The sequence below is a fragment of the Rhizobium sp. 05L429 genome, assembly GCF_056397645.1.
Window position 1 is genome coordinate 172,463 of the sequence record NZ_JBFTNV010000003.1, and the last position, 56,721, is coordinate 229,183.

Annotated in this window: 52 protein-coding genes and 1 riboswitch (2 of these 53 only partly in view); of the genes, 33 read left to right on the plus strand and 19 right to left on the minus strand. The window is 61.1% G+C overall.

Annotated features, from left to right (window positions below; genetic code table 11):
• The 5 genes from AC1DNW_RS04090 to AC1DNW_RS04110 all read right to left on the minus strand — a co-directional run.
• Positions 1 to 73, minus strand: the beginning of a protein-coding gene (locus tag AC1DNW_RS04090; protein ID WP_477851996.1) for an LLM class flavin-dependent oxidoreductase. It extends 1,007 nt beyond the left edge of the window; 73 of the gene's 1,080 nt are visible here — the first part of the coding sequence; the start codon lies at positions 71 to 73; its stop codon lies off the left edge, out of view.
• A gap of 15 nt (positions 74 to 88) precedes the next feature.
• Positions 89 to 1,021: an ABC transporter ATP-binding protein gene (locus AC1DNW_RS04095; RefSeq protein WP_477851998.1), complete on the minus strand. Its 933-nt coding sequence runs from the start codon at positions 1,019 to 1,021 to the stop codon at positions 89 to 91.
• Positions 1,018 to 1,659, minus strand: a complete 642-nt coding sequence (locus tag AC1DNW_RS04100) for an ABC transporter permease (protein ID WP_113298758.1) — start codon at positions 1,657 to 1,659, stop codon at positions 1,018 to 1,020. The genes AC1DNW_RS04095 and AC1DNW_RS04100 overlap by 4 nt, the downstream gene beginning before the upstream one ends.
• Before the next feature lie 10 nt (positions 1,660 to 1,669).
• On the minus strand, positions 1,670 to 2,287 hold the full coding sequence (locus AC1DNW_RS04105) for an ABC transporter permease (protein ID WP_113183801.1): 618 nt from the start codon (positions 2,285 to 2,287) through the stop codon (positions 1,670 to 1,672).
• Positions 2,288 to 2,388: 101 nt separating this feature from the next.
• Complete coding sequence (locus AC1DNW_RS04110) at positions 2,389 to 3,270, minus strand: glycine betaine ABC transporter substrate-binding protein (RefSeq protein ID WP_477851999.1); 882 nt, start codon at positions 3,268 to 3,270, stop codon at positions 2,389 to 2,391.
• A 429-nt stretch (positions 3,271 to 3,699) separates the two neighbouring features.
• On the opposite strand from AC1DNW_RS04110, the gene AC1DNW_RS04115 reads away from it, so the two are divergent.
• From AC1DNW_RS04115 to AC1DNW_RS04130, 4 genes are all read left to right on the plus strand, one after another.
• Positions 3,700 to 3,903 (plus strand): cold-shock protein, encoded by a 204-nt coding sequence (locus AC1DNW_RS04115; RefSeq protein WP_113298756.1) that lies wholly within the window; start codon positions 3,700 to 3,702, stop codon positions 3,901 to 3,903.
• Between the two features lie 773 nt (positions 3,904 to 4,676).
• Entirely contained in the window at positions 4,677 to 5,135 is a 459-nt protein-coding gene (locus AC1DNW_RS04120) for a helix-turn-helix domain-containing protein (RefSeq protein WP_113308920.1), read from the plus strand.
• 18 nt (positions 5,136 to 5,153) lie between these two features.
• Positions 5,154 to 7,091 (plus strand): SARP family transcriptional regulator, encoded by a 1,938-nt coding sequence (locus tag AC1DNW_RS04125; RefSeq protein WP_477852000.1) that lies wholly within the window; start codon positions 5,154 to 5,156, stop codon positions 7,089 to 7,091.
• Between the two features lie 138 nt (positions 7,092 to 7,229).
• Complete coding sequence (locus tag AC1DNW_RS04130) at positions 7,230 to 7,466, plus strand: hypothetical protein (RefSeq protein WP_113298753.1); 237 nt, start codon at positions 7,230 to 7,232, stop codon at positions 7,464 to 7,466.
• Between the two features lie 197 nt (positions 7,467 to 7,663).
• Here the strand turns inward: AC1DNW_RS04130 and lpdA are convergent, their stop codons facing one another.
• The 7 genes from lpdA to AC1DNW_RS04165 are packed head-to-tail and all read right to left on the minus strand — an operon-like array spanning position 7,664 to position 15,723.
• Positions 7,664 to 9,061, minus strand: a complete 1,398-nt coding sequence (gene lpdA, locus AC1DNW_RS04135; protein ID WP_477852001.1) for a dihydrolipoyl dehydrogenase — start codon at positions 9,059 to 9,061, stop codon at positions 7,664 to 7,666.
• A gap of 3 nt (positions 9,062 to 9,064) precedes the next feature.
• On the minus strand, positions 9,065 to 10,294 hold the full coding sequence (locus tag AC1DNW_RS04140) for a dihydrolipoamide acetyltransferase family protein (protein ID WP_113308916.1): 1,230 nt from the start codon (positions 10,292 to 10,294) through the stop codon (positions 9,065 to 9,067).
• A 3-nt stretch (positions 10,295 to 10,297) separates the two neighbouring features.
• Complete coding sequence (locus AC1DNW_RS04145) at positions 10,298 to 11,311, minus strand: alpha-ketoacid dehydrogenase subunit beta (RefSeq protein ID WP_477852002.1); 1,014 nt, start codon at positions 11,309 to 11,311, stop codon at positions 10,298 to 10,300.
• A gap of 1 nt (position 11,312) precedes the next feature.
• Complete coding sequence (locus AC1DNW_RS04150; protein ID WP_113298749.1) at positions 11,313 to 12,545, minus strand: 3-methyl-2-oxobutanoate dehydrogenase (2-methylpropanoyl-transferring) subunit alpha; 1,233 nt, start codon at positions 12,543 to 12,545, stop codon at positions 11,313 to 11,315.
• Between the two features lie 58 nt (positions 12,546 to 12,603).
• On the minus strand, positions 12,604 to 13,731 hold the full coding sequence (locus AC1DNW_RS04155; protein ID WP_477852003.1) for an acyl-CoA dehydrogenase family protein: 1,128 nt from the start codon (positions 13,729 to 13,731) through the stop codon (positions 12,604 to 12,606).
• Between the two features lie 13 nt (positions 13,732 to 13,744).
• Positions 13,745 to 14,932: an acetyl-CoA C-acyltransferase gene (locus AC1DNW_RS04160; protein ID WP_477852004.1), complete on the minus strand. Its 1,188-nt coding sequence runs from the start codon at positions 14,930 to 14,932 to the stop codon at positions 13,745 to 13,747.
• Positions 14,933 to 14,955: 23 nt separating this feature from the next.
• Positions 14,956 to 15,723, minus strand: a complete 768-nt coding sequence (locus tag AC1DNW_RS04165; RefSeq protein WP_477852005.1) for a 3-hydroxyacyl-CoA dehydrogenase — start codon at positions 15,721 to 15,723, stop codon at positions 14,956 to 14,958.
• Between the two features lie 145 nt (positions 15,724 to 15,868).
• On the opposite strand from AC1DNW_RS04165, the gene AC1DNW_RS04170 reads away from it, so the two are divergent.
• The 11 genes from AC1DNW_RS04170 (at position 15,869) to AC1DNW_RS04220 (ending at position 28,871) form a co-directional block, all read left to right on the plus strand.
• Positions 15,869 to 16,882, plus strand: a complete 1,014-nt coding sequence (locus AC1DNW_RS04170) for an AraC family transcriptional regulator (protein WP_113508088.1) — start codon at positions 15,869 to 15,871, stop codon at positions 16,880 to 16,882.
• Between the two features lie 65 nt (positions 16,883 to 16,947).
• Complete coding sequence (locus AC1DNW_RS04175) at positions 16,948 to 18,093, plus strand: isovaleryl-CoA dehydrogenase (RefSeq protein ID WP_477852007.1); 1,146 nt, start codon at positions 16,948 to 16,950, stop codon at positions 18,091 to 18,093.
• Positions 18,090 to 19,700, plus strand: coding sequence for a carboxyl transferase domain-containing protein (locus AC1DNW_RS04180; RefSeq protein ID WP_477852008.1), 1,611 nt, complete (start codon positions 18,090 to 18,092; stop codon positions 19,698 to 19,700). The genes AC1DNW_RS04175 and AC1DNW_RS04180 overlap by 4 nt, the downstream gene beginning before the upstream one ends.
• A 9-nt stretch (positions 19,701 to 19,709) precedes the next feature.
• Positions 19,710 to 21,575 (plus strand): acetyl/propionyl/methylcrotonyl-CoA carboxylase subunit alpha, encoded by a 1,866-nt coding sequence (locus AC1DNW_RS04185; protein ID WP_477852009.1) that lies wholly within the window; start codon positions 19,710 to 19,712, stop codon positions 21,573 to 21,575.
• Entirely contained in the window at positions 21,575 to 22,027 is a 453-nt protein-coding gene (locus tag AC1DNW_RS04190) for a MaoC family dehydratase (RefSeq protein ID WP_477852010.1), read from the plus strand. The genes AC1DNW_RS04185 and AC1DNW_RS04190 overlap by 1 nt, the downstream gene beginning before the upstream one ends.
• Positions 22,024 to 22,860: an HpcH/HpaI aldolase/citrate lyase family protein gene (locus AC1DNW_RS04195; RefSeq protein ID WP_477852011.1), complete on the plus strand. Its 837-nt coding sequence runs from the start codon at positions 22,024 to 22,026 to the stop codon at positions 22,858 to 22,860. The genes AC1DNW_RS04190 and AC1DNW_RS04195 overlap by 4 nt, the downstream gene beginning before the upstream one ends.
• Before the next feature lie 543 nt (positions 22,861 to 23,403).
• A complete protein-coding gene (locus tag AC1DNW_RS04200) occupies positions 23,404 to 24,762 on the plus strand; it encodes an extracellular solute-binding protein (protein WP_477852012.1) in 1,359 nt (452 codons plus the stop codon).
• Between the two features lie 127 nt (positions 24,763 to 24,889).
• Positions 24,890 to 25,774 (plus strand): carbohydrate ABC transporter permease, encoded by an 885-nt coding sequence (locus tag AC1DNW_RS04205; protein WP_113308903.1) that lies wholly within the window; start codon positions 24,890 to 24,892, stop codon positions 25,772 to 25,774.
• A gap of 10 nt (positions 25,775 to 25,784) precedes the next feature.
• Positions 25,785 to 26,699: an ABC transporter permease subunit gene (locus tag AC1DNW_RS04210; RefSeq protein WP_113298737.1), complete on the plus strand. Its 915-nt coding sequence runs from the start codon at positions 25,785 to 25,787 to the stop codon at positions 26,697 to 26,699.
• 13 nt (positions 26,700 to 26,712) lie between these two features.
• Positions 26,713 to 27,822, plus strand: a complete 1,110-nt coding sequence (ugpC, locus tag AC1DNW_RS04215) for a sn-glycerol-3-phosphate ABC transporter ATP-binding protein UgpC (RefSeq protein ID WP_113508093.1) — start codon at positions 26,713 to 26,715, stop codon at positions 27,820 to 27,822.
• Positions 27,823 to 27,833: 11 nt separating this feature from the next.
• On the plus strand, positions 27,834 to 28,871 hold the full coding sequence (locus AC1DNW_RS04220) for an endonuclease/exonuclease/phosphatase family protein (protein ID WP_477852014.1): 1,038 nt from the start codon (positions 27,834 to 27,836) through the stop codon (positions 28,869 to 28,871).
• A gap of 374 nt (positions 28,872 to 29,245) precedes the next feature.
• On the opposite strand, the gene AC1DNW_RS04225 is transcribed toward AC1DNW_RS04220, so the two are convergent.
• Positions 29,246 to 30,328, minus strand: a complete 1,083-nt coding sequence (locus AC1DNW_RS04225; RefSeq protein ID WP_477852015.1) for a YihY/virulence factor BrkB family protein — start codon at positions 30,326 to 30,328, stop codon at positions 29,246 to 29,248.
• Positions 30,329 to 30,492: 164 nt separating this feature from the next.
• On the opposite strand from AC1DNW_RS04225, the gene AC1DNW_RS04230 reads away from it, so the two are divergent.
• Complete coding sequence (locus AC1DNW_RS04230) at positions 30,493 to 30,927, plus strand: pyridoxamine 5'-phosphate oxidase family protein (RefSeq protein WP_113508095.1); 435 nt, start codon at positions 30,493 to 30,495, stop codon at positions 30,925 to 30,927.
• 36 nt (positions 30,928 to 30,963) lie between these two features.
• Here AC1DNW_RS04230 and AC1DNW_RS04235 read toward each other — a convergent pair whose 3' ends face one another.
• Positions 30,964 to 32,841, minus strand: a complete 1,878-nt coding sequence (locus AC1DNW_RS04235) for a DUF4139 domain-containing protein (protein ID WP_477852016.1) — start codon at positions 32,839 to 32,841, stop codon at positions 30,964 to 30,966.
• 224 nt (positions 32,842 to 33,065) lie between these two features.
• On the opposite strand from AC1DNW_RS04235, the gene AC1DNW_RS04240 reads away from it, so the two are divergent.
• From AC1DNW_RS04240 to AC1DNW_RS04300, 13 genes are all read left to right on the plus strand, one after another.
• Positions 33,066 to 34,589, plus strand: a complete 1,524-nt coding sequence (locus tag AC1DNW_RS04240; protein ID WP_477852018.1) for an aldehyde dehydrogenase (NADP(+)) — start codon at positions 33,066 to 33,068, stop codon at positions 34,587 to 34,589.
• Between the two features lie 203 nt (positions 34,590 to 34,792).
• Positions 34,793 to 34,891, plus strand: a riboswitch (TPP riboswitch).
• Between the two features lie 51 nt (positions 34,892 to 34,942).
• The gene (gene thiM / locus AC1DNW_RS04245) at positions 34,943 to 35,743 is read left to right on the plus strand and encodes a hydroxyethylthiazole kinase (RefSeq protein WP_477832237.1); all 801 of its coding nucleotides are present in this window, start codon (positions 34,943 to 34,945) and stop codon (positions 35,741 to 35,743) included.
• Positions 35,740 to 36,375, plus strand: a complete 636-nt coding sequence (thiE, locus tag AC1DNW_RS04250; RefSeq protein ID WP_477852019.1) for a thiamine phosphate synthase — start codon at positions 35,740 to 35,742, stop codon at positions 36,373 to 36,375. The genes thiM and thiE overlap by 4 nt, the downstream gene beginning before the upstream one ends.
• Positions 36,372 to 37,184 carry a bifunctional hydroxymethylpyrimidine kinase/phosphomethylpyrimidine kinase gene (thiD, locus tag AC1DNW_RS04255; RefSeq protein WP_477852020.1) on the plus strand — a complete coding sequence of 271 codons (813 nt, stop codon included), beginning with the start codon at positions 36,372 to 36,374 and terminating at the stop codon, positions 37,182 to 37,184. The genes thiE and thiD overlap by 4 nt, the downstream gene beginning before the upstream one ends.
• 182 nt (positions 37,185 to 37,366) lie before the next feature.
• Entirely contained in the window at positions 37,367 to 37,846 is a 480-nt protein-coding gene (locus AC1DNW_RS04260; RefSeq protein ID WP_477852021.1) for a GNAT family N-acetyltransferase, read from the plus strand.
• Between the two features lie 26 nt (positions 37,847 to 37,872).
• Complete coding sequence (locus AC1DNW_RS04265) at positions 37,873 to 38,895, plus strand: glycoside hydrolase family 3 N-terminal domain-containing protein (RefSeq protein WP_477852022.1); 1,023 nt, start codon at positions 37,873 to 37,875, stop codon at positions 38,893 to 38,895.
• A 44-nt stretch (positions 38,896 to 38,939) separates the two neighbouring features.
• Complete coding sequence (locus AC1DNW_RS04270; RefSeq protein ID WP_113298726.1) at positions 38,940 to 40,586, plus strand: ABC transporter substrate-binding protein; 1,647 nt, start codon at positions 38,940 to 38,942, stop codon at positions 40,584 to 40,586.
• 62 nt (positions 40,587 to 40,648) lie between these two features.
• On the plus strand, positions 40,649 to 41,626 hold the full coding sequence (locus AC1DNW_RS04275; RefSeq protein WP_115037685.1) for an ABC transporter permease: 978 nt from the start codon (positions 40,649 to 40,651) through the stop codon (positions 41,624 to 41,626).
• 1 nt (position 41,627) lies between these two features.
• Entirely contained in the window at positions 41,628 to 42,506 is an 879-nt protein-coding gene (locus AC1DNW_RS04280) for an ABC transporter permease (RefSeq protein WP_477852023.1), read from the plus strand.
• Positions 42,503 to 43,306, plus strand: a complete 804-nt coding sequence (locus AC1DNW_RS04285) for an ABC transporter ATP-binding protein (RefSeq protein WP_477852024.1) — start codon at positions 42,503 to 42,505, stop codon at positions 43,304 to 43,306. The genes AC1DNW_RS04280 and AC1DNW_RS04285 overlap by 4 nt, the downstream gene beginning before the upstream one ends.
• The gene (locus AC1DNW_RS04290) at positions 43,303 to 44,202 is read left to right on the plus strand and encodes an ABC transporter ATP-binding protein (RefSeq protein ID WP_477852026.1); all 900 of its coding nucleotides are present in this window, start codon (positions 43,303 to 43,305) and stop codon (positions 44,200 to 44,202) included. The genes AC1DNW_RS04285 and AC1DNW_RS04290 overlap by 4 nt, the downstream gene beginning before the upstream one ends.
• Positions 44,203 to 44,271: 69 nt before the next feature.
• Entirely contained in the window at positions 44,272 to 44,952 is a 681-nt protein-coding gene (locus tag AC1DNW_RS04295) for a spermidine synthase (RefSeq protein WP_477852028.1), read from the plus strand.
• 204 nt (positions 44,953 to 45,156) lie between these two features.
• Positions 45,157 to 46,308, plus strand: coding sequence for an alpha-hydroxy acid oxidase (locus AC1DNW_RS04300; protein ID WP_477852029.1), 1,152 nt, complete (start codon positions 45,157 to 45,159; stop codon positions 46,306 to 46,308).
• Between the two features lie 34 nt (positions 46,309 to 46,342).
• Here AC1DNW_RS04300 and AC1DNW_RS04305 read toward each other — a convergent pair whose 3' ends face one another.
• The 5 genes from AC1DNW_RS04305 to AC1DNW_RS04325 all read right to left on the minus strand — a co-directional run bounded on the left by AC1DNW_RS04305 (position 46,343) and on the right by AC1DNW_RS04325 (position 52,092).
• Positions 46,343 to 47,221, minus strand: coding sequence for an ABC transporter ATP-binding protein (locus tag AC1DNW_RS04305; RefSeq protein WP_477852030.1), 879 nt, complete (start codon positions 47,219 to 47,221; stop codon positions 46,343 to 46,345).
• Positions 47,218 to 48,252 carry an ABC transporter ATP-binding protein gene (locus AC1DNW_RS04310; RefSeq protein WP_477852031.1) on the minus strand — a complete coding sequence of 345 codons (1,035 nt, stop codon included), beginning with the start codon at positions 48,250 to 48,252 and terminating at the stop codon, positions 47,218 to 47,220. The genes AC1DNW_RS04305 and AC1DNW_RS04310 overlap by 4 nt, the downstream gene beginning before the upstream one ends.
• 4 nt (positions 48,253 to 48,256) lie before the next feature.
• Entirely contained in the window at positions 48,257 to 49,114 is an 858-nt protein-coding gene (locus tag AC1DNW_RS04315; protein WP_113308887.1) for an ABC transporter permease, read from the minus strand.
• Between the two features lie 5 nt (positions 49,115 to 49,119).
• Entirely contained in the window at positions 49,120 to 50,124 is a 1,005-nt protein-coding gene (locus AC1DNW_RS04320) for an ABC transporter permease (RefSeq protein WP_477852032.1), read from the minus strand.
• 66 nt (positions 50,125 to 50,190) lie between these two features.
• Positions 50,191 to 52,092: an ABC transporter substrate-binding protein gene (locus AC1DNW_RS04325; RefSeq protein ID WP_477852033.1), complete on the minus strand. Its 1,902-nt coding sequence runs from the start codon at positions 52,090 to 52,092 to the stop codon at positions 50,191 to 50,193.
• A gap of 354 nt (positions 52,093 to 52,446) precedes the next feature.
• On the opposite strand from AC1DNW_RS04325, the gene AC1DNW_RS04330 reads away from it, so the two are divergent.
• The 4 genes from AC1DNW_RS04330 to AC1DNW_RS04345 form a co-directional block, all read left to right on the plus strand.
• The gene (locus tag AC1DNW_RS04330) at positions 52,447 to 54,075 is read left to right on the plus strand and encodes a GH39 family glycosyl hydrolase (protein ID WP_477852034.1); all 1,629 of its coding nucleotides are present in this window, start codon (positions 52,447 to 52,449) and stop codon (positions 54,073 to 54,075) included.
• Between the two features lie 366 nt (positions 54,076 to 54,441).
• A complete protein-coding gene (locus AC1DNW_RS04335) occupies positions 54,442 to 55,326 on the plus strand; it encodes a dihydrodipicolinate synthase family protein (protein ID WP_477852035.1) in 885 nt (294 codons plus the stop codon).
• Between the two features lie 23 nt (positions 55,327 to 55,349).
• Positions 55,350 to 56,009, plus strand: coding sequence for a GntR family transcriptional regulator (locus AC1DNW_RS04340; protein ID WP_113308883.1), 660 nt, complete (start codon positions 55,350 to 55,352; stop codon positions 56,007 to 56,009).
• 52 nt (positions 56,010 to 56,061) lie between these two features.
• On the plus strand, positions 56,062 to 56,721 hold the 5' portion of the coding sequence (locus tag AC1DNW_RS04345) for an ABC transporter substrate-binding protein (protein WP_477852037.1). It continues 672 nt past the right edge of the window; 660 of the gene's 1,332 nt are visible here — the first part of the coding sequence; its start codon is at positions 56,062 to 56,064; its stop codon lies beyond the right edge, outside the window.

The window sequence follows — 56,721 nt, forward strand, 5'->3', positions numbered from 1 at the left end:
GTTCGGGCCTTGCGGCATTGCGCCAGGCCGATGGGTGATGACCGAAAGGTGTGAGAGAAAAGCCGAGATGCATCAGAAACTCCTGCACTCAGATCGAGAAAATCGCGTCGCGCGTCAGCTGCCCGGTAACAATGCCACCGCCATCGACCACCGAAAGCACATCGCTGTTGGCCGCGACCATCAGCGACAAGGCATCGCGCAGATTGGCGCTTGCGGTGACACTGGCAGCGGGTGACGAGGGGGCACCAGGCCGCATCGCGTCGGCGACCGAAAACAGGCTGAGCCGCTTGATCGCCCGGTCTATACCGACGAAATTTGCGACGAAATCGTCGACCGGATGGGAGAGGATCGCATCCGGCGCATCATATTGTACAATCTTGCCGGCGCGCATGATGGCGATGCGGTCGCCGAGGCGGATCGCCTCGTCGAGATCGTGGGTGACCAGCACCACCGTCTTGCGCACGCGTTTCAGAATCTGCTTGAACTCGTCCTGCAGCCGGGTTCTGGCGATAGGGTCGATAGCGCCGAAGGGCTCGTCCATCAACAGTACCGAGGGATCGGCCGCAAGGGCGCGCGCCACGCCGATGCGCTGGCGCTGGCCGCCGGAGAGCTGCCGCGGATAGCGCTTCAGCATTTCCTTGGGATCGAGGCCGACGAGATCGAGAAGTTCATCCGTGCGCTTGGCGATCCGCGGCTGGTCCCAGCCGAGCAGGTTCGGCACGGCGGCGATATTTTCGGCAATCGTCATGTGCGGAAAGAGGCCGACATTCTGGATGACGTAGCCGATGTGGCGGCGAAGCTTGACCGGATCGGCCCTGGTTACGTCCTCGCCATTGACGAAGATGTGCCCCTCTGTCGGCTCTATTAGCCGGTTGATCATGCGCATCGTCGTCGTCTTGCCGCAGCCCGATGGGCCGATCAGCGCAACCGTCGAGCCCTCGGGAACATCAAGCGTCAAATTATCCACCGAAGGCGCGGCACTTTCGCCATAGCGCTTGGTGACGTTCTCCATGCGGATCATGCGGCGGTTCTTTCTGCAAATAAATGCTTCTCGGCGCGGCCGAGAATGAATTCGGTGGCGAGCGCCAGGATCGCGATCGGCACGGCGCCGACGATGAGCCGCGACATGTCCATCATGCCGATGCCGGTGGCGATGAAGTCGCCGAGCCCGCCGCCGCCGATGAAGGGCGCGAGCGTCGCTCCGGCCAGCACCTGGACGGCTGCCGTGCGCGCGCCGGCAAACATCGCCGGGGCTGCCAGCGGAATGCGGATCTTCCGCAGGACCTGGCTGCGGCTCATGCCCATGCCGATCGCCGCCTCCACCGCATCGGCATCGACATCGCGCAACCCGACATAGGCGTTGAGCAGGATCGGCGGCAGGGCAAGTACGGTCAGCGCCACGATCGAAGGCAGGATGCCGATACCGAGTAGCGGCAGCATGATCGCGAGGATCGCAAGGCTCGGAATGGTTCGGAGGCCATTGACGGTATTGATGACGCCAAAGGCGAAGCGACCGTAATTGACGATCAGGACAGCCAGCGGCAGCGCTATGGCAAGCGCGATCGCCAACGACACGCCGGACATCAGGAGATGGCGTCCGAGGGCGCGGAAGAATTCGTCCTGGTGATCGACGATCCAGAAAAAGGCAGTGCTCAGCATGCGCGTGCCCTCACTGCCAGCGCACCAGGGCCTGCTCGGCCCGGGTGAGAATGAAATCGAAGATGATGGCCAGCAGTGCCGTCAGAATGCCGCCGACCAGGATCTTCTCGGCATATTCCTGATCGATGCCGATCAGGATGATGGTGCCGAGCCCCCCGCCATCGATGAAGGCAGCGACTGTCGCAATGCCGATAACGGTGACGAGCGCGATGCGGGCGCCGGAGACGATCAGTGGCAGGGCGAGCGGTAGTTCGATGCGGAAGAGCCGCTGCCACGGGCCGTAGCCCATGCCGTCGGCGGCATCGAGCACATCGGCCGGAACGCCGCGGATACCGGTGACGACGTTGCGCAGCAGGATCAGCAGGCAATAGGAGGAAAGCCCTATCAGCGCCGGCTTCATGCCGAGACCGACGAAGGGGATCAAAAGCGCAAAGAGCGCCAGGCTCGGAATGACGAAGATGATGTTCGTTACCGTCAGCGCGAAGGCATAGAGCCGAGGCCGTCGGGCGCAGACGATACCGAGCACGAGCGCGATCGCAAGGCCGATGAGCACGGATGAAATCGACAGCACCAGATGCTGCCAGACGGCAAGCGCGATTTCCGGAATATGCTTGGGTGCCCAGTTCAAACGCGAGAAATCCTGTCTGCACGATCACGACAAAGCGGCGAAGCTCCAAGCTTCGCCGCATTTTTTCTTCAGGGAAAGCGAAACTTGCGTATCGCTGTCGATCAGATGCCCTTGGCCTTCAGGAATTCCGCGGCGACGTCGGCCGGTTCTTCCTTGTCGCGATCGACCTTGGCATTCAGCTCGCGCATGGTCTCGTTGTTGAGAAGCGGGCTCACCTTGTTCAGAACCTCGGCGATCTTCGGGTTCTTGGCGAGTGCATCCTGGCGCACGACCGGCACGAGGTAATAGGGCGGGAAGAGATGTTTGTCGTCGTCGAGCACGACCAGCTTGTTATCGGAGATCTGCCAGTCGGTTGCAAAACCATAGGAGACGTCGAGGTCCTTGCTCGTCAGTGCGCTGTAACGGATGCCGAGCTTGGCGAAGATCTTGAATTCCTTGAACTCGATGCCGTAGACCTGCTTCAGGCCCGGCAATCCGTCCTTGCGCTCGCCAAAGCCGCCTTCAGCGCCGAAGGTGAGGCCCTTGGAGACCGGACCGAGATCACTCAGCGTCTTCAGCTTGTACTTTTCGGCGGTTTCCGGAAGTGTGATGATTGCATAGCCGTTGTTGATCTGCGTCGGCTGCAGAAGCGTCAGCTTGAGGTTCTTCTCGTAGTAATCCTTGACGTCGGAATAGATCTTGTCGGCGGAACCTGACAAGTCGCCCTTGACGACGGCGGCAAGCGCCGTGCCGGTATATTCCGGATAGAGATCGATATCGCCGTTCGTCAGCGCCGTGTGGGCGACGAGCGTAGCACCGAGGTTGAGGTGGCGCTCGACTTCGACACCAGCCTTTTCAAGCGCCTGGGCGTAGATTTCGGCGACGACGAACTGTTCGGTGAAATTCTTGCTGCCGATCTTTACCGCATCGGCCTGCGCCGGTGCACCCACGAAGGCGGCCAGGATGGCGCCGGCAAAGAGCCCGGCGAAGGATTTCGAAAGCATTGCGTTCCCTCATTTGACATTCGAATTGTTCAGGAGAGGTGATAGCGGTTTCCAATGATCCGAGCGCGGAATGGAATACCAATTTTCTACCGATTTAGGTGAAATTTAATCCCCAAGAGAACGCTTGGCCATCGCACTACAGGATGCGCGTGGCAAACCGGCACAGACAACAACACAGCCCGATCATCGAAGGGTCGGAAGAAGGTGTAGCCGGTCAAGATCGGCTATCTGCCACCGGCCATTGCAGGCGAATACCGGCGACGCCAGCGCACTGGTTTTCCAATCAGTCCGTAGGCCACCGCCCGAGAGGCCGAGCTGCTCCAAGAATGCCGGCCATTGGCAGCGAGACTTGCATGCCATTGATAGCGAGAGGATTGACCTATAACATTGCCACAGCGGCAAGCGGCCGCGCAACAATCAGGAGCTTCCATGCCTACCGGTACAGTCAAATTTTTTAACGATGACAAGGGGTTCGGCTTCATCACCCCTGAGAATGGTGGGGCGGATGTATTTGTGCATGTCTCTGCCCTGCAACAAGGCGGATCTTTGAGAGAGGGACAAAAGGTAAGCTACGAGCTGGGCCAAGACCGCAAGACCGGAAAGTCGAAAGCAGAGAACGTCGACACGCTTTGATCAAGTCCACGGCTTTGAATAGCCAGCTATTCTCGTCCGGTCATTACATTGATATCTGATCCCGCTCGCAGCAGCGAGAGGGTATAGATGCCAAAGTAGCGGCTTCACGACGATACATGATCAACCTCCGTTGATCGGGCTTGAGGCAACCAGCATCTTCACGACAAATCAGGGCCGAGACTTGTGAAACCCTTGCTCATCTCGGTGAGGGCGAACTGCTGGAGCGTCGGCGGAAAACTGCCTGCAAGCACGACGATTGAGAAGGAGTTCGGCCGGCGTCAAATTTCCTCCGCCAAACGGGCGAGATTCTAACACCGGCCGTCCGTCCCTTTATTGATGGTCACCGTCCTGAATAGGGGCCCTGCCTGGCTGATCGTGGGGGCTAACAATACGGTCGCACTCGGTCTCGTCGGAAGCGTCATACGGCCCTCCACGAAGATCGACAATCACCGCAAGTTCTCCCCCGATTGGCGATGTAGTTCTCCCGCCTCTTGCGGCCGCATGCGCCGGCTCCTTTCAAGATCACGCTTGCGTGTTTACCCGCAAGAGCTTTCCTGCCCCGGCATCCTCTTCATCTCCAGAACCTGAAGGTCGTGCGGCAAATGTCCAACTCGGCGGCGACGGTGTATACTGCCTGAGAGATCGACTGGATCGCACATGGCGCATGTAATTCCTGGATGTCTAATATGACATCAAAAACAAATCATAGAAAAGCACCGCGATGCCGTCTACAAGTCAATGGACTGAAATGCGAACGAGACAGAAGGTAGACCATGAACGTCAAGACACCGAACGCGATTGATACCTATGTCGGCATGCGCATGCGCAGGCGCAGGCAGCTTCTCGGCATGAGCCAGGAGCGGCTTGCCGAGCAGATCGGCGTTACCTTTCAGCAGGTGCAGAAGTACGAAAAGGGCATCAACCGCATCGGCGCAAGCCGCCTGCAGCGGATCGCCGAAGTGCTGCGCACCTCGCCGGCCTTCTTTTTCGAACAGGATGATTCGCAAGCGCCGAGCCTTGCCGGCCTCGATCTTTCCGCCCCCGTAGATCCGGTCGCAGAATTTTTGCGGTCGAAGGAGGGCCTCGTCCTCAACAGAGCCTTTGTGAAGATCGAAGACCGGCGCATCCGCGAGACGATCATCTCGCTCGTCAATGCGATGGCGCAAGCCGAAAGCAGCGACATCCCGTTGGACGCGCTGAGAATGGATGAGCCGGAATCCCGCCCAGAATAAGCAGGCGATAGCGGTCCGATGACCCTCAGGCTTAAGTCATTCGGCGCATTGCGGCTGCAGGACGCGGCGGAAGAACCTGTCGCCTTCCCCGAAAAGGGCCTGTTGGCGATTTGCTATCTGCTCGACTGGCCTGACAGCGAATGCCCGCGGGGCGCACTCGCCCGTTTTCTGTGGGACAGTCACGACAACCCCGATATCATGGCGAACCTGCGCAAGATGATTTCGCGCGTCCAGGCGCGGCAGGCAGAACTCGGCGTGGAACTGCTGGTCTTTACGGCAACTGGCGTGCGGATCAGGCGGGAGGTCTTCGTGGCTGATCGCTCCGAACTTGATATGCCATCCTCGGCCGATCCGCTCGAAATGCTGCAACGGCTCGTATTCCTGCTACGGCAGGAGTTCCTTGCCGATCTCGCCGATCAAAGCGCCAGCACACGAGAATGGGTATCCAGCGAGCGCAACCGGCATATAGCGATCCTCGTCGACGTGCTGAAGCGGGCGCTGCCGGAAGCGCGCTCGCGGACCGATATCGGCCTCTTCAAGGAGGCCGCGCTCAGGATTTTCCGCAATGCGCCCGATGACGATAGCATCCGCCATATCCTGCTGGAGGCCTATGAGGCCGAGGGGCATCTGGAAAACGCCAGGCAGCTTTTCGAAAGCCGCCGGCGCGATCTCCAGCACTCGCTAGAGGTCGGCCTCGACCTGCAGGCACTGAAGGAAGTGCGCAAGATTTTCGATGCCGGCAGGACGCCAGCTCTGCCGGCTGCGCCGTCGATTGAAAGCGGCATCATCCTGAAAACTGCGCCCCTGCCCCGTCTTGCCCTGTTGCCGCCGGTCGAAGCCAGCGATCTCGGGGCCCTGCCGGTGCTCTCGGAGGCGCTGATCGAAGACGTGACCATCGGCCTTTGCGCCCTGAACAGCGTCTCGGTCGTCGCGCCGCATACCGCCGCGCAGATCGCGCGCCATGCCGATAGATCGGGCATGATCCTGCGTCATTCGATCTCCTACGTGCTCGATACGCGACTGACCACCGGCAGCGGGATGCCATCGCTGTTCGTCCAGCTCGTCTACGCCGCCAGTGATGAGGTCATCTGGGCCGAGCGCTTCAGCCTCGAAAAATACGACCTGATCACCAACCGGCGGGAGATCGCGCGGCGCATCGCCAGGGAGCTCTCCGGGCAGATTCGCCAGAACGAGACCGTGCGCGGGGCTTTCGAAAACAACCCTGCCGCCTATCACAGCTATCTCCTGGGCTTCCGCGACATGAAGCGGCTTTCGCTGCCGGATATTCGCCGCGCGCGGAAGGCTTTCCGCACAGCGTTGCAGCACAGCGCCCATTTCTCACCCGCCCTTGCCGGCCTTGCGCGTACCTTCCTTGTCGAATGGCTGCTGACGGCCCGCGGCGATGGCGAACTGATCCAGCTTGCGGAAGATTATGCAAACCAGGCGATCGTCGCCGATCCGTCGTTGGCTTCAGGCTTCCGCCAGCTCGGCGTCGCCAAACTCTATCTGAACGACCTCGATGAAAGCGTGGTGGCCCTGAAGGTCGCCGAGGAACTCAGCCCGCATTATGCCGACGGCATCGCAAGTTATGCCGACACGCTCGTGCATGCCTCGCGCCCGGCCGATGGACTGGCCAAGATTGAGCGGGCGATCTCGCTCAATCCGCTGAGCCCTGCCGATTATCTCTGGACCGAGGCCGGCGCGAATTTCGCTCTTTCCAACTATACCGAAGCGCTGGACGCGATCGGCAAAATGGATGACCGAACGCCCGCCGACCGGCTTGCGGCCGCTTGCTGGGCGATGCTCGGCGACGTGGAAAAAGCCCGTCTCTACATGCGCAAGGCACGCAAAACCCATCCGGATTTCGAAGTCGACAAATGGCTGTCGCTCGTGCCCTTCAAGGAGGCCTGGCAGAAGGAACAGTATCGCGAGGCCCTGCGAAAGGCAGGCTTCTGACACGTTCGGTCCATACCGCAGAGTTGCCGCCTGCCAATACGCCAGCCAGACTGGTGTCACGCCCATGTCACGCGCTTTCCTCGACCACATCCGCTAGAACTCCTCCCAACACGGCTGGGGAGCTCAGTGAGAATGGCAATGGAAGACATCATCGAACTCGGGACCGCCGAGAAGGACCAACGGCTGCGGGATATCGCATCGCTCGCGCGGCTCGTTTCCTACGCTCGTCAGAACGCCCGGGAACTCAATGCAGAATTCTCGGTCTATTGCCTCGACCTCGCGCTCGGCGCGCTGCTGCAGGACCTCACCGAGAGCGGCATAAACCTGCCCGTGGAGGGAACGGTCGAAGATGCGCCGGCAGGCCTGGTGCATTGAAGGTCGATGGCTTACCCCCGCCAGCGTCAGCGGATTAGGTGCTGCGAAATGGCAGGCGGTGAACTGGTTCGGCGGGACTTCGCAGCGCGGGAGCCGATCAACCTTGCAGATGTCCTTCAGCGACGATCATCCGCCTTTCGGGAGAACTCGTCGAACGGCGCGAAGCAAAAGACCCGGTAAGACCGCGTCGAGCAGGCTCACATGTGAAGCGCGTTCCCCAAAGCCTTGAGCGCTGCTTCCATGACCGCCTCACTGCGGGTCGGATGAGCATGGATCGTGCCAGCGATATCCTCCAGCCGCGCGCCCATTTCGATGGCGAGCGCAAAGGCGGCCGAGAGTTCGGAAACCCCAGCGCCCACCGCCTGCAGGCCGAGAACGAGATTGGTATCGGCCCGCGCCACCACCCGCACAAAGCCCTCTTCCGACAGCATCGTCATCGCCCGTCCATTGGCGCTGAAGGGAAACTGACCGGTCCTGATGTCGTAACCCTGGGCGCGGGCTTCGGCCGGCGACAGGCCGGCGCTGACGATTTCCGGATCGGTAAAGCAGATAGCCGGAATGCAGCGCTTGTCCCATGCACGCTTCTTGCCCGCGATGATTTCCGCCACCATCTCTCCCTGCGCCATCGCTCGATGCGCCAGCATCGGCTCGCCGGTGACATCGCCGATCGCATAGATGCCGCGCATCGAAGTCCGGCAGCGGTCGTCGATCCTGAGAAAGGGCCCGGCGCGGTCGAGATCCAGTTCTTCAAGCCCCGAGCCCGCGGTTCGCGGACGACGGCCGACAGTGACGAGAATGCGGTCGGCCGGCAGCGCCTGCTGCCCTCCGTCAGGCATTTCGACGACCAGCCCATCGCCGGCATCGGAAAGGCCGATCGCCTTGGCACCAGTCAGCACGCGGATGCCACGCTCGGTCAGCTTGCGCATGACGGGACGGACGAGTTCGGCATCATATTGCGGCAAGACCTGCTGAGTTGCTTCTACCACGGTCACCTGCGACCCCATCTTGGCAAAGGCTGTTCCGAGTTCCAGCCCGATATAACCGCCGCCGATCACGACGAGATTCTTCGGCAATTCCGTCAGCGACAGCGCCTCGGTGGAGGACATCACCCGGCCACCGAAGGGCAGGTTCGCGAGTTCCACCGGATCCGAGCCGGTGGCAATGACAACGGTTTCGGCGCGAATGATCTGCTGTCCGGTCTCCGTCTCCACCTCGACCGTCTTGCCGTCTCGGAAACGGGCGCGGCCGTGGACGATCTTCACGCGCGCCTTCTGTAGGAGGCCGGAGACACCGCCTGTGAGCCGGCCGACGATTCCGTCCTTCCAGGTGATGGTCTTGGAAAGATCGATGGAAACGCCTTCGACGCGGATGCCCATCGGATTTTTGCCGGCCAGCATTTTCTGCGTGGCATCGAATTCTTCTGCGGCGTGGATCAGTGCCTTGGAGGGAATGCAGCCGACCGTCAGGCAGGTGCCACCAGGCTTGCCGGCCTCGACGATAACTGTATCGACACCCAGCTGGCCGGCGCGAATGGCGCAGACATAACCGCCTGGGCCGGCGCCGATGACGAGGAGCTTACAGACAATCTCTTTCATGGCTCAGCCTTCGATGAAAATAAGTGCCGGCGTTTCGAGTAGCGTGCGGATGCGCTGCACGAAGGTCGCCGCATCCCAGCCGTCGATGATGCGGTGATCAAAGCTGGAGGAGAGGTTCATCATCTTGCGCGGCACGAACTGCGCGCCGTCCCAGACCGGCCGCGTGGCGATCTTGTTGACGCCAATGATCGCCACTTCCGGATGATTGATGACGGGCGTGGAAACAATGCCGCCGAGTGCGCCGAGCGAGCTGATGGTGATGGTCGATCCTGACAATTCGTCGCGCGTGGCCGTACCGGAGCGGGCGGCTTCCGCCAGCCGGTTCATTTCGACTGCGCAATCGAAGATGCCGCGAGCCTCGGCATGGCGCACGACAGGCACGGTCAGACCCGCCGGCGTCTGTGTGGCTATGCCGATATGCACGGCGCCATGGCGTGTGATGATGCCGGCATCGTCATCGAAGGTGGCGTTGACGTCGGGTTGCGCAGCAATGGCTCTGACCAAAGCGCGCATCAGGAAAGGCAGCACCGTCAGCTTGGGGTGCTCGGATTTGCGGTCGGCATTCATGGTGGCGCGCAGCTCCTCGAGGGCCGTCATGTCCACCTCTTCCACATAGGTGATGTGGGGAATGCGCGACGTGGAGAGCACCATCTTCTCGGCGATGCGGCGGCGAAGGCCGGTCAGCTTGATCTCCTCGGTCGCCGTCTTCTTCGCCAGGCCGGCCCGCGCCGAAGCGGGTACCGCACCCTGGTTCAGGAACTGCTCGATATCCTCGCGCAGGATGCGGCCGGCTGGGCCGGTACCCTGAACCTGCCTGAGATCCACGCCGCTCTCGCGCGCGAAGAGCCGCACGGACGGCGCGGCGAGCGGCTTTTCGGCCGGTGGACTTGCCGGGGACGATGCCTTTGAAACGGACTTCGGAGCGTCGGCTTTCACCGGCTCGGCGGGGCGCGGTTGGGGGATGGTTTCAGGTTCCGCAACCCCTGTCTCGCCTGCCGTCTCGATGCGCACCAGCGGTGCCTTGACCGCGATTCGGTCGCCCACCTCGCCCCCAAGCCAGGTCACCGTGCCGTTGACGGGCGACGGGATTTCGACTGTGGCCTTGTCGGTCATGACGGCGGCGATCACCATGTCCTCGCGCACCGGATCGCCGGTCTTCACGTGCCATTCCACTAGCTCGGCCTCGGCGACCCCTTCGCCGACGTCGGGCATCTTGATGATGAATTCGCCCATGGCTCAGGCCTCCATGACTTCGGCAAGCGCGCGTCCGACGCGGCCGGGTCCGGGGAAATAATCCCACTCCTGCGCATGCGGATAGGGCGTGTCCCAGCCGGCGACGCGTACGACCGGCGCTTCCAGATGGTAGAAGCAATGTTCCTGCACCAGCGCCACAACCTCGGCGCCGAAGCCGGAGGTCAGGGTCGCTTCATGAACGACGACGCAGCGGCCGGTTTTGGTGACGGATTTGACGATCGTGTCGAGATCGAGCGGCAAGAGGCTCCTGAGATCGATCACCTCGGCATCGATGCCAGCATCCTCGGCGGCAGCCAGCGCCACATGCACCATGGTGCCGTAGGCAACGACTGTTACCGCCGCTCCTGCGCGCCGCACTTCGGCTTTGCCGATCGGGATCGTATAGTGCCCTTCCGGCACCTCGCCGAGATCATGTTTCGACCAGGGCGTGACCGGCCTCTCATGATGACCGTCGAAGGGGCCGTTATAAAGTCGCTTCGGTTCCAGGAACATCACGGGGTCGGCATCCTCGATGGCTGCGATCAACAGGCCCTTGGCGTCATAGGGGTTGGACGGCACGACCACTTTCAGGCCGCAGACGTGAGTAAAGAGTGCTTCCGGGCTCTGGCTGTGCGTCTGGCCACCGAAGATGCCTCCACCGGTCGGCATGCGCACGACGATCGGGCAGGTGAAGTCGCCATTGGAGCGATAGCGGATGCGCGCCGCCTCCTGCGTCAGCTGATCGTAGGCAGGATACATGTAGTCGGCGAACTGGATTTCGACACAGGGCTTCAGCCCATAGGCCGCCATCCCGATCGCCGTGCCGACAATGCCGGATTCGTTGATCGGCGCGTCGAAGCAGCGTGTCTTGCCGTATTTCGCCTGCAGGCCCTGCGTGCAGCGGAAGACACCGCCGAAATAGCCGACGTCCTCGCCGAAAACCACGACATTGTCGTCGCGCGCCATCGAGACGTCCATGCCGCTGCGCACGGCCTCGATCATCGTCATCCGGGCCATGTCAGTATCCCGCCTTCTGCCGCTGGCGGCGGATATGCGGCGGCATCTCAGCATAGACGCCCTCGAAGATGTCGCGCACCGAGGGCTTGCCGCCGTCGTGGAGCGTGCCGTGCCCTTCGGCCTGACGTTGGGCCTCGATCACCTCATCCAGGATTTCCGCTTCGGCCTGAGTATGGCGCTCTTCCGACCAGACGCCCCTGACGATCAGGTGTTTCTTCAGCCGCAGAACGGGATCGCCGAGCGGCCATGCTTCCGATTCCGTCTTCGGCCGATAGGCGCTCGGATCATCGGACGTCGAATGGGCTCCGACGCGATAGGTGACATATTCGATCAGCGTCGGGCCGAGATTGCGCCGGGCTCGCTCCGCCGCCCAGCGGGCGACGGCATGGACGGCGAGATAGTCGTTGCCATCGACCCGCAGCGCCGGAATGCCGAAGCCGAGGCCGCGGGCGGCAAATGTGCCGGAGCCGCCGCGGGCAATGCCCTGGAAGGTGGAGATCGCCCACTGATTGTTGACGATGTTGAGAATAACAGGCGCCTTGTAGGTGGAAGCAAAGACCAAAGCCGAATGAAAGTCCGATTCCGCCGTCGAGCCGTCGCCGATCCAGGCGGCTGCTATGCGGCTGTCATTCTTGATCGCCGAGGCCATGGCCCAGCCCACCGCCTGAACATATTGCGTGGCGAGATTTCCGGAGATGGTGAAGAAGCCATGCTCCTTGGAGGAATACATGATCGGCAGCTGCCGACCGCGTAGCGGATCACTCTCGTTCGAGTAGATCTGGTTCATCATCTCGACCATCGGATAGTCGTCTGCGATGAGCAGGCCAGCCTGGCGATAGGTTGGAAAATTCATGTCGCCCTTCTGCAGCGCCTTGCGGAAGGCGCAGCTGACGGCCTCTTCGCCGAGATGCTGCATGTAGAAGGAGGTCTTGCCCTGCCGCTGCGCCATCAGCATGCGGGCATCGAAAGCGCGCAGCTTCATCATGTTGCGAAGCCCGGTCAGCAATTCCTCGTCCGTCGACGACCCTGCCCATGGACCGACCGCCTCGCCGTCACGGTTCAGCACGCGGATGATCGAGTAGGCGAGATCGCGGATGTCCTCCGACGCGACATCTACTTCCGGCCGCGGCACGACACCGGCCTTGGCGATCTTGACGTTGGAAAAATCTGGCTGGCCGCCCGGGCGGACGGCGGGTTCGGGGACATGCAGGCTCAAACGAGCAGATTCCACCATATTATCTCTTTCCTCCCTTTATCGGCCTTGCTTCTCCTCCAGAACCAAGGCCTTAATCTTATAGATTGCGGGCAATCACCATGCGCTGCACGTCGCTCGTTCCCTCATAGATCTGGCAGATGCGCACATCGCGGTAGATGCGCTCCACCGGATAATCAGCCATGTAGCCGTAGCCGCCATGGATCTGGATCGCGTCGGAGCAAACCCGCTCGGCCATTTCCGAGGCAAAGAGCTTGGCCATCGACGCCTCCGACAGGCAGGGCAATCCCGCTTCTCTGAGTGAGGCAGCATGAAAAACGAGCTGCCGCGCCGCCTCGATCCGCGTCGCCATGTCAGCGAGCCGGAAGGCGACCGCTTGATGTTCCACGATCGGCTTGCCGAAAGCGCTACGTTCGCGGGCGTAATCGCGCGCCGCCTCGAAGGCCGCCTTCGCCATTCCAACGGCCTGCGCTGCAATGCCGATTCGCCCGCCCTCTAGATTGGCAAGCGCGATGCGATAGCCCTCACCCTCCTCGCCGAGCCTTAGCTCGGCCGGAATACGCATGTTACTGAAAGCGATCTGGCAGGTGTCGGAGGAATGAAGCCCGAGCTTTTCCTCGACGCGGATCACCTCGTAGCCCGGCGTATCGGTCGGCACGATGAAAGCGGTAATGCCCTTCTTTCCGGCATCGGGATCCGTGACGGCAAAGACGATGATGATCTGTCCGTTTTTACCCGAGGTGATGAATTGCTTGGCGCCGTCGAGCACGTAGTGATCGCCGTCGCGCCGCGCCCGCGTCTTGAGGTTCGAGGCATCGGAGCCCGCCTGCGGTTCCGTCAGCGCAAAACCGCCGATCCATTCGCCGCTTGCAAGCTTCGGCAGGAAGCGTTGCCGTTGTCCCTCATTGCCGAATTTCAGGATCGGCACGCAGCCGACCGAACTGTGCACGCTCATGATGGTCGAGCAGGGCCCGTCGCCGGCGGCGATTTCCTCCAGCACTGCAGCGTAAGCGATGACGCCGGTATCTGAGCCGCCATAGGCCTCCGGCACCAGCATGCCAAGCAGCCCGAGTTCGCCCATTTCCTTCAATTCTTCGCGGGGAAAGAGAGATTCCCGGTCGCGTTTTGCCGCTCCTGGCGCCAGCCGCTCCTGGGCGAAATCGCGGGCCAGATCGCGGATCTGCTGTTGAAGTTCGGAAAGGATCATCTGCTTCCCCTTCCTAGTGTCGCTCGATGGCGACCGCGGTTGCCTCACCGCCGCCGATGCAAAGTGCGGCCACGCCGCGCTTCAGGTCATAACGCTTCAGCGCCGAAAGCAGCGTCACCAGAATTCGGGCGCCGGACGCTCCGATTGGATGGCCGAGTGCACAGGCGCCGCCATGCACGTTCACCTTCTCATGCGGCAGGTTCAGGTCGCGCATCGCTGCCATGGCAACGACGGCAAAGGCCTCGTTGATCTCGAAGAGATCGACATCGGAGAGCGGCAGGCCGGTGCGATCGGACAGTTTTTGCATAGCGCCGATCGGCGCGGTGGCAAAGAGATTGGGGGCCTGCGAATGCGTGGCATGGCCGAGAATAGTGGCAAGTGGCGTGAGGCCGCGGCGATCCGCCTCCGAGCGGCGCATCAGAACGAGTGCGGCCGCACCGTCGGAAATCGAACTGGAATTGGCGGCCGTCACCGTACCGCCGTCACGAAAGGCCGGCTTCAGTGTCGGGATCTTGTCAGGCCTCGCCTTGCCCGGCTGCTCGTCACGGCTTGCCACCTGCTCGGCCTTGCCGGATTTCACCGTCACCGGCACAATTTCGCTGTCAAAATAACCCTCGGCAATCGCCTTCTGCGCCCGCGTCAGCGACGTGACCGCATAGGCGTCCTGCGCTTCGCGTGTAAACTGATAGGCTTCGGCGCAATCCTCCGCGAAGCTGCCCATCAAGCGCCCCTTGTCATACGCATCCTCCAGCCCGTCGAGGAACATATGGTCCACGACCCGCCCATGACCAAGCCTGTAGCCCGCACGGGCACGATCAAGGAGATAGGGCGCATTCGTCATGCTTTCCATGCCACCGGCAACAGCCACCGAAGCGCTTTCCACCGCAATGAGGTCATGGACCATCATGACCGCCTTCATGCCGGAGCCGCACATCTTGTTGATGGTACTCGCACCTGTCGCAAAGGGCAGTCCGGCATGGATCGCCGCCTGACGGGCCGGTGCCTGACCCTGTCCGGCCGGCAATACACAGCCGAAAACGACCTCCTCGATTGCATCCGCTTCGACGCCACTGCGCTGCAGGGCCGCGCGGATTGCCGCGGCGCCGAGTTCAGGGGCCGCGACATCCTTGAGTTCACCCTGAAAACTGCCGATCGGCGTGCGGGCTGCGCCAACGATGACGATGGGATCCTGTAAGGCCATGTTTTCTCCTTCGGGCCAGGCGCTCAGCGCGCGCCCATACGCAATGCGCCATCGAGGCGGATGACCTCACCGTTCAGCATGCTGTTTTCCAAGATGTGACGCACCAAAGCGGCAAATTCCGCCGGCCGTCCGAGACGCGTCGGGAAAGGAACGCTTTTGCCGAGTGCTTCCTGCACCTCGGCCGGCATGCCGGCCATCATCGGCGTTTCGAAAATGCCGGGTGCGATCGACACGGTGCGGATGCCGTGTCGTGCCAACTCGCGGGCGATCGGCAGCGTCATCGCCGCGACACCCCCCTTGGAGGCGGCGTAGGCTGCCTGACCGATCTGCCCGTCGAAGGCGGCAGCCGAGGCTGTATTGACGATCACGCCCCGCTCACCTTCAGCATCCGGTTGCGCAGTCTGGATGGCAACCGCCGCAAGCCGGATCATATTGAAGGTACCGATGAGGTTGATGCTGATCGTACGCGTAAAGCTCTCCAGCCGATGCGGGCCGTCACGCCCGATCACCTTTTCGGCCGGGGCTACGCCGGCGCAGTTGATAAGCCCGCGAAGCGGGCCGAAAGCATTCACGGCGGTGGCAATCACCGCCGCACCGTCCTCTTCATCAGTCACGTCGGCTTTGATGAAGCGTGCATCCTGTCCCAGTTCGCCAGCGATCGCCTCGCCTGCATCGAGATTAAGATCGGCAATCGTCACGCGCCCGCCGGCTTCGGCGAGCATACGTGCCGTTGCCGCTCCAAGCCCGGAGCCGCCGCCGGTAATGATGAAACTTGCGCCGCGGATTTGCACGGATCGCTCCTCTCTGCCCGGCAGACATCTCCTCCGAGTCCGCCTGAGCAAAGATTCTATTCCCTCGCCCTATTGCAAGCGATGACAGGATTGCTCCATTATTTCGGCCAGTTTTGCCATATTGATTTATCGGGGTGAAGCAACGATGGCCGAAACCGAACGCCGCATGATCGCACCGGGCTTCGTCGAGGAAGCGCTCGACAGCCTGCGCCGCCTTGGGAAACCGACAGCGTCTCTTCTGACGAAGCTCGGCCTGCCGCAGCGGATCGATCAACCGGTTTCGACTGAGGCCTATGGCGCGTTGTGGCTGGCGATCGCGGCCGAACTCGACGACGAATTCTTCGGCATGGGCGCCCGGCCGATGCGTAGCGGCAGCTTCACCCTGCTCTGCCATTGCGTACTGCACGCGCCCACGCTCGGCCACGCCCTTCGCCGGGCCTTGCGTTTCCTCGACGTGGTGCTGGACGATCCGCGCGGCAAACTGGTCATTCGCGACGGTTTGGCGCAGATCGAGCTTCGCGATGCCGGTGAGCCGCGCTCGGCCTTCGCCTATCGCACCTACTGGATCATCCTGCATGGCATCATCTGCTGGCTCGTCGGCCGTCGCATCCCAATCCGCCTCGTCGATTTCCGCTGCGCGGAACCCATCCAGGGCGCTGACTACCGGCTGTTCTTCGGTGCGCCTGTGCGCTTCTCGCAGCCGATCAGCCGGCTCGGCTTCGATAGCGCCATGCTCGACTTGCCGATATCGCGCAGCGAACAGGCGTTGAAGCAGTTCCTGCGGGGGGCGCCCGCCAATATTCTCGTGCGCTATCGCTACGATGCCGGCATTGCTGCTGCCGTGCGCCGTCGTCTCTCGCAGACCTCTCCCGCGGCCTGGTCGAGCTTCCGGACGCTCGCTGCCGAGATGCGCATGCCATCCTCGACGCTCCGCCATCGCCTGCATGACGAGGGCCAGAGCTATGCCGGCATCAAGGACGATATCCGCCGGGACCTCGCGGTCGACCTGTTGATAAACACATCGAAGACCATCGGAGAAATCGCCGTGCAACTCGGCTATTCCGAACCCAGCGCCTTCTTTCGCGCTTTCCGGAAATGGATGGGCAAGAGCCCCGACGCTTTCCGCCGGGAAGAACCCAAATCAGTGCAGTGGGAATAGACTTCGTTCGAGGGAGCTTTGAAGCGACCCCAACCCGCGCTACATATGATAGCGGGAGGAGTGCCATGTTTGATTTTTCGCTCGGCGAAACCGCGGACGCCATCCGCGAGGCGACGGCGCGATTTGCCGCCGATACCATCGCTCCGCTGGCCGCGGAGATCGACGAAAGCAATACGTTTCCACGTCAGCTCTGGCCGCAGATGGGTGCGCTTGGTCTGCACGGCATCACCGTGGAAGAAGAATTCGGCGGTGCCGGTCTCGGCTATCTCGAACATGTCGTCGCCATGGAGGAAGTCTCGCGTGCCTCGGCCTCCGTAGGCTTGAGTTACGGCGCCCATTCCAATCTCTGCGTCAATCAAATCCGTCGCTGGGCCACACCGGAGCAGAAGCAGCGCCATCTGCCCAAACTGATTTCCGGCGAGCATGTCGGCTCGCTTGCCATGTCGGAAGCCGGCTCCGGCTCGGATGTCGTGTCCATGCAGCTCAAGGCGGAACGCAAGGGTGATCGCTACCTCCTTAACGGGACAAAGTTCTGGATCACCAATGCACCGCATGCCGATGTGCTCGTCGTCTACGCGAAGACCGATCCGGCGGCCGGACCGAAGGGTATTTCGGCTTTCATCATTGAGAAGGGCATGCCCGGCTTCAGCGTTTCGAAGAAACTCTCCAAACTCGGCATGCGCGGCAGCGATACGGCAGAATTGGTCTTCCAGGATTGTGAGGTGCCGATAGAAGCGCTGATGGGGCGGGAAGGTGACGGCGTTAAGATCCTGATGTCCGGCCTCGATTATGAACGCGCCGTGCTTGCCGCAGGCCCGCTCGGTATCATGCAGGCCTGCCTCGATGTCGTGCTGCCCTATGTGCGGGACCGTAAACAGTTCGGCAAGCCGATCGGTGACTTCCAACTCATGCAGGGCAAGATTGCGGACATGTATGTCGCGCTGAATTCCTCACGCGCCTATGTCTATTCCGTCGCCCGCGCCTGCGATGCCGGCCGCACGAGCCGCTCGGATGCTGCAGCCGCCATCCTATTTGCCAGCGAGAATGCTGTGAAAGTATCGCTGGAGGCGATCCAGGCGCTCGGCGGAGCCGGATATACCAGGGAGTGGCCCGTCGAGCGCTTCCTGCGCGATGCCAAGCTCTATGATATCGGCGCCGGCACGAATGAAATCCGCCGCTATCTGATCGGCCGGGAGCTCATCGCATCATGACGGTGATTTCCTCTGAAATCGATCGCGACAGCGAAACTTTCAAGGCGAATGCCAACAAGAACAGCACTCTGGTCGACGAACTCTACGACCGCTCCGCAAAAACCCGCGAGGGCGGTTCAAGGGCAGCCCGCGAGCGCCATACAGGCAAGGGCAAGCTCCTGCCGCGCGACCGCATCCAGCTTTTGCTCGACGCCGGCAGTCCTTTCCTGGAGATGGGAACGCTGGCGGCGAACGGCATGTATGGCGACGAGGCGCCGGGTGCCGGCATCATCACCGGCATCGGCCGCGTTTGCGGCCGCGAGGTGATGATTGTCGCCAATGATGCGACGGTGAAAGGCGGCGCCTATTTCCCGATGACCGTAAAGAAGCATCTGCGGGCGCAGGAGATCGCGATGCAGAACCGACTGCCCTGCGTCTACCTTGTCGATAGCGGCGGCGCCAACCTTCCGCATCAGGCCGAGGTCTTCCCCGATCGCGATCATTTCGGCGCGATCTTCTTTAATCAGGCGCAGATGTCGGCCGAAGGCATTCCGCAAATCGCCTGCGTGATGGGAAGCTGTACGGCGGGCGGCGCCTACGTCCCTGCCATGTCCGACGAAACGATCATCGTGCGCAATCAGGGCACGATTTTCCTGGCCGGCCCGCCTCTGGTGAAAGCTGCGACCGGCGAGATCATTTCGGCCGAGGAACTCGGCGGTGCTGAAACCCATGGCCGCCGCTCCGGCGTCGTCGATCATGTCGCCGAAAATGACGAGCATGCACTGCTGCTCGTCCGCGATATCGTCGCCAGCCTCAACAGCGTAAAGACGGTCGATATCGACGTTCAGGCCCCGCGCCCGCCAAAACTCGATCCCGAGGATCTCAACGGCGTTATCCCCGAAGATGTCCGCTCGCCGTACGATGTGCGCGAGGTCATCGGTCGCCTCGTCGACGGTTCGGAGTTGCACGAGTTCAAGCCGCTCTATGGCACGACGCTGGTCTGCGGCTTTGCGCGCATCTGGGGCATGCCGGTTGCCGTCATCGCCAACAATGGCGTGCTATTTTCCGAAAGTGCATTGAAGGGCGCGCATTTCATTGAGCTTGCCTGCCAGCGTCGCGTGCCGCTGCTCTTCCTGCAGAACATATCGGGCTTCATGGTCGGCGGCCGTTATGAGGCCGGCGGCATCGCCAAGGATGGGGCGAAGCTCGTCACCGCAGTCGCAACTGCCAGCGTGCCGAAAGTGACCGTCATCATCGGCGGCAGCTTCGGCGCCGGCAATTACGGCATGTGCGGCCGCGCTTATCGGCCGCGCTTCCTCTTCACCTGGCCGAACAGCCGTATCAGCGTCATGGGCGGCGATCAGGCGGCCTCCGTACTCGCCACGATCCGCCGAGACGCCATGGAAGCGCGTGGGGAGACCTGGCCCGCAGATGAGGAGGAAGCCTTCAAGTCGCCGATCCGCGCCGGCTACGAGGCGGAAGGCAACCCCTATTATGCCACCGCCCGCCTCTGGGACGACGGGATCATCGATCCGCGTCAAACGCGGGATGTGCTGGGCCTTGCCTTTTCCGCCTGCCTGAATGCGCCGATCCCGAAGGGACCGCGTTTCGGCCTGTTCAGGATGTGAGGTGACGCAATGATGGAAAGCCTTCTCATTGCCAACAGGGGCGAGATCGCCCGCCGCATCGTCCGGACGGCGAAAACCCTCGGCATCCGCACCATCGCCGTCTATTCCGAAGCCGATGCCGGCCTGCCCTTCGTGGCGGAAGCGGATGAGGCGGTCGCAATCGGCTCGCCGCCGGCGCGTGAAAGCTATCTCTCGCAGGATCGCATTCTGGACGCAGCTCGCAAGACCGGCGCTGCCGCCATCCATCCCGGCTATGGATTCCTGTCGGAGAATGCCGATTTTGCCGAAGCGGTGGAGAGCTTAGGCATGATCTGGGTTGGCGCGCCGCCCGCCGCGATTCGTGCCATGGGGCTCAAGGATGCGGCCAAGCAGCTGATGCAGGCGGCCGGCGTGCCGGTCACACCCGGCTATATGGGCATGGACCAGAGCGACGAGAGGCTCGCCGCTGAGGCGGAAGCGACAGGCTTTCCCGTGCTCATAAAAGCCGTCGCCGGCGGCGGCGGCAAGGGCATGCGCCGGGTGGACCGGTCGGAGGAATTCGCCGAACTGCTCGCCTCATGCCGCCGCGAGGCGGCCTCTTCCTTTGGCGACGAGCGTGTGCTGATCGAGCGCTATATCTCCAATCCGCGCCATATCGAGGTGCAGGTCTTTGCCGATCGCTTCGGCAATTGCGTCCATCTCTTCGAGCGCGACTGCTCGCTGCAGCGTCGACACCAGAAGGTGATCGAGGAGGCGCCGGCACCCGGCCTCGACGCCATCACCCGTGCTGCGATCTGCGATGCCGCTGTCAAGGCCGCCAAGGCCGCGAACTACGTCGGGGCCGGCACCATCGAATTCATCGCAGACGCCTCCGAGGGCCTGCGTCCCGACCGCATCTGGTTCATGGAAATGAACACCCGGTTGCAGGTCGAACATCCTGTCACCGAGGCCATCACCGGCGAAGACCTCGTGCTCTGGCAGCTGAAGGTCGCCGCCGGGGAGCCTCTGCCGAAAGAGCAGGACGAGATCACCATGAAGGGCTGGGCATTCGAAGCCCGCCTCTATGCCGAAAATCCGGCTGCCGGCTACTTGCCCTCGATCGGTCGTCTCGATCATTTGCGCCTGCCCCAAAATGTTCGGGTCGACAGCGGTGTCGAGGAAGGCAATGAGATCACCGCCTTCTACGATCCGATGATCGCCAAGATCATCGCCCATGGCTCGAACCGTGAAGTAGCCCTCTCAATCCTCGCCAAGGCTTGCGAGAGCATCGAAGTCTGGCCGGTGAAATCCAATGCCGGCCTTCTCGCCCGCATCGCCTCCGACCCGGATTTCCGCGCGGCGAAGGTCGATACGGGTTTCCTCGATCGTCACGGCGAAACCCTGCTGGCAAAGGAGCCTGACGAGACGACAATCGACAAGGCCGTTACAAGACTGACAGCAACAGATGCGACCGATCCCTGGTCAGCTCTTGCCGGCCTGCGCATCTCGGGCACAAGCGATTGCCGTACGCGCGTTCGCGTAGGCGACCATCTCTATTGGGGCCGTGTCCGGCTCGGCCTCGAAACCAATGCTGTCAAGTCCGGCGAAACCATTGTCCTTTTCGATGCCGGTAATGCCTGGCCAATTTGCCTGCCCGTCGCAAGCGAAGTCGAAGCGCACCAGGGTGCCAGTGATGGCGCGATCCTTTCGCCGATGCCTGGCCTCATCATCTCTGTCGATGTTGCGGAAGGCGACCATGTCGCCAAAGGCGACAGGCTGCTGACAGTGGAAGCGATGAAGATGGAACATACGCTGCGCGCGCCCTTTGACGGCATCGTCCAGAAGTTGCCGGTCTCGGCAGGTGCCAGGGTTTCGGAAAACCAGCTTGTCGTCAGCGTCGTGAAGGAGCAAGAGTGATGGCCGGCCGCTATTTCGACGAATGGACAGTCGGCGATCGGATTGCCCACGAGATCCGCCGCACGGTCACGGAAACCGACAACCTGCTCTTCACGACGCTCTCCCATAATCCGCAACCGCTGCATCTCGATGCCGATTATGCGGCGCGCACCGAATTCGGCCGCATCGTCGTCAATGGCACTTTCACCTTCGCGCTCACCGTCGGTCTTTCGGTTGGCGACACGACGCTCGGCACGCTGATCGCCAACCTCGGCTACGACAAGGTGACGATGCCGCAGCCGGTCTTCATCGGCGATACGCTTCGGGTGGAAACCGAGGTGACGGAGCTCAGGCGCTCTAACTCCCGGCCCGATGCCGGGATCATCACGTTCCGGCATGTCACGCTGAATCAGCGAAACGAGACCGTCTGCCAGTGCCTGCGCACGGCCATGCTGCAGGTGAAGCCGTCATGAGGCTGCGTTCGCTGCTCTTCGTGCCCGGCGATCGACCGGAGCGCTTCGACAAGGCGCTCGCCTCGGGCGCCGATGCCGTCATCCTCGACCTGGAAGATTCCGTTTCCGCGCAGAACAAGCCTAAGGCGCGGGACGCCGTACGCGACTTCGTCATGCGCCGCGCGGCCGATGCGGCGCTTGTCATTCGCATCAATCCCCTCGCCTCGCCCGCCTTCGAGGACGATCTTGCTGCACTCAGCGATCTTGATCCCTTCGCGATCATGCTGCCGAAGGCTGAAGGTTCGGCATCCGTGCGCCAGCTTAAAAGCCGCCTGTCCTCCTCCGTTCCTATCCTGCCGATCGCAACCGAAACGCCGGCCGCTATCTTCGAGATCGGCAGCTACCGGGATGTCGCGTCTCATCTTTGCGGACTGACATGGGGAGCGGAAGATCTGCCTGCCGCGATCGGCGCGGCGACCGCCCGCGAGGCAGATGGACGCTATACTGCGCCTTATGAGCTCGCCCGTTCTCTCGTTCTCTTTGGCGCTCACGCAGCTGCCGTTCCTGCCGTCGAGACCGTCTATCCCCATTTCCGCGATCTCGACGGCGTTACGGCCTATGCGGCCCGTGCGCGGCGCGACGGTTTCTCGGCCATGATGGCGATCCATCCGAGCCAGGTGGAACCGATCAACCATGCCTTTACACCTGACGCGGCCGAGATCGGCTGGGCGGAAAAAGTAGTGGCCGCCTTTGCCGCCTGTCCCGATATCGGCGTTATCCAGATCGACGGGCGCATGCTCGACCTGCCGCATCTGAAACTCGCGAAACGTATTCTGCAGGCCGGAAAAATATAAAATGAAAGGTGACACCAGCCGCCACGGTCTTTCGCTCTTTTGTGCGCAGCGAAGAAGCAACTGCTGCAAGGCCTTATATGCGGGTTCGCGAGACCTGAAAACGCCCAATAAATAAGCAAAGAAGCTTTTATGTCGTAAAACAAATATCATATGTCGCATTTCGATAGCTCAACGCACAGCTGTGCAAAGCTATTTCCGAGGTGGAATTCATCTGATAGCAGGTTGTTCTCGGCCGGGCCTTCGAGAGCTTTTAAAATCAACCTAATAATAATGTCTATTAATAGAATTGAATAGGAACCACGGCTTTCACAATGCCGGCTATATTTTGTATATAAATAGAATATAGGCGATCCGATCGGCCGATCGTAAGAAATTAATGCATCGATGTTCCACCAGAATTTCACAAAATTTGGACATGAATATTTTATGACAGAAACTTTCTACTCTCTTCATGTCATAGAAACTTCATTGGTTACCGGAAATTGAACCAGTTAATAGGGCGTGCGCTCAAGAGGGGGCGCGTCCTATTTTTCGAGGGTTCTCATGCAAGCCAAGCTTCTCGGCGCCGTAGGCGCCCTACTCGCTTCAGCCTTCCTTGCTGCTGGTCCTGTCGCCGCCGCCGAAAAGACCAAGATCGATTTCTGGTTCGGCAACTCGGGCGATATTGCTACGCGCGTTCAGGAACAGTGCGACCGTTTCAACAAGTCGCAGAACGACTTCGAAGTCGTCTGCACCAGCCAGGGTTCTTATGACGCCTCGCTGCAGAACACGATCGCCGCTTTCCGCGCCGGCAAGCAGCCGACCATCGCACAGGTCTCCGACGCTGGTACGCTCGACATCATGCTGTCGGGCGCTTACTATCCGGCCAACAAGCTCATGAGCGACATGGGCTACAATGTCGACTGGAAGGACTACTTCTCCGGCATCGCCGGCTACTACGCAACGTCGAAGGGCGAGATGTACTCCTTCCCCTTCAACTCCTCCACGGCCCTGCTCTACTGGAACAAGGACGCCTTCGCCAAGATCGGCAAGGACCATGCTCCGGCGACCTGGAAGGAAGCAGGCGAAGACTTCAAGGCTCTGAAGGACGCAGGCTACGCTTGCCCGCTCGCCTTCGACATCTCCAACAACGAAGTCTGGCAGTTCATCGAGCAGTTTGAAGCTGTAAACGGCGAAGCCATCGCAACAAAGAAGAACGGCTTTGAAGGCCTCGACGCCGAACTGGTGTTCAACAAGAACCCGATGCTCGTCAACTACGTCAAGGACCTGAAGTCCTGGTACGACAACAAGCTCGCTGTCATCAAGAACAAGGCTGTCGGCCAGACCTTCGTCGAGGCCTTCGCTGCTGGCGAATGCCAGGTCATCCTGACCTCGGTTGGCGACCATGGCAACATCGGCCGTACCGCCAAGCAGGGCATGAACTGGGGCGTTTCGATGCTGCCGACCTATGGCGACGCAACGCGTCACAGCTCTTACGTTGGCGGCGCTTCGCTCTGGGTTCTGAAGGGTCATTCGGACGCCGAATACAAGGCTGCCGCTTCCTTCTTCAACTTCATTGCAAAGCCGGAAGAAGCTCTCACCTGGTCGACCGTTACCGGCTATATCCCGGTTCGTAACTCCGGCTTCGAATACCTGAAGAAGCAGGGCTTCTACGACAAGGCTCCCTATGCCGGTCGCGAACTTGCCATTCAGAGCCTGACCGCTTCTCCGGCTGGCGACACGTCTGCAAAGGGCATCCGTCTCGGTGGCCTGCTCCAGGTCCGTACCGAAATCGCTAACGGCCTGCAGGCGATCTTCGTCAACAATGCCGATGTCCAGGCTTCGCTCGGCTCTGCTGCCGATCGCGGCAACCAGCTCCTGCGTCGCTTCCAGCAGACCTACAAGGGCGTTCAGCTCCCCTAATCGGTTGATATGAGCCGCACCCGGTCCGCTTCTGGCGCTCCGGGTGCGGCTTTGTACATTCCCTACCGGCTGCGGAAGCGAGATCGCCGCCCGCGCCAGAACCAAACCCGGACGAAAACGACCACTCATGGAAAAGCGCGTCACTTTCTCCTCGACGACGATCGGCCTTCTTTTCGCATTTCCGATGCTGCTGCTGATCTTCGTCTTCTTCTACTGGCCGAGCGCGCAGGCGCTGTATTGGGCGTTCACGCTCGAGCAGCCATGGGGCGGCGGTAACGCCTGGGTCGGTTTCGACAATTTCAGGCAGCTGCTGAGCGACCCGGTCTATTGGGACTCAATTACCCGCAGCATGATTTTCGGCTTCAGTTCGACTGCCATTGCCATGGGGCTGGCGCTCATCCTGGCGCTCCTGACGGATCGTGAGCTGCGTGGCCATAAAATCTATCGCTCGGTCTTCATCTGGCCCTATGCGATTGCCGCTCCTGCGCTCGGCCTCGCCTTCCGCTTCATCCTGGCGCCTGAAGCCGGTCTTCTGTCGGTCATCAACCATGTCTGGCCTGGCCTCTGGAACCCGGCATTCGACGGCAAGGATGCGATGATCGCGGTCGTCGTCGCCTTCTCCTGGAAATATATCGGCTACAACTTCATCTTCTTCTTGTCGGCCCTGCAGGGTATCCCACGCTCGCTGATCGAGGCGGCGGCCATGGACGGCTCCGGGCCGCTGCGCCGCATGTGGGACATCCAGCTGCCGCTGCTCACGCCGACGCTCTTCTTCCTGCTGGTCATCAACATCACGGAAAGCTTCCAGGATTCCTTCGGTATCGTCGATGTCATGACCCAGGGCGGTCCAGCGCGCGCCACCGAACTCATGGTCTACAAGATCTATTTCGACGGCTTCAAAGGCCTCGATTATTCCGGCGCCGCAGCTCAATCCATGATCCTGATGGGGCTCGTCATCCTGCTCACCATCTTCCAGTTCCGCTTCATCGAGCGGCGCGTGCACTACAAGTGAGGTCGCGAACATGATCGAACGCACGCCGATATTCAACTTCATCTGCTACACGCTGCTCGCGCTCGGCCTGGTGATTGCACTCCTGCCATTCGCCATCGTCATCATCGCGTCGACACTTGATCTGGAGACGGTCAACCGGGTGCCGCTGCCGCTGGTTCCGAGCTCGCACTTCTGGGAAAACGTGCACACTGCCTGGGTTCGTGCCGATCTCGGCAACAAGCTGTTCCATAGCGTCATCTTCGCCGCGACGGTCGGCGCCGGCAAGGTTTTGCTTTCGTCCATGGCTGCCTTCTCGATCGTCTATTTCCGTTTCCGCGGCCGCTATCTGATCTTCTGGATCATCTTCATCACTCTGATGCTGCCGCTGGAAGTGCGTATCGTGCCGACCTATTCGATCGCCGCCAATGCGCTTCAGCCCTTTCAGGCGATCCTCGATGTGACCGGCATCACGTGGCTGGTCGCGCAGATCACCGGCATCCAGATCAAGATGGAATGGGGTCTTCTGAACTCCTATCCAGGCCTGATATTGCCGATGGTCGCGACCGCGACGGGCACGTTCCTCTACCGCCAGTTCTATCTGACGGTGCCGGACGAACTCGCCGAGGCATCGAAGATGGACGGCTCAGGCCCGGTCCGTTTCTTCTGGGACGTTCTGCTGCCGCTGTCGCGTCCGAACATGATCGCGCTTTTCACCATCATGTTCGTCTGGGCCTGGAACCAGTATCTGTGGCCGCTGCTGATCACCACCGACCCGAAGTTCGGCATTGCCGTGACCCAGCTCAAGACACTCATCCCCTCCGAATTCGGCCTGCCCGACTGGAACGTCGCAATGGCCGGAACATTGATCATCATGTCGCCGCCGCTGATCCTCGTCATCCTGATGCAGCGTTGGTTCGTGCGCGGCCTTATTTCCACCGAGAAGTGAAAGGAACAGACCCTTGGCACCGATCTCCATCCGTGGCGTGAAAAAGAGCTATGGCAAGAACGCCGTCGTTCATGGCGTCGATCTCGAAATCCAGTCGGGCGAGTTCATCGTCATCCTCGGTCCGTCCGGCTGCGGCAAGTCCACGCTGCTCCGCATGGTCGCCGGCCTGGAAGAAATCACCGGCGGCGAAATCGCCATCGACGGCCGGGTCGTCAACCAGCTCGAGCCGCGTGAACGCGGCTGCGCCATGGTCTTCCAGAACTATGCGCTCTACCCGCACATGAGCGTTGCCGAAAACATCGGCTACGCGCTGAAGGTCGCCGGCGTGCCGAAGGTCGAGCGCGACCGCCGCATCGCCGAAGTCGCCAAGGCACTCAGCCTCGAGCCCTTCCTCGAACGCCGCCCGGCAGCCCTCTCGGGCGGTCAGCGCCAGCGCGTCGCCATGGGCCGCGCCATGATCCGCGAGCCGAAGGTCTTTCTCTTCGATGAGCCGCTCTCCAACCTCGACGCCAAGCTGCGCATCGCCATGCGTGCGGAAATCCGCCGCCTGCATCGCCGCCTCGGTGCTACCTCGATCTTTGTTACGCATGACCAGAATGAGGCAATGACGCTCGCCGATCGCATCATCGTCATGAATTCCGGATATGTCGAACAGGTCGGCACGCCGGAAGAGGTCTATCACTATCCCGCAAGCCGGTTCGTTGCCGGCTTCGTCGGTACGCCGGCGATGAACCTCCTGGAAGGCCGTGTCAACGAAAACGGCGTCTTCATCTATGACGAAGGACGTACAGTCACTCTGCCGGCCGAACGTGGCAAGCAGCTTGCCGGCCAGCGCGTCGTTCTCGGCGTGCGTGCCGAAGCCGCCCGCCTCGTCTCTCCGGACGCGCCTGGTGCGCTCTTGGCCACTGCCGACTTCATCGAAGAACTCGGCGCGAGCCGTATAGTGCATGCCGATTTCGATGGCCTGCCTTTCGCCGTCGCCATGACCGGTTCGGTCTCGCTGAAGACCGGCGACCGTATCGGCGTCGCCATCGATCAGGATTCGATCCATCTCTATTCGGCCGACACCGGCGCAGTCCTCGTCGCTCCGGCACGCAGCGGCGCCATCACCGTGAACGCCTGAGCCTGACGCTGATGACCAGCTTTTCCGATATCGCCGCTAGCAACCGCAACCTCGTTGCGGTTGCCGTGGAAACGCTCTCGGCGCCCTCCGCCGCCTTCTTCGACGAGGCACGGGCCGCGAAGCTGACGCAGGCCGAGCATGACCGGCTGGCGGCAACCCTGCCCGCGCTCTCGACGATCGAAGTTTTGAACATCGACAGCGGCACCGGTGCCAGCAACGGCCTTGTCGTCGCCGCGTGGAATGCCGAGCGGCTCAAGTATCACGCTCCCTCCGTCGAACTCGTGCGCCAGAGCGGCGCGGATATCCTGCTGCTCACCGAAGCCGATCTCGGTACGGCGCGCGCAGGCAACCGCCATACCGTTGCTGATCTCGCCAGCGATCTCGGTATGTCCTATGTCTTTGGCGTGGAGTTCGTCGAACTTGGCCTCGGGAATTCACGCGAACGCGAATGGCACAAGGGGGAGACGAATTCGGTCGGTTTCCACGGCAATGCGTTGCTTTCCTGCCTGCCCCTCAAAGACGCCGCACTCATCCGCCTCGATGATGGCGGCACGTGGTGGACGGATGCGAAGGATGGACAGGGCCGGATCGGCGGACGCATGGCGATTGCCGCCAAGGTCGAGACTGCATTCGGGCCGATCCTTGCCGTCAGCGTTCATCTGGAAAGCAAGACCGATATCGAGGATCGCGCCGAGCAGACGCGGCGGCTGATTGCGGCCGTTGAACAGCTCGCCGGCGATCTGCCCGTCGTCATCGGCGGCGACTTTAATACCAATTTGCTTCCCGATGGATCGCGCGAGCCGGAAGCATATGAGCCGCTTTTCGGTCTGCTGGCTGAGGCCGGCTATCACTGGGAAACGGCCAACGATTTTGCGCATACGCGCCGCACGCGCCCGGATGGAACGCCGCAGCCGCCCCTCGCCCGGCTCGACTGGCTGTTGACCCGCGGTCTTGTTGCAAGCGACGCCGTAACCGTTCCGGCTGTTGATGCCGATGGCGTGGCAATCTCCGATCATGAACTGATCAGGGCGCGTTTCTTCGCGCCCTGATCAGCCTCTGCTTTCCTTGTCGGAAGAGTCGAAAGGCGCTCGCGAGCAATCGTTTCATTAGAAACCTTTGACGAAGTGTTGCACTTACGCCCTAGCGGGAATGCTTTAGGCGTTGCTAACATTTCAACGATTGGCGGGGGCCGGTTGCAAGCCTACGACGAGGGTAGGCTTGCTCAAAATGGGATGGCTGCGCGTTGCGTATCTGCAGCCATCCCAATCTCTCTTGACCGGAAGTCGGAATTGCAGACGTGCCGTCTCTCATGTTCGATGACACAGGCGCCCTCACCCGTCAGATCCAGGTTCACTCGCCCACAGTTAGAGGCCAATCAGACCGCGTCAGCAGGCAGGCGTTCGGTGTTCGATAAAACTCTGGATCAATCTGCTGTTTCACCCAGCGTATCGGCGACATGAGCGCCGCGCATACCCATCGCTCTCGGTGCCCCTGTCGTCGTATCTTTTGCGGTCTGGTGTTCGAGTTCGGCGTTGAGTTCGGCCCCCACAATCAGGATCGCGACCGAAAGCCACGTCCAAACAAGGAAGCCGATCAACGCGCCGAGCGTTCCATAGGTCGCATTATAGTTGGCAAAGTGGCCAAGGTAGATCGAGAAGCCGAGCGACATGAGAAACCAGGCAAACGCCGTCAGCAGAGCGCCCCATGTCATCCACCGCAGACGCGCCGGCTCACGACTAGGACCGAACCGGTAGATGGCCATGACGGTGGCCACAACCACGGCCAGGAGTAGCGGCCACCTGAGAACGAGGGCCATCTGTTCGTCGAAGCGATCCAGCCAGAGGAACGAAAGCACGACCGGCATCACGGCAACGAGCCCGATAAGAATTGTCGCGGTGATAATGGCGCAGACCGTGAAGCAGAGTGCAATCAGGTTCAAGCGGACCAGGCTGCGTTTTTCCCGCTCTTCATAGGCGATGTTCATGGCGTCGAAGAGCGCAAGGGTACCGCTGTGGGTGCTCCACAAGGCGATAGCCAGACCGATGAAAAAAGTCACGCCCAGCGTACTGTCGCGTCTCTCGGCGAGCGAACGGATTTGCTCCGAAACGAGATCGAAGGCGCCTGGCGGCAGCACCACCGCCAGCTTGCCCAGGTGTTCCGACATGGTCAGAGGATCTGCGAAAAGCCCGTACAGAGAGACCAGTGCGCCAAGCGCCGGAAACATCGCAAGGAGAAGGTAGAAAGTCACGCCGGCAGCGATCAGCGTCACCCTGTCATCCAATACCTCATGCACGACACGCCAGAACACGTCTCTCAGTCCTTGCCTCGGAATGGATTCCGGGACCGATGCCTGCCGGCCATGCCCGTCGTCTTCTGTCGATAAATCGGCCCGCATGGCCGCCTTCGGGCTCATGTCGAAACGGCGCATCACGAGCAGCACGCCGCCAAACGTAGCGAGCGACAGGATCGCGGTTGATCGCAGGCTTAAACGAAAATTTGTGCGCATCGCTCTGCCTCCGTTCGGCATAAGGATGAACGCGCGATCACGCTTAAAGGTGCAAATCCGCGATTGGCATCATGGATTGTTTGGCAGGCGACCGTCGTGCAGGTCCCACCTCTATGGAACTTCGATCATCGCGCGTTGTTTCCATCTGGATTGGAGGACTGCAAATGGCATCTATGACGAGAGAAGAGCTGTCCAAGCAGCTGAAGAAGCTGGATTTCTGCATGTTTTCAACACGCGGAACCTCAAACCGGATAACCAGTCGCCCGATGAGTAACAATGGCGACGTCGAATATGACGGCGATTCCTGGTTTTTCTCCTATGCGGACACGCACAAAATATCCGAGATTCGGAAAGACCCCGCGGTGTTGCTAACCTTTACGGCGCCGCCGCATCTGCTGGGAAAGCCGGGTATATTCATAGCCATCGATGGCGACGCCGTGCTTATCGAGGACACCTCGCAGTTCGAGACCCACTGGGTCAAAGGACTGGAACGATGGTTTCCCGAGGGCGTGCAGACGCCTGGACTTATTCTTATCAAGGTTACTGCACGTTTCGCCCAATATTGGGACGGCGAAGAGAACGGGAAAGTCGATCTCTAATGTCAATGCACGGCGCCGCGTCCACAGCGAGCCCGCCTACAGACGGGCTATCGCCTCCCCTAGTTCCTTGCGAAGCTTTTCAAGCCGAGCCCGTGCCTCGTCCCTTTGCGCCCGCAGCTCTTTGATCGACTTCTCCTGCTCCGTCAGATCCTCAAGGAACTGCTGCTTGAGCGGTGTGTCGCCTACGGAGGCAAGCATGCCTGAAATCCGTGAGGATTCCGAAGTTGCATCCTCGATCGCCTGCATCACCGCCGACAGATCTCTCTCCGCCTCCTTCTGGGCCGTCCTCGCCGTCACGAGCCCGCGAAGCTTCTCGGCGATCTCCGGGGACGGCCCCTCATCGAGCCATTGCAGGATCACCGCGTCGTCGATATCGGCAATCGCCTGCGTTTCGCTCTCTACCATGCGCCATTCGATTGAAGTCGAAACCTTCTTTCCGGCGGGCACCACGACAGTCGCCCGCGCGCCCTGCGGTGTTTCCTCCACCCCCTCGGACAGAACGAGTTCCCACCCTGGCATGCCTGGATCTTCCGCAACGAACTTCCTGTCAGTGTCTGCGCCCCAGGCGGTGAAGGTCTTTCGCACGCGACGCTCCAATGTTGCGTCGAGATAACCGTCCTTGACGACAACTGTCCGGAAGGAACTGGAGTTGGTGATGGCCATTTCCTGCTCGATCTTCTGATCAGCCGCAAACGTCGCCTTTTCAACTCCGCCCGGCTTGACGTTGCCTATGCGCGCATCGCCAACATAGCGCCCTTTTTCGTCATAGACCGCGGCGACCGCCGGCGGCAGCGAGGTACCCGTGTCGTTCGTCAGCATCAGCGCCGCATCCGGATGTTGGGCGCCATCGCGATAGAGAGCGACGAACTCCGCGCCGATCTCGCGATCGAGGATCGGCACGGAAATCGTCTCACCGTTCTTGAGGTCGTATGCGCCGGGAAGATCGAAGTTTGCGACCACATCGCCCTCGTCGGCGGCGGCAGCAATGGTAGCGGCCGGAGCGGCAATAACGGGAGCAGGAGCCTCCGCAGCGGGCTCGTTCAGCAACGCACCCGCGACCATCCCCCGTTTGGCGCTCGCGACGTCAAGATATGCGGCCTCCGCCTCAGGGCGTGATGGCCATGTTCTGGCGTACAGCCTCTGGCGAAGCGTCACTGGCTTGCCTGACGTCAGAGATATTGAAACCCCTTTCCAGTCTTCGCCAGAGGCATTCTCCAGAACTGCCCATGCTTGCAACCGCGCTTTGCCCTTGGCGTCGACAATGATCCGATAGGACGGCTTCCAGAGCGGGGCTGCGACGACATAGGAAATGTCCACGGCCGCCGACGCCTTGCCATTGAGCGAAATGGTGACTGCACGCGTCCCCTGCACTCCATCGCTCGACAGCAGTTCCACTGCCCGAGCAACCATCTCGGCATCTTTGGGATTATCGAGTTTGTAGGCCATGGCGCCACCGATCTCGGCAACGTCGAAGGCGCCGCGGTCAAGCATCACGATCAGCCGCGCGCGCTGCTTTTCAGTGGCGGGCTCTACCCCGACGATGCGACCCTTCACCCCGTTCGCAGAGACAGGCGCGCCTCTGAGAGCCCGCAGCACAGCAGCAGCCGAATCCAGATCCTTCCGTTTGATCGGCAGCACCTTGAATGTTTCATCGACCATGCCCGGCCCGGTGGTCGACAATCCCTTTACGGGAGCCGGCCCCGAGACAACGAGGGTCTTCAGAAAGTCATCCATCTGGTCTGTCGGCACATCGACGACAGCGTTGCCGTCGTCCCCGACATTAAGACTGCGCACATATTCGGCAACGCCTCCTGAGGACAGCCTGATAGACTTGATAGTCCCGGTTTGCGCGAATGCGGTTGTGGAGAGCAGTATTGCGGTAAGCGCCGCACAGATGGTGGATGCGTATTTCATGTGACCCCCTCGATATAAATTCCACCAGAGGATGAACGTAAAAAAGGGGCGGCATTTCGACACGCAACCGCTTTTGCGCGCGTTGTCCCTATGGCCCATTCGCCGACACGACGACGTCTCTGTCGGGAACCTCCATCTTCGATGCGATATCGGGGAAAGATGTCGTGAAAATGAGAAAGCGAACGCCTATATAGCTGCCGAGTCTGTTTGAAAGGAAATCCATCATGACTATCAATGGAAGCCTGCTCGTCGCGGGATCGGAGAAACGCGGCACTCGCGGGGAGCTCTACGGCGTCGAGGCGGCCACCGGAGCGGCACTGCCCGTCTCTTTCGGTGGCGCCACCGCGGAAGACGTCGAGGAGGCAACCAGGTTTGCATGGGAGGCGTTCGCCTCCTACCGGGAAACAGATCTGGAAACGCGGGCCGATTTTCTTGAAACAATCGCCAGCGAGATCGAGGCGATCGGCGATGAGTTGATCGTGCGTGCAATGGCGGAAACCGGACTTCCACGCGGACGGATCGAGGGTGAGCGCGGCCGCACGATCGGACAGCTTCGGCTGTTTGCGAAAGAGGTTCGCGAAGGCCGATTCCAGGAACTTCGTTTTGACGGCGCGGATCCCTCCCGCAAGCCCGTTCCGAAGCCCGATCTGCGCCTGCGCAACGTTCCCCTCGGCCCCGTTGCGGTTTTCGGCGCATCAAACTTTCCGCTCGCCTTCTCGGTGGCCGGCGGTGACACGGCCTCTGCGCTCGCAGCAGGATGCCCCGTCGTCGTCAAGGCGCATTCGGCGCATCCGGGCACGTCGGAACTGGTCGGTCGCGCCGTTCAGCGGGCCGTCGCCAAGGCCGGGCTGCATGCGGGCACCTTCGCGCTTCTCTTTGACACCGGCTTCGAGGTCGGACAGAAGCTCGTCGCCGATGCCCGAATTCGAGCAGTCGGTTTCACAGGCTCGCGCCGCGGCGGCACGGCACTGATGAAGATCTCTTCCGAGCGCAAGCAGCCGATCCCGGTCTATGCCGAAATGAGCAGCATCAACCCGGTCATCTTCTTCCCCGATGCCCTGAAAAGCCGCGCGACAGAGATTGCAACGGCTTTTGTCAGCTCGCTGGTTCTGGGCGCCGGACAATTCTGCACCAATCCCGGCCTCATTCTCGCCGTCGACAGTGAAGGTCTGGACACTTTTATCGCCAAGACGCGGGAGCTTCTGCCTGATGTCGGCGCGCAGACCATGCTGACGGGCTCCATCGCCAAGGCATTCTGCAATGGCGTCGCCCGGCTGGAAAAGCATCCCGAAGTCCGTCTCGTTGCCAATGGCAAGCCGGGCAGCGAATTCGAAGGTACCGCTGCACTCTTCGAGACGACGGCTGCGGCATTCCTCGCCCATCACGAGCTTCAGGACGAGGTCTTCGGCGCCGCCGGGCTCATCGTGCGCTGCCGCGATCTCGCCGAACTCGAGCGGGTGCTTGACGGCCTGGAAGGCCAGCTGACCGTAGCCCTCCACATCACGAGCGAAGACGAGCCGGACGCAAAGCGCCTCGTTCCCAGGCTGGAGATGCTTGCCGGACGACTGCTCGTGAACGGCTTCGGAACCGGCGTCGAGGTATCGCCCGCCATGGTGCATGGCGGCCCCTACCCGGCAACAGCCGATGGCAGATCGACCTCGGTCGGGACGCTGGCGATCTACAGGTTCCTGCGGCCGGTTTCGTATCAGGACTTTACGGTGAACCTGCTTCCGACACCGTTGCGTTGATCGATCGGAGCTTGTCAGCGTTCAAACGGCGGAGTCTCCAAGGAGGCCACCGAAGAGATTGGCAAGCTCCCGCACCGGCTGGAAGCAGACATCAGCTTGACTGATGACTCCAGCCGGCGCGGCGGTACCAAGCGAGGATCCTCTTTGGCAAAACCGTCATTTTGCCAGTGACATCGGCATCATTCTCTGCAAGAAAGATTACCGTTGAGAGACAGGGGCGCCCGTTTGCAAGAACGGGCTGAGAAGCACCCTTCGAACCTGAACCGGATAATGCCGGCGGAGGGAGTCGCTCGGGTCGCAGTCTGCTTCATTGCATGATCGTTCCCGCGCCTGCCCCGCCTGAAAGGGGTACTATGGAGAACAAGACACCCGGAGCTCTGTTGACGGAGATGCGCGCCAAGCCGCCGCTCGTGCAGTGCATCACCAATTATGTCGCCATGAACATCGCCGCCAATGTGGTGCTCGCGGCCGGCGCGTCGCCTGCCATGGTTCATGCGGCCGAGGAGGCGGGGGAATTTGCCGCGATTGCCGGGGCTTTGACCGTCAACATCGGCACGCTCTCCCCCCAATGGATCGACGGCATGCATGCGGCGGCAACGGCCGCGAATGGAGGCGGCAAGCCGTGGGTCCTCGATCCGGTCGCCCATTACGCAACGTCCTTCCGCCGCAAGGCGGTTGCCGATCTCCTGGCCCTTCGCCCGACGATCATCCGCGGCAATGCCTCCGAGATCATTGCACTTGCCGGCGGCGAAAGCCGCGGCCAAGGCGTCGACAGCCGTGACCCGGTAGAACAGGCCGAAGCATCTGCGCAGCGGCTGGCCGAACGGCATGGCGCAGTCGTCGCCGTCACCGGTGTCGTGGATTTCGTGACTGATGGCGCACAGGCGCTGCGCATCGAGGGTGGTTCGTCGCTGATGCCGCAGGTGACCGCGCTCGGCTGCTCGTTGACCTGCCTGACCGGCGCCTTCGCGGCCGCCATCCCCGGCGACCCCTTCGCTGCTGCCGTTGCAGCACTTGCCACCTTTGCGGTTGCCGGCGAAGAGGCGGCGAAAAATGCGAGCGGACCCGGCTCTTTCTCCTGGCGCTTCCTCGATGCGCTCGCCGCGCTCGATGGTGCAGCATTGGATGCGAAGGTCAGGATCAGCGCGGCATGAAACGCTTCGATCTCTCCCTCTATCTGGTCCTCGATCCGGATCTCTGCGCCGGCATCGGCATGATCGAGACGGCGCGGCTTGCCGTCGTAGGCGGTGCAACCATTGTGCAGTTGCGCGACAAACACGGCGGAACGGCGCGGATGGTGGAAACCGGCCTTGCGCTGAGAGACGTTTTGAGGGGTACCGGCGCTTTGCTTGTTATCAATGACGATGTGGAAGCTGCCCTCGCGATCGGCGCCGACGGGTTGCATATTGGCCAGGACGATATGGGACCTGCTGCCGCACGCGCGAAAATCGGTCCGAACATGATTCTCGGCCTGTCGGTTGAGACGGAGGCGCTGGCTGCGGCAATCGACCCTGCTGTCGTCGATTACGCCGGCATCGGACCGGTCTTTGCAACACCCACCAAGAGTGACCACAAGCAGCCGATCGGTTTCGACGGGCTGGCGAATCTGGTGAAAGTCGCGCCCGTTCCAACGGTTGCGATTGGCGGCCTGAAGAGCGAGCATGTCGCGTCTGTCTTTGCGGCAGGTGCTGATGGGCTTGCCGTCGTCTCGGCGGTCTGCGGCACCCCGGATCCGATGGCCGCGACACTCCGCATCGCAGAGGAAATCCGAAAGGTCAGCCGATGATCCGCAATGTGCTATCCATCGCCGGTTCCGATCCCTCCGGTGGCGCCGGCATCCAGGCCGATCTCAAAGCCTTCTCCGCTCGCGGCGTCTATGGCATGGCGGCGCTGACGGCATTGACGGCACAGAACACGCAGGGTGTGACCGGCGTGCATCTCGTGCCGCCGCACTTCGTCGCCCAGCAGATCAAGGCGGTCTTTGCCGATGTGCGCGTCGACGCGGTCAAGATCGGCATGATCGCCAATGCCGGCATTGCCGAAGCGGTTGCCGAGGCACTTGCGCCGCATCGCGGCATCCCCATCGTTGTCGATCCCGTCATGATCGCCAAAGGCGGAGCAGCACTTCTCGACCCGCAGGCCGTCGATGCGCTGACGCGGCATCTGCTGCCGCTTGCGACGCTGCTCACCCCCAACCTGCCGGAAGCTGCCGCACTGCTGCACGAAGAGGTTGCCGAAAACCGCGAGCAGATGGCATCACAGGCTGAGCGCCTGCGTGCGCTCGGCCCCGCCGCCGTGCTGGTGAAGGGCGGGCATCTCGACAGCGACGAGAGCCCGGACGTGTTATCGACCGCTTCAGGTCTTCACTGGTTCGAGGCCAAGCGCGTGCCAACGAAGAACACGCATGGCACGGGCTGTACCCTTTCCAGCGCGCTTGCCGCCGAGCTCGCGAAGGGCGCTTTGCCGCAAATGGCCGTGGCAACTGCCAAGACCTATCTTGCGCAAGCGGTCGCTGCCGCAGGCGAATTGATGGTTGGTTCCGGCCATGGGCCTGTGCAGCATTTCCACGCCCTGTGGAAAGACGCCGGCCTCTGAGCCGGATCACAATTCGAGGATTGCAGACGGCCCGGTCAAACCGGGCCGTTTTCTTTTGCCTACCCTGCGTTGAACCAGGCCTGCCCGGTAAAAAGCCTGTTGACAAGGTCGCCCAGATATCCAAAGCTATGACATTAAAAGGGGATAAATTCCGCAATAACGGAATATCTGGAGGAATTCGGGTGTCAGACCTGCTTGTGAGCTTATATTCCACGAAGCTCGCCGAACTGAAAGAAAAAGCCGATGCCGTCGGCATCACAATCCGTCCGGCTTTGCCGCCGGAACTTCACGTCGTCGTCGGCTGGGTGCGCGAGCATTTCAGCGAGAACTGGGCGAGTGAAGTCGCCGTCGCATTTTCCCGCCAGCCCGTCGCCTGTCTTGTCGCCGTCGAGAACGGCAAGCTTCTCGGCGTTGCCTGCTATGACACGACCGCCCGCGGCTTCTTCGGCCCTACCGGCGTCGATCCCGCAGCGCGCGGCAAGGGCATCGGCCTCGCCCTCTTTTCCGCTTGCCTGCAAAACCTGAAGACGCTTGGCCATGCCTATGCCTTCATTGGCGATGCCGGCCCCGTCGATTTCTACGTCAAGACCGCAGGCGCGGTCGAAATTCCCGCCCCCGACAAGGGCATTTACGAAGGCATGCTGCGAAGCCAGCCGAAATGACCATCTGATACCGGAGTTTTTAAATAGTGTCCTCGACCCCGCTCGCTCTCTTCGTCGGCCTTCCCAATCCGACGCTTTCGGACGACGAATTCGCCCTCTTCCGTGAAACCAATCCGCTCGGCCTCTTCGTCGGCCGCCGCAACCTGCGGGATCCGGAACAGGCAAAGATCCTGATTGACCGTTTCCGCGAGGCCGTGGGCCGCAACGATGCGCCCGTCTTCACCGACCAGGAAGGTGGCCGCGTGCAGCATATGGATGCCGGCCCCTGGCCGCTCTTCCGCAGCTTCGGCCAGTTCGCCGAGCTTGCCCGCCATGATCTCGAGCTCGGCAAGCAGGCGCTGCGCCTTTCCACCCAGGCCATGGGCGCGATGATGAGCGAACTCGGCCTGTCGAGCGGCTGCTCGCCCGTTCTCGACCTCGTGTTCGAGACGACGAGCGCTGTCATCGGCGCCCGCTCCTTCGGTTCGGATCCGGATTTCATCGCCGCGCTCGGCCGCGAAGTGGTGGATGGTCTGCTCGAAACCGGCAATATGCCTGTTATGAAGCACATTCCGGGTCATGGCCGCGCGACGCTCGATTCTCACAAGGAGCGTCCTGTCGTGGATGCCTCGCGCGAGACGCTTGTCGCCACCGATTTCAAGCCCTTCGTGGCGCTGAAGGACACGCCCTGGGCGATGGTCGCCCACGTCGTCTACTCCGCTTACGATGCGGAGCTTCCGGCCTCCATCTCGCCGATCATGCATGACGTGATCCGCAACGACATGGGCTATGACGGCGTGCTGATCTCCGACTGCATCTTCATGGAGTCGCTGCAGGGCACCCTGCCGGAACGCGTCGCCCAGGTTCTCGATGCCGGTTTCGACATCGCGCTGCACAGCCATGGCGATGTTAGGGAAAGCGAAGCCGCCGCCAAGGGCGCGCGCCCGCTGACCGAAGCCGCACAGAAGCGTATTGCCGCGGGGAAGGCCCGTCTCGGCACTCTCAAGATCGACTATCGCGCTGCCCAGGCGGAAGTCGAAGCCATGTTTGCAAGCGCACTGGCCTCCTGACCGGCGCCGCCATTTTTCATCGCATAAGAAAAGGGGAATTTGACATGAAGAAATATATCCTGGCGGCCGCGGCCCTGACCATGCTGTCAGGCTCGGCCATGGCGCAGACCATCCTGACGGCCAATATCGAGCCGGCCACGACCTGGGTGCGCAACTTCAACCCGTTCAACCAGACCTCGTCGCGCCAGTCGACCCTCGACTTCATCTACGAGCCGCTGGTCGTCTTCAACCGCTTCGACAGCAACAAGCCGGTCTATCGCCTGGCCGAGAGCTTCAAGCTCTCCGACGACCTTAAGAGCATCGACTTCAAGCTGCGCCCGAACCTGAAGTGGTCGGACGGCAAGCCGCTGACCTCTGCCGATGTCAAGTTCACCTACGACTATCTGAAGAAATTCCCGGCGCTCGACTTCGTCAGCATCTGGAGCTTCATTACCGACGTGCAGGCCGTCGATGCCCAGACGGTGCGCTTCACGCTCGCCAATCCGAGCTCGCTTGCCGCCGAACAGCTGTCGCAGTTGCCGATCGTGCCTGAGCATGTCTGGAAGGACGTTGCCGATCCGGTCACCTACGCCAACGAAACCCCGGTCGGCAGCGGTCCGCTGACGGAAGTGCCGCGCTTCACCGGCCAGACCTACGACCAGTGCCGCAACCCGAACTACTGGGATGCCGAGCATCTGAAGGTCGACTGCATGCGCTTCCCGCAGCTTGCCGATAACAACCAGATCCTGACGGCGACGGCCGACGGCACGCTCGACTGGGGCGTCTCCTTCATTCCCGATATCGACAATGTCTATGTCTCGAAGGATCCGGCGCATTATCACTACTGGTACTCGCCAAGCAGCATGGTTGCTTTCCTGTTCAATCTCGAGACTTCGAACGAGGCCAACAAGAAGGCCTTCAACGACGTGAAGTTCCGCCAGGCGGTCTCCATGGCGCTTGACCGCAAGACGATGATCGATGTCGCCGGCTACGGCTATCCGACGCTGAACGAAGACCCGGGCCTGATGGGCGAGCTCTACAAGAGCTGGGCGGACCCGTCCGTCAAGGCCGACTTCGGCAAGTTCGCCGCCTATGACGCTGATGCCGCCAAGGCACAGCTCGATGCTGCCGGCTATGTCGACAAGGACGGCGACGGCCTGCGCGACAATCCTGACGGTTCGAAAATCTCCTTCTCGATCATCGTTCCGAACTCCTGGACGGACTGGATCGACACGGTCAACATCGCCATCGAAGGCATGCAGGCCGTCGGCATCGACGCCAAGATCGAGACGCCGGAAGAGGCCGTCTGGACCTCCGACCTCATCGACGGCAAGTTCGATGCGGCGATCAACAGCCTGCCGGCATCGGCCTCGCCCTACTATCCTTACAAGCGCGCCTTCAGCGCTTCGGACAAGGGCAAGACGCGCTTCACTGCGCAGCGCTGGTTCAACCCGGAAGTGGAAGATCTGGTCACCCAGTTCACGCACACGGCCGATCTCGACAAGCAGAAGGAAGCGATGAACAAGGCGCAGCGCATCGTTGCCGAAAACATGCCTGTCATCCCGGTCTTCAACAATCCGAACTGGTATCAGTACAACACCAAGCGCTTCACCGGCTGGTCGACCAAGGAAAACCCCTTCGTCAATCCGTCCATCTCGCGTACCAACCCGGCACGTCTTCTGAACCTGCTGGCGCTCGAGCCGGTCAAGTAAGCCATTATTACAAACGGCGGGAGCGGCGCGGCAAGCGCCGCTCCTGTTTTGACGGAGTCCCCATGGCCTTTCTGCTTCGCCGCCTCGCCTTTTACCTGGCGGCCTTCATCGCGGCAGCGACGATCAATTTCTTCCTGCCCCGGCTGATGCCGGGCGATCCCGTGCGCATCATGTTTTCGAGTGCGGGCGCCGAACTGCCGCCGGAAAGCCTGCAGGCGCTGAAGCTCACCTTCGGCTTTGTCGATGGGCCTCTCTGGCAGCAATATCTCACCTATCTCGGCAGCATCTTCACCGGCGACCTCGGCCGGTCGATCAAATATTTCCCGCTGCCGGTCACGTCGGTCCTCGGCCATGCGCTCGTCTGGACCGTCGGCCTGATGGGCACGGCGACGATCATCAGCTTTACGCTCGGCACCTTCCTCGGCATCGTCGCGGCCTGGCGGCGCGGTAGCAAATTCGACGTCATCGTCTCGATCGGCGCGATCTTCGCGACGTCGGTACCGGCCGTCGTCACCTCGCTGATCGTGCTCTTCATTTTCGGCTTTACACTCGGGTGGTTCCCGAACGGCTATGCGGCCGATCCCTCGCTCGATCCGGCCTTCAGCCTGCAATATATCGGCAGTCTGGCCTATCACGGCATCCTGCCGATGATCACGCTCTGCACCGTGCTGGTCGGCGGTTTCACCGTCACCATGCGCAACAACATGATCAACCTGCTTGGCGAGGACTATATCGTCATGGCCCGTGCCAAGGGTCTCTCCGACCGGCATGTGATGCTCTGGTATGCAGCCCGCAACGCGCTGTTGCCGACCGTGTCCAGCCTTGCCATCGCCATCGGCACCATTCTCGGCGGTTCGCTGGTGACGGAGGTCGTCTACAATTACCCCGGCCTCGGCAATATCCTCTACCAGGCGATCCTTGCGCGCGATTACCCCGTCATCCAGGGCCAGCTTCTGATCATGACCGCGACAATGCTGATCGCCAATTTCATCGTCGATGTCAGCTATGTGCTGCTCGATCCGCGACTGAAGGGAGCGTGAGATGAAAACCCTGCTCCGCAATCGCAAGGCGCTGATCGGCCTCGCCATCATCGCCTTCATCATCATCGTGGCGATCGCAGCACCCCTGCTGACGCATTACGACCCCGCCGCCCGGACCGGCCGTCCGCACCAGCCTCCGTCCGCCGAACATATTCTCGGCACGACGCGCATCGGCCAGGATGTCTTTTCCCGGCTGATCTATGGCGCACGCACCTCGCTTGCCGTCGGCTTCGGCGCCGGTCTCTTGATCACCGCTGTCGGCACGGCCCTCGGCATCATCTCCGGCTATCGCGGCGGCAAGATCGACGAGATCATCAGCTTCTTCACCAATATGGTGCTCGTCGTGCCGAACCTGCCGCTGCTGCTGGTGCTGGCGGCCTTCATCGGCCAGGCAAGCCCGCTCGTCATCGCGCTTATCCTCGGCGGCACGTCCTGGGCCTGGGGAGCACGAGTGACCCGCGCGGAAACGCTCTCCGTCAAGCAAAAGGACTACGTCAAATCGGCGGAGATGATGGGCGAGCCACAGTGGCGCATCATGACATTCGAGATCTTCCCGAACGTGATTTCCATCGTCGGCATCAATTTCATCGGTAGCGTCATCTTCGCGATCATCACCGAAGCGACGCTGGAATTCCTCGGTCTCGGCGACCCGCGCGTCGTGTCCTGGGGCACCATGCTTTATAACGCACAGAAGGCTTCGGCGCTGTCGGTCGGCGCCTGGTGGGATATTCTCACACCCTGCTTTGCGCTCGCCTTCCTCGGCATCGGCATGTCGCTGCTGAACTTCGCCGTCGATGAGATCGCCAATCCGCGCCTGCGTACCGGCAATCATCTGAAGCGCTGGTCCCTTCTCATCCGCTCCGGGGAGGGCCGCCTGTGAGCCAGCCGCTGCTTTCGGTCAAAAACCTTACGATCGACTATATCGGCGAGGAAAAGGATTTCCGCGCCGTCGACGATGTCAGTTTCGACGTCGCGCCCGGCGAGGTCTTCGGCCTTGCCGGCGAATCCGGTTGCGGCAAGAGCACGATCGCCTTTGCCATCAGCCGCCTTCACAAGCCGCCGGCGCTGATCCGCAAGGACAGCCAGATCCTGCTTGCCGGCCGCGACGTGCTGGACCTCGACCCGAAGGCGCTTGCCGCCTTCCGCTGGCGCGAAGTCGCCATGGTCTTTCAGAGCGCTATGAATTCGCTGAACCCGGTGCTGCGCATCGAAGACCAGTTCTACGACGTACTGCGCACCCACAAGGGCATGACGAAGGCGCATGCGCGCGAGCGCACTGCCGAAATGCTGCGGCTCGTCGATATCTCGCCGGACCGCATGCGCAACTATCCGCATCAGTTTTCCGGCGGCATGCGCCAGCGCATCGTCATCGCCATCTGCATGGCACTCGATCCAAAGCTCGTCGTAATGGACGAGCCGACAACGGCGCTTGACGTCGTGGTGCAGCGGGAAATCCTGCAGCGCATCAATGAACTCCGCAAGCAATTCGGCTTCTCGGTGCTCTTCATCACCCATGATCTTGGGCTGATGGTGCAGTTCTGCGACCGCATCGGCATTATGCTCCAGGGAAAGCTCGTAGAGCAGAACGACGCCGAGGCGATCTACAAGACGCCGCAGCACGACTACACCAAGAAACTCTGGGCCTCCTTCCCCTCGCTTCACGGAGGCGTGCTGCTATGAGCGATGCCATCCTCGCCCTCGATAAGGTCACGAAGACCTTCGGCCACGGCGATTCCGCCGTTCATGCCGCCCGCGCCATCTCGTTCTCGCTCCATGCCGGCCGTGCGCTGGCGCTGGTCGGCGAATCCGGCAGCGGCAAGACCACCTGCGCCCGTATGGCGATGCGCGAATATCTGCCGACATCAGGTCAGATCCTCTATAAGGGGCGCCCGGTCGAAGGTGCCAAGTCAGACGAAATCGCTCGCTACCGCCGCTCCGTGCAGATGATCTTTCAGGACCCCTTCGCCTCGCTGAACCCGGCCCATACGATCGCCCATCATCTACGGCGGCCGCTGAAGCTGCATCGGCCTGACATCCGTGGCAGCCAGATCGATACGACAGTGCGTGAACTGCTTGAGCGCGTGAAGCTCGATCCGGATCTTGTCGCACCGAAATATCCGCACGAGCTTTCGGGCGGCCAACGCCAGCGCGTCAATATCGCCCGCGCACTTGCGGCCCAGCCGGAAGTGATCGTTGCGGACGAGCCGACCTCGATGCTCGATGTCTCGGTGCGTCTCGGCGTTCTCAATCTCCTGAACGAGATGAAGAAGGAGATGAATCTCGGCCTGCTCTACATCACCCATGATATCGCCACCGCCCGCTATGTGGCGGAGGATATCGCGGTCATGTATTCCGGCCAGATCGTCGAATGGGGCAACACTGCCAAGGTGATCGACAATCCGCTGCATCCCTATACCCGCCTGCTGCTGTCAGCCGTGCCGGACCCGGATGTGCGCTTCGACGATCCACGGATGCGCCTGCAGCCGCAGGAAGTCGAGGATATCCGCCGCCGTTCCGCCGCACCGCAGGAACAGGTGGTGGAACATGAGCCGGACCATTTCGTGCGCGTGGTCTGAGCACGGCTTGCTGGCTTAGACCGTCGCCCTATGCTAGGGGACGGTCCCTTTCAGCGAGACGAAACCGCCATGCTCCCCTGGATCCAGCTCGATTCCGCGACCATTCCCGGCGATGGCGGTGAACTACGGCTGAAGCAGCGCGGTGCTGAGTTTTCCATCATGCTCGGCACCAACGAGCTGATGAACAGCCGCCTCAGCGGCTCTGAAGAAGCGCTTGCCACCCTGTCCTTTGAGCGGATCAAATCGCATCCGAAGCCGAAGATCTTGATTGGCGGGCTTGGCATGGGTTTCACCCTACGGGCTGCCCTTGCGGTCGTGCCGGCGGATGCCGGTGTCGTCGTCGCCGAACTGATCCCGGAAGTCGTTGACTGGGCACGCGGACCGATGGCGGAGGTGTTCAAGGGCTGTCTCGACGATCCGCGCGTATCGATCCATCAGGGCGATGTCGGCGAGGCGATCCGCGCCAGAAAGGCCGGCTATGACGCCATCCTGCTCGACGTCGATAATGGTCCTGACGGCCTGACACGCAAATCCAATGATCGGCTCTACGACTATGCCGGGCTGAAATCCGCCCAAGAGGCGCTGCGCCCCGGCGGCGTGCTAGCCGTCTGGTCCTCCGGGCCGGATGCGTCCTTCACACGACGGCTGAAGGAGAGCGGCTTTGTCGCGGATGCAGTCAATACGCGGGCCAATGGCAAGCGCGGCGGAGCGCGGCACGTCATCTGGCTGGCAGTCAAGCCCGGTCGTTGACGCATATCCCCGGCAATAAAATGCACCTTTATCAGCGAAGGCGACGAAAGCACGCGCAAGAGAGCTTGAGATTGGTGCGGTAATAATCGTATCCCATAGGCCGTGGATCGCGACGACGAGGAGGTCTCGCGGCCGTTCATCGGCCAGCACGCCATACTTCCGCATGCGGAGGCATGACGCGCTGGCCCTCGATTGGATACGGGTATGCGCCTTTCAGACTGCCATAACTTTCACGACTTCCGCCGCCTTGCCAAGCAGCGCCTTCCCGGGCCGATCTTCAACTATATCGACGGCGCGGCGGACGACGAGGTCACCTACAGGCGCAATACCTCATCCTTCGAAAGCTGCGATCTTCTTCCAAGCGTGCTGCGAGGCGTAAGCGAGGTCGACATGTCGGTTACCGTCATGGGCCAGAAGCTCGCCATGCCGGTCTATTGCTCGCCGACGGCGCTGCAGCGGCTTTTCCATCATGAGGGTGAACGGGCAGTCGCCCATGCCGCCGGCAAATTCGGCACGATGTTCGGGGTTTCCTCGCTCGGCACGATCAGCCTGGAGGAAGCGCGAAAGATCAGCAGCGGGCCGCAGGTCTACCAGTTCTATTTCCACCGGGATCGCGGCCTGAATCGCGAAATGATGGCGAGAGCCAAGCAGGCCGGCGTGCAGGTGATGATGCTGACCGTCGACAGCATCACCGGCGGTAACCGCGAGCGCGACAAACGCACCGGCTTTGCCATCCCCTTCAAGCTCAACCTCTCAGGCATGGCGCAGTTCGCCGTAAAACCCGCCTGGGCCATCAACTATTTCACCCATGAGAAATTCCGCCTGCCGCAGCTCGACAGCCATGTGGACATGGGCAGCGGCACTATGTCGATCAGCCGCTATTTTACCGAAATGCTCGACCCCGCCATGAACTGGGACGACGTTGCCGAGATGGTGAAGATCTGGGGCGGGCAATTCTGCCTGAAAGGCATCATGACGGTCGAGGATGCCAAGCGCGCCATCGATATCGGCTGCACCGGTATCGTGCTTTCCAATCACGGCGGGCGTCAACTTGATGGTTCGCGCAGCGGCTTCGACCAGCTCGCGGAAATCGTCGAGGCCGTCGGAGACCGGATCGATGTGATGGTCGATGGTGGCATCCAGCGCGGCACGCATGTGTTGAAGGCTCTCTCGCTTGGCGCCAAGGCGGTCGGCGTCGGCCGCTACTATCTCTTCCCGCTTGCGGCCGCCGGCCAGGCCGGTGTCGAACGCGCGCTGCTGCAGATGCGCACTGAAATCGAGCGCGGCATGAAGCTGATGGGGGCCGCTTCTGTCAGCGACCTCTCGGCTGGAAATCTGCGTTTCCGCGCCGCTTGAGACGAAGGCTTCGCCCATCGAGGGGCGTGGCTTTTCAGGCGCTAACGATCTCCCGGGGCGCAGAAGCACCTGCATCCTTCTGGCGCTCGCGGATGATCGCCGAGGCCTCGCGTGGGTTCGGGGGCAGCACGGCGTTCTTCAGGGCGATCGAATATTCGTGTTGCGGATTGTCGAGCACTGTACGCGCATCGCCGCTCTCCACCACTATCCCCCTGCGCATGATGATGACCCGGTCGGCGATATAGTAGGCGGTCGCCAGATCATGCGTGATGTAGATGACTGACACTTTCAGCGTATCACGCAGTTCGCGGAAGAGATTGACGATCGACATGCGCAGCGATGCATCCACCATCGACACCGGCTCATCGGCGACGATGAGCTTCGGTTCGGGAATGAGGGCGCGGGCGATCGCCACACGCTGCAGCTGCCCGCCAGACAATTCGTGCGAATAGCGTCCGCGGATTTCCGCGAGCGAGAGGCCAACCCGCTGTAGCGATATATCGGCAAGTGCCTCCCTGTCCGCCCGGCTTTTTGCGCCCTTGAAGCGATGAGCGGTGGAGAAAAGATATTCGTCGATGCGCGTCAGCGGATTGAATGCCTCGAACGGGTTCTGGAAGACCGGCTGAACACTCGTCATGAAGGCTTCGCGGGCGCTGCGGCTACGCATGCCGGCAACATCTGCGCCATCGAAACGGATCGTGCCACGGTCAGCCGTCTCGCTGCCGAGGATCATCTTGGCAAGCGTTGATTTGCCTGAACCGGACTCGCCGACGATCGTGAAAATCTCCGGCCGGCCGGTCTCCAGTGCGAAGCTGACCTGGTTCACTGCCGTCATCTTGGCGCGCGAGAAGAAGCCGCCGATCGGGAAGAACTTGCTGACATTGTCAAGCTCGAGAAGATGTTCGCCGCTCATTGGATCTTGTACTCCCCTGCCCTGAAACAGGCCACGCGCCCGCCGCTCGCACTCGGCTGCATGACCGGCACCTCCTTCGAGCATCTCTCGACCGCAATCGGACAGCGCGGGTGAAATCGGCATCCAGACGGCGGGTTCGAGAGCGCCGGCGGTTTGCCCTGCAGGCTCTTTCTGGTCTTCGTGTCGCCGATCCGCGGCAGGCTGCCGATCAGGTGGACCGTATAGGGATGCTGCGGGTTGTCGAAGATCGCCTGGGTCGGCCCTTCTTCGGCCAGCCGCCCGGCATACATGATGGCCAACCGGTCGGTGATGGCGGCATGCACGGACATATCGTGAGTTACGAAGATGACCGAGGACTGCATGCGGGTCTGCACTTCCTTGATCAGCGCCAGGACATCCTGCTGCACCAGCACGTCGAGCGCCGTCGTCGGCTCATCGGCGATGATGAATTCCGGTTCGCAGACGGTTGCAAGCGCAATGGTCAGTCGCTGGCGCATGCCGCCGGAGAGCTGATGTGGGAAGGCTTCGAGCACATGCGGATCGAGATGCAGACGGGCAAGATGCGCCTCTACCCGCTGGCGGAAAGCGGCCGGATCGAGGTTCATGTGGCGGAAGGCGAAATCGTTGAAGGCGTGCTTCACCCGGCGGACCGGATTCAGCACGTTCATCGAGCCCTGCATGATATAGGACAGATGGCGCCAGCGAGCGGCCCGCATTTTCTGCGGTTCGCCATAGACGTCGATCAGCTTTCCATCGAAATTGAAATTGACCGTGCCGCCCACGACCCGCATCGGCGGGCGGATGGCGCCGGCAAGCGTCTTGATGAGCGAGGTCTTGCCGCTCGAGGATTCTCCGGCGATGCCATAGATCTCGTTCTTGCGCACCGTCAGGCTGATGTCGTCGACGGCGCGGATCTCGCGCCGCACGCCGAAATAGTCGTTGACATAGTAGCATTTCAGCCCATCGATCGTCAGTGCGTCCTGGGATTTTTCGACGAGGGTCAAGGGCGCTTTCCTCAATAGGTTCTGCATCGTCTCATGCTCCCATCCGTGCCAGCCGCGAGCGCGGATCGATATATTCGTTGACCGACATGGCGAGCATGAAGAGGCCAAGGAACAGGATCACCACGAAGAGCATCGGGAAGGCGATCCACCACCAGACGCCGGCGACCATGGCGGAATGGGCATTGGCCCAATAGATCATGCCGCCGACCGTCGGCCGGTTGATGTCGGAAAAGCCGAGGATGGAGAGCGTTACCTCCAGACCGATCGCCCAGATGAGGTTATTCATCGTCGTGAAGAAGACGATCGGCATGACATAGGGAAGATGCTCGCGGATGAGGATCTGCGACGTGCGCATGCCCGAAAAAACAGCGTGACGCGTGAATTCGCGATGGCGAAGCGACAGCGCCACCGAACGGATAAGTCGGCTATCATGCGTCCAGCCGAGCAGGGCTGCGACGATCGCCAGCATCGACCAGGTCATCTGGTCGCGCAGCACGAAGACCAGGAGAAGCAGGATCGGAATATTCGGCAATGCGCCGAGCGTATCGTTGATGCCCATGATGATCTGGTCGGTGCGCCCGCCGATGTAACCGGAGACCAGCCCGACGACCAGCGCGATGAGGCGGCTGATGACAGCAACGATGATGCCGAAGAGGAGCGTGTTACGCAGCGATGCGCCGATCTGCCAGAAGACATCCTGCCCGCGCGACGTCGTACCGAACCAGAATTCGGCGGACGGCGGCATGTCGGGGATCACGACGTAGATGGCGTTCTCGTCATAGGGCGAGAAGAAGGAGGCGACGATCAACCCGACGATGATCAGGATCAGGATCGTCCCGAACAGGAATTCCTTGTTATAGCGGAGCAGGTCTCTGAGGATCTTGAACATCGCGGTTATCCCAGTTTCACGCGCGGATCGATCAGCGGGTAGATGATGTCGATCACGAAGACGGCCGAAGCGACGGCGATGATGGCAATGGTCGTCACACCGAGCACAAGGCTGTAATCGCCGGAATAGATGCCCGAGATCAAAAGCTTGCCGATGCCGGGATAGTTGAAGACGAATTCGACGATGACGGCACCACCGAAGACATTACCGAGGCTGAGCGCCAAGCCGGTGACCTGGGGAAGCATGGCGTTGCGCGCCACATATTGCGAAAAGATACTGCGCGAACGCACCCCGCCGAGTTCGGCATAGACCACATGGTCATCGGTGACGATGTTGGAAACCAGCGAGCGCATGGAAATAAACCAGCCGCCGATACCGACGAGCACCAGCGTCAGCGCCGGCAGGATGCCGTGTTCGATGACCGATCCGATGAAAGCCAGGCTGAAGCCGGGCGCAAGGTTGACCTGGGCGCCGTCGCTGATCGGCAGGATCGGCCAGATGAAACCGAAGAGAATGACCAGGCTGAGGCCGATGATGTAGGTCGGGATCGGCTGCAGCGCCATGATCACGATGCCGGCGAACTTGAGTAGCCGGCTGTTGCGGAAATAGCCGGCGAGCGCGCCGAGCAGATTGCCGATGATCCAGGCGATGATCGTTGCGAGCGACAACAGCCCGACGGTCCAGGGCAAGGCGCGGCCGATGACGGTCATGACAGGCGTCGGGAAAGAGGACAGCGAGGGGCCGAAATCGCCCGTCAGCACCCGCCCCCAGAACGTGAAATACTGGTCGAGGAGAGGACCGCCGGTTCCATAGAGTTCCCGCAGCGACTCGCGCAGGATTTCGACCGCCTTCGGATCGGTCGAGCCGAAGCTCGTCAGCAGAGACACGGTCTGTTCCACAGGATCGACCGGCGAGAAATGCGCGATCAGGAACGCGAGCGTGATGCCGGTGCCGACGACAAATAGGAACTGCAGGAAACGCTTGCCCGCATAGATCAGAAAGCCATTCATGGCATCCACCCTCCAATAGCAGAAGGGGAGCGGCCGGCAGCCCGGCCACGCCCCATATCGACGCGATCAGTTCTTGGGAGCGTCCGGATTGGCCTTCAGGCCGACAACCATATAGCGGATGTTCGACCAGTTCGGACCCGAGGCGGAATAGGGGTTCTCAGCGCTCGGATAATTGGTCCAGTAGGTTGTGTCGAACGGCGCGAACTTGTTGTAGGCCATCAGCGGGATCATCGGCATCTCTTCGACAGCGAGCTTCAGGAAGTCCTGGCCGACCTTCGTGACATCAGGAGAATCGAAGGCGATCGACCGGTTTTTCGCGATCAGCTGGTCGAGGCGCGGATCCTGCCAGCGCTGCAGGTTTCGCGGCGGCTGAATCTGGCCGACCGGCTTGATGAACTCCGAATGGTAGCTGTCCAGGAAGAAGGACAGATCCGGATGGCCTCCCCAGGTTTCGATGCTCCAGTAGATCGCCGTTTCGAAATCGCCGGTGCTCAGACGCTGGCCGTTCGTCGGGCCGGCGACGTCCACCTTCGTGGCGATGCCGTTCTGGCTCCATTGCTGGGCGATGACCGTGCCGGCACGGGCAAGGGTCGGAATGGCGTCACCCTCCACCTGCAGGCGGATCGTGAACGGCGTGCCGTCAGGCTTCATCCATTGCTTGCCATTCTTCTTGAAACCGGCTTTCTGCAACAGTTCGGTCGCGGCCTGGACATCCTGTTTCCACCAGCCGAAGCCGAAGGTGCGCTGCAGCTGTTTCGGATCGGTCGGAATCTGGTCGCCCCACTGGCCGCGGACCATTGTGGCGATTTGCGCGGAGATGTTGGGATCATAAGGCTTGATCTTGCGGCTGCCGGTATCAAGCTCGAAATTGGTGAGCCAGTCCTGCATCGGCGCATAATAATCGTCCGGCGCCGAGCCGGTCGGCGGTGTGGCAAGGGCCGCAAGATTGGCGGCCCCGCGATAGGAGCCGAGCGCCACGGCGCGGATATCGATCATCAGCGCCAGTGCCCAGCGGACATCCTTGTTGTCGTAGGGCGCCTTCTTCGTGTTGAAGAGCACCGACGGCAGGGTCGGATCGGGATGGGCAAAGGGGAAGCCCTTCAGCCAGGAGGCGACGCTCTTGCTGTCGCGCATCATGGCGAACATTCCCTCTGGCGCCATGTCATTGATCACATCGAGGTTGTGATTGCGCTGCTCGATGACGCGAGCCTCTGGATTTCCGGCAGCACGATAGACGACATATTTGACCTGCGGCGGCTCCTTGGCGGCCATGCCGATCGAACTGCGCTGCCAGTCGTCACGCAATTTCCAGATGGTCCAGTTGCCACCCTTGTCATAGCTCTGCAGCACGTAGGCGCCGAGCGAGACCGGCGGGTTGTTCTTGAATGCCAAGGGGTCGCCCGCTTTTTCGAAGACGTGCTTGGGCATGATCCAGGCGGCGTTCCAGCGCACAGTAAACAGTGTGTGGAAGCGAGAATTGGGTTTCTTCAGATGGAAGACGACCGTCTGGGGATCGGGATTCTCGATGCTGGCGACGTTAACGGTGAAAGGGGCGCTCCAGGACATGCCCGGATGGTCGATCTGCGTCTGGACAGTATAGACCACATCGTCACTGGTGAATTCGACGCCATCGCTCCAGTAGATGCCCTTGCGCAGCTTCACGGTCATCTGCGTGAAATCGGCATTATAAGCAGGAGGCTCCGTCGCCAGCGCATTCTGCCAGGCATCCGGACCACCTTCGGGATTGATGAACCACAGCGTATCGGTCGTCAGTTGCTGCAGGCCGTTGAGATTGGCCGCACCACCGCCGCCCGGTGCCCAGACGTTGAACCAGTCTGCATTCTGTTGCGGCGTGCCCTGAATGATCAGCGTTTCATTGCGCGGAATGCCGGCAATGAAATCCTGCGCGTAGGCAGGGAGGGCGGCGAGAGACAATAGGGCAATCACTGCAAATCTAGGGAACTTCATCGGACGCTCCTCCTCCTCGGCCCGCATGGGCGGGCGCTTCCCGTAATCCGTTATCGATCGCGTTCCGGCAAAAGCGCCTGCATAGGGATCTGATGACCCGTATGACTCCTCCAAACGCTTAGCCTCGCTGCAGCATTTATCGACAATTTTTCACCAAACGGCAACAGGTAATTTTAAAAATGCCCAAAACTCTTGGTATTCCGGGCATTTTCTAACTCTAATACAAGTGTGACTTTTTATATTATTGACAAAATGGTCATTTCGCATAGCTTTTGCGACGAGCGCGGCGCCCTCCCAAGACAGCCGCACCTCATCACCATATCGGTCGGCTGGCCCTCGGGGGGAGGCTGAGGCATGACCGTTCAAGAGGAAAAGACGATGACGAGTTCCTATGACGTGACCATCAACGTTCACGCCGGAAGGCCGACCGGGCCTTATAAGCCGCTGTGGAACTGGTTCGGTTACGACGAGCCGAACTACACCTATTCTCCACACGGCAAAAAGCTCCTGAAGGAGTTGACGGAGCTCAGCCCCGTCGCACCACGCATTCGCGCCCATAATCTATTGACGAGCGGCGACGGTAAGCCGGCCCTGAAATGGGGCTCGACCAATGCTTACACAGAGGATGCGAACGGCAATCCGGTCTATGACTGGACGATCATCGACCAGATCTTCGACACCTATGTCGAGGCCGGCAACATACCGCTGATCCAGATCGGCTTCACGCCGGAAGCGCTTTCCAATTTCGACGGCCCCTACAAGCATGATTGGGAGCCGGCCGACAAATATGCGACGATCACCACCGGCTGGACCGCGCCGCCCAAGGACCTGAAAAAGTGGGGCGACCTGATCGAGGCTTGGGCACGGCATCTTGCCGACCGCTACGGCGAAGACGTCGTCTCTTCCTGGCCCTGGGAAGTCTGGAACGAGCCCGACGGCCATTACTGGACCGGTACGATCCCGGAATTCTGCGCCATGTATGACGCAAGCGCGCGCGCCGTGAAGCGCGCCCTGCCGAAGGCGCGCGTCGGTGGCCCGCACACCTGTGGTGCCTTTGCCAATGAGAAGGCGCAGACTTTCCTGCGCGCCTTCCTGCGCCACGTCGTCGAGAACAAGCCGCCGCTCGATTTCATCGCTTTCCACGCCAAGGGAAATCCGGTCATCTACGACGGCCACGTGCGCATGGGCCTGCACAAGCAGTTGCGCGATATCGAAACCAACCTCGCCATCATCAACGAATTCCCCGAACTGCGGCACTTGCCTGTCGTCATCGGCGAATCCGATCCGGAGGGATGCGCGGCCTGCTCGGCCCGCGTGCACCCGCAAAACGGCTATCGCAACGGCCCGCTTTACGGCGTCTATGTCGTCGAAAGCATGATTCGTACCTACGAATTGTCTCGCCGCGCCAATATCGAAATCGAGGGCGCCGTCACCTGGGCCTTCCTCTTCGACGACCAGCCCTATTTCGACGGCTTCCGGGATCTGGCGACCAACGGCGTCGACAAGGCGGTGCTGAACGGCTTCCGCATGCTCGGCAAGCTCGACGGGCAATGGCTGGAATCAGACAGCGACTATCGCCGCGATATCGAGGACATCATGAGCCACGGCGTTCGCGACAAGCCCGACGTCAATGTCGTGGCGACCCGTGACGACAAGGGCGTCTCGGTTCTCGTCTGGCACTATCATGACGATGACGAGGCAGGCCCCGCTGCCGAGGTCAGCCTTTCGATCGATGGCTGGGGCAATCGTCCGGCTGCGCTCAAGCACTTCCGCATGGACGAACAGCACTCCAACTCCTTCCGTATCTGGAAGGAAATGGGCAAGCCGCAAGACATCGAGAGCACGGACTACAGCAAGCTCGAAGCCTCCGGCAAGCTCGCAGAGATCGACGACAAGGCATCGGTCTCCGTCACGGACGGCAAGATCGATCTGCATTTCTCCCTACCGCGTCAAGGCGTGTCTCTCCTACGCCTGGACTGGTGAGACGGCAGGCCAGAGGGAGCGCAATCCTCCAAATTGCGCTCCCTGATTCCCCCAGAAGATCAGGCTCGCGGTCCTTCCTTTCTCGATCGCGCGCCGCCGCAACAAACCACTGTTGGAGACATCAGCCGTCTGCCAGTGGCATTTCGCTCTGCGCCGAATGCAACCAACCTCCCGGCACGTTGTAGTGCCGCGCACCCGCAAACCCGCCTATCGCAACACCACCGGCAATGCTCCGCTGATGGCCAGGGCCGCGCGCGCCGTTGCCATAATCCACAGTTCACATCAACCGGAGACCTTTCACCACAAACAGGTTTACACTCCATAATTAACATGTTAGTCATCCCGTACTGACATGAAGGAGATCAATTGGTGACGGGGTTTGGTTTGTCGGTCGCATTGGCGACGCCTTTCGAGAGCAGCGGTGCGATTGCAGCTGAGGTCATGCTCGCTCAGGCAAAGCGGAGCCTGGATTCAGGCTGCGCCAGCGTCACGCTGTTCGGAACGACCGGCGAAGGGGCCTCGATCGGCACCCAGGAACGGGAACGGATTCTCGACGCATTTCTCGCCGACGGTATCCAGCCCTCCCAGATTGTCGTTGGCGTCCTCGTCGACGCGGCTGAAGATGCCGCCCAGCAGATCTCGCAGGCGCTCTTGAAGGGTGTACGCAACATCCTGCTGGCGCCGCCCTCCTATTTCAAGAATGTGAGCGACGACGGCCTGTTTGCCTGGTTTGCCGATGTGTTCGCGCGGGTGGGAAGCAAGGCGCGTGACGTCCTCGTCTACAATATTCCGTCGGTGACGATGGTGGCCTTGAGTATCGATCTGATCGGACGCCTGCGAACCGCGTTTCCTTCGGTCGTCACCGGTGTCAAGGACTCCTCCGGCGACTGGCCCTATACGGAAACGCTTTTGGGCAAACATGGCGACCTCATCATCCTGATCGGCGACGAACGGCATCTTGCCAAAGGCGTGCGCATGGGCGGCCAGGGTGCGATTTCGGGCATGGCGAATTTCGCCCCTGATGAAGTACGGTCGATGGCTGTCGACGGCAATGACGATCCGCGCGTCGAACGCTTCGTATCGGAGCTTCTGAAGCATCCCGTCACGCCGGCTGTAAAAGTCATGGTGTCGAAGATGACGGGCGATGATACTTGGCTTGCCGTTCGCCCGCCTTTGACGTCAATCTCCGCCGACGGCAGGCGCGAGCTTGCTCTTGCCTTTGATGGACTTTTCCGCACAAAGGCAGCATAGCGGTCATGTACGAGGAGAGCCCGATGGATGGAGCTGACGAGCAGCCGACGCTGAGAGAAAAAGCTTATGAGAGCTTTACCCGGCATCTGCTGGCGCGTGACGTCCGTCCTGGGCAATTCGTCTCCCAGCGCAGGCTCGTCGAGTTGACCGGCTTGACGCTCGGCGCAATCCGCGAGCTTATTCCACGCCTTGAAGCGGAAGGGCTCATCAAGACCGTGCCGCAACGCGGCCTGCAGATTGCCCATATCGATCTCAATCTCATCCGTGAAGCCTTTCAGCTCCGGCTTTTTCTCGAAAAGGAGGCCGTTGCGATCTTTACGCAAACGGCCAGTGACGAGACGATTGGCGGAATGCTGAGCGAGCATCGCGAGATCATGTCGGCAATCGAAGGCGGCAATCATTCGCATGATCTGGAGGTTCGCGCCCAGGCGGTCGACTGGGGCATGCATGACGCCTTTATCGATGCGTTGGGCAATACCATCATTTCCAACGCCTATCGCGTCAATTCGATCAAGATGCGCCTGATCAGCCAGGAACGCTTCCGCATCGACGGCCGCGTCGGTCCCGTCATGGGAGAGCACCTTCGTGTGCTTGAGGCGATTGAACAGAGAAATGCGGGAGAGGCCGTTGATGCCCTTGCCGCCCATATCAATCACGCACGAAGTCGTGCGCTGAGACTATAGACTGACGCCTGCGGTGAGGAGATCGCGGGCCACACAAGAGGAGGAGAGCAGCATGCCATCGTCATTCATTCATCCGACACGTCGCCACTTTCTGGCGGGATCGGCGGCCATCGGTGCTGCCGGGCTTCTCGGCATCAAGCCCGCCTCTGCGGCTGTGGACTGGAAGCGTTTTGCCGGAACAACCCTTGAGGTCAACCTCGTCAAGAGCCCGCGCAGCGAAACGATCCTGAAGTATCTCAGCGAATTCGAAGCGTTGACGGGCATCAAGGTCAATGCCGAAGCAACACCCGAACAGCAGCAGCGCCAGAAGACCACGATCGAACTGAGCTCGGGCAAGCCGAGCTTCGACGTCGTGCATCTCAGCTATCACGTCCAGAAGCGGCAGTTTGAAAAAGGCGGCTGGCTTGCCGATATCAGCGGCTTCGTCAAGGATCCCTCGCTGACCGACCCGTCGCTGGTCGAGAGCGATTTTGCTGAAGCCGGCCTGCAGTTCGCCAAGGATTCGCAGGGTGTCCTGCGCTCCCTTCCCTTCTCGGTGGATTACTGGGTCGTCTATTGGAACAAGGAACTGTTCGAAAAGAAGGGCCTTTCCTACCCTTCGACCTTCGACGAAATGGCCAGCGCCGCCGAAGCTCTGACCGACAAGTCCTCCAACACCTACGGCTTCGTTGCCCGCGGCCTCAAGAATGCCAATGTGCCCGTCTGGACGACG

Excerpts from the sequence above, each read along its gene's own strand:
- AC1DNW_RS04320 (WP_477852032.1), bottom strand. The coding sequence starts at position 50,124 with ATGAATGGCTTTCTGATCTATGCGGGCAAGCGTTTCCTGCAGTTCCTA.
- AC1DNW_RS04295 (WP_477852028.1), top strand. The coding sequence starts at position 44,272 with ATGCTCCCCTGGATCCAGCTCGATTCCGCGACCATTCCCGGCGATGGC.
- AC1DNW_RS04160 (WP_477852004.1), bottom strand. The coding sequence starts at position 14,932 with ATGGCCTTACAGGATCCCATCGTCATCGTTGGCGCAGCCCGCACGCCG.
- AC1DNW_RS04155 (WP_477852003.1), bottom strand. The coding sequence starts at position 13,731 with ATGATCCTTTCCGAACTTCAACAGCAGATCCGCGATCTGGCCCGCGAT.
- AC1DNW_RS04185 (WP_477852009.1), top strand. The coding sequence starts at position 19,710 with ATGATGGAAAGCCTTCTCATTGCCAACAGGGGCGAGATCGCCCGCCGC.
- AC1DNW_RS04220 (WP_477852014.1), top strand. The coding sequence starts at position 27,834 with ATGACCAGCTTTTCCGATATCGCCGCTAGCAACCGCAACCTCGTTGCG.
- thiM (WP_477832237.1), top strand. The coding sequence starts at position 34,943 with ATGGAGAACAAGACACCCGGAGCTCTGTTGACGGAGATGCGCGCCAAG.
- AC1DNW_RS04175 (WP_477852007.1), top strand. The coding sequence starts at position 16,948 with ATGTTTGATTTTTCGCTCGGCGAAACCGCGGACGCCATCCGCGAGGCG.
- AC1DNW_RS04125 (WP_477852000.1), top strand. The coding sequence starts at position 5,154 with ATGACCCTCAGGCTTAAGTCATTCGGCGCATTGCGGCTGCAGGACGCG.
- AC1DNW_RS04180 (WP_477852008.1), top strand. The coding sequence starts at position 18,090 with ATGACGGTGATTTCCTCTGAAATCGATCGCGACAGCGAAACTTTCAAG.
- thiE (WP_477852019.1), top strand. The coding sequence starts at position 35,740 with ATGAAACGCTTCGATCTCTCCCTCTATCTGGTCCTCGATCCGGATCTC.
- AC1DNW_RS04190 (WP_477852010.1), top strand. The coding sequence starts at position 21,575 with ATGGCCGGCCGCTATTTCGACGAATGGACAGTCGGCGATCGGATTGCC.
- AC1DNW_RS04290 (WP_477852026.1), top strand. The coding sequence starts at position 43,303 with ATGAGCGATGCCATCCTCGCCCTCGATAAGGTCACGAAGACCTTCGGC.
- AC1DNW_RS04100 (WP_113298758.1), bottom strand. The coding sequence starts at position 1,659 with ATGCTGAGCACTGCCTTTTTCTGGATCGTCGATCACCAGGACGAATTC.
- AC1DNW_RS04315 (WP_113308887.1), bottom strand. The coding sequence starts at position 49,114 with ATGTTCAAGATCCTCAGAGACCTGCTCCGCTATAACAAGGAATTCCTG.
- AC1DNW_RS04210 (WP_113298737.1), top strand. The coding sequence starts at position 25,785 with ATGATCGAACGCACGCCGATATTCAACTTCATCTGCTACACGCTGCTC.
- AC1DNW_RS04275 (WP_115037685.1), top strand. The coding sequence starts at position 40,649 with ATGGCCTTTCTGCTTCGCCGCCTCGCCTTTTACCTGGCGGCCTTCATC.
- AC1DNW_RS04150 (WP_113298749.1), bottom strand. The coding sequence starts at position 12,545 with ATGGTGGAATCTGCTCGTTTGAGCCTGCATGTCCCCGAACCCGCCGTC.
- AC1DNW_RS04240 (WP_477852018.1), top strand. The coding sequence starts at position 33,066 with ATGACTATCAATGGAAGCCTGCTCGTCGCGGGATCGGAGAAACGCGGC.
- AC1DNW_RS04145 (WP_477852002.1), bottom strand. The coding sequence starts at position 11,311 with ATGGCCCGGATGACGATGATCGAGGCCGTGCGCAGCGGCATGGACGTC.
- thiD (WP_477852020.1), top strand. The coding sequence starts at position 36,372 with ATGATCCGCAATGTGCTATCCATCGCCGGTTCCGATCCCTCCGGTGGC.
- AC1DNW_RS04195 (WP_477852011.1), top strand. The coding sequence starts at position 22,024 with ATGAGGCTGCGTTCGCTGCTCTTCGTGCCCGGCGATCGACCGGAGCGC.
- AC1DNW_RS04270 (WP_113298726.1), top strand. The coding sequence starts at position 38,940 with ATGAAGAAATATATCCTGGCGGCCGCGGCCCTGACCATGCTGTCAGGC.
- AC1DNW_RS04225 (WP_477852015.1), bottom strand. The coding sequence starts at position 30,328 with ATGCGCACAAATTTTCGTTTAAGCCTGCGATCAACCGCGATCCTGTCG.
- AC1DNW_RS04330 (WP_477852034.1), top strand. The coding sequence starts at position 52,447 with ATGACCGTTCAAGAGGAAAAGACGATGACGAGTTCCTATGACGTGACC.
- AC1DNW_RS04310 (WP_477852031.1), bottom strand. The coding sequence starts at position 48,252 with ATGCAGAACCTATTGAGGAAAGCGCCCTTGACCCTCGTCGAAAAATCC.
- lpdA (WP_477852001.1), bottom strand. The coding sequence starts at position 9,061 with ATGAAAGAGATTGTCTGTAAGCTCCTCGTCATCGGCGCCGGCCCAGGC.
- AC1DNW_RS04200 (WP_477852012.1), top strand. The coding sequence starts at position 23,404 with ATGCAAGCCAAGCTTCTCGGCGCCGTAGGCGCCCTACTCGCTTCAGCC.
- AC1DNW_RS04170 (WP_113508088.1), top strand. The coding sequence starts at position 15,869 with ATGGCCGAAACCGAACGCCGCATGATCGCACCGGGCTTCGTCGAGGAA.
- AC1DNW_RS04115 (WP_113298756.1), top strand. The coding sequence starts at position 3,700 with ATGCCTACCGGTACAGTCAAATTTTTTAACGATGACAAGGGGTTCGGC.
- AC1DNW_RS04300 (WP_477852029.1), top strand. The coding sequence starts at position 45,157 with ATGCGCCTTTCAGACTGCCATAACTTTCACGACTTCCGCCGCCTTGCC.
- AC1DNW_RS04140 (WP_113308916.1), bottom strand. The coding sequence starts at position 10,294 with ATGGGCGAATTCATCATCAAGATGCCCGACGTCGGCGAAGGGGTCGCC.
- AC1DNW_RS04205 (WP_113308903.1), top strand. The coding sequence starts at position 24,890 with ATGGAAAAGCGCGTCACTTTCTCCTCGACGACGATCGGCCTTCTTTTC.
- AC1DNW_RS04305 (WP_477852030.1), bottom strand. The coding sequence starts at position 47,221 with ATGAGCGGCGAACATCTTCTCGAGCTTGACAATGTCAGCAAGTTCTTC.
- AC1DNW_RS04110 (WP_477851999.1), bottom strand. The coding sequence starts at position 3,270 with ATGCTTTCGAAATCCTTCGCCGGGCTCTTTGCCGGCGCCATCCTGGCC.
- AC1DNW_RS04095 (WP_477851998.1), bottom strand. The coding sequence starts at position 1,021 with ATGATCCGCATGGAGAACGTCACCAAGCGCTATGGCGAAAGTGCCGCG.
- AC1DNW_RS04325 (WP_477852033.1), bottom strand. The coding sequence starts at position 52,092 with ATGAAGTTCCCTAGATTTGCAGTGATTGCCCTATTGTCTCTCGCCGCC.
- AC1DNW_RS04130 (WP_113298753.1), top strand. The coding sequence starts at position 7,230 with ATGGAAGACATCATCGAACTCGGGACCGCCGAGAAGGACCAACGGCTG.
- AC1DNW_RS04120 (WP_113308920.1), top strand. The coding sequence starts at position 4,677 with ATGAACGTCAAGACACCGAACGCGATTGATACCTATGTCGGCATGCGC.
- AC1DNW_RS04340 (WP_113308883.1), top strand. The coding sequence starts at position 55,350 with ATGGATGGAGCTGACGAGCAGCCGACGCTGAGAGAAAAAGCTTATGAG.
- AC1DNW_RS04235 (WP_477852016.1), bottom strand. The coding sequence starts at position 32,841 with ATGAAATACGCATCCACCATCTGTGCGGCGCTTACCGCAATACTGCTC.
- AC1DNW_RS04230 (WP_113508095.1), top strand. The coding sequence starts at position 30,493 with ATGGCATCTATGACGAGAGAAGAGCTGTCCAAGCAGCTGAAGAAGCTG.
- AC1DNW_RS04280 (WP_477852023.1), top strand. The coding sequence starts at position 41,628 with ATGAAAACCCTGCTCCGCAATCGCAAGGCGCTGATCGGCCTCGCCATC.